The sequence below is a fragment of the uncultured Bacteroides sp. genome (genome assembly GCF_958445495.1).
GTDB lineage: Bacteria > Bacteroidota > Bacteroidia > Bacteroidales > Bacteroidaceae > Bacteroides.
Window position 1 is genome coordinate 1 of record NZ_CAUCSQ010000008.1, and the last position, 57671, is coordinate 57671.

At 47.6% G+C, this 57671-nt stretch carries 40 protein-coding genes, 1 pseudogene and 1 riboswitch (1 of these 42 running past the window's edge); of the genes and pseudogenes, 25 read left to right on the forward strand and 16 right to left on the reverse strand.

Annotated features, from left to right (window positions below; genetic code table 11):
- Positions 1-424 precede the first annotated feature (424 nt).
- The 4 genes from Q5076_RS04190 to Q5076_RS04205 form a co-directional block, all read right to left on the reverse strand.
- On the reverse strand, positions 425-1039 hold the full coding sequence (locus Q5076_RS04190; protein ID WP_303011097.1) for an L-threonylcarbamoyladenylate synthase: 615 nt from the start codon (positions 1037-1039) through the stop codon (positions 425-427).
- 78 nt (positions 1040-1117) lie between these two features.
- Positions 1118-3646, reverse strand: a complete 2529-nt coding sequence (locus Q5076_RS04195; protein ID WP_303011098.1) for an AsmA-like C-terminal region-containing protein — start codon at positions 3644-3646, stop codon at positions 1118-1120.
- A 255-nt stretch (positions 3647-3901) separates the two neighbouring features.
- Positions 3902-5902, reverse strand: coding sequence for an AAA family ATPase (locus tag Q5076_RS04200; RefSeq protein ID WP_303011100.1), 2001 nt, complete (start codon positions 5900-5902; stop codon positions 3902-3904).
- 66 nt (positions 5903-5968) lie between these two features.
- The gene (locus Q5076_RS04205) at positions 5969-6754 is read right to left on the reverse strand and encodes a Cof-type HAD-IIB family hydrolase (protein ID WP_303011101.1); all 786 of its coding nucleotides are present in this window, start codon (positions 6752-6754) and stop codon (positions 5969-5971) included.
- A gap of 70 nt (positions 6755-6824) precedes the next feature.
- On the opposite strand from Q5076_RS04205, the gene Q5076_RS04210 reads away from it, so the two are divergent.
- The gene (locus Q5076_RS04210) at positions 6825-7997 is read left to right on the forward strand and encodes a MalY/PatB family protein (protein WP_303011103.1); all 1173 of its coding nucleotides are present in this window, start codon (positions 6825-6827) and stop codon (positions 7995-7997) included.
- A 543-nt stretch (positions 7998-8540) separates the two neighbouring features.
- On the opposite strand, the gene cbiD is transcribed toward Q5076_RS04210, so the two are convergent.
- Both cbiD and cobM read right to left on the reverse strand, forming a co-directional pair.
- A complete protein-coding gene (gene cbiD / locus Q5076_RS04215) occupies positions 8541-10352 on the reverse strand; it encodes a cobalt-precorrin-5B (C(1))-methyltransferase CbiD (protein WP_303011105.1) in 1812 nt (603 codons plus the stop codon).
- The gene (gene cobM / locus Q5076_RS04220; RefSeq protein ID WP_303011106.1) at positions 10349-12178 is read right to left on the reverse strand and encodes a precorrin-4 C(11)-methyltransferase; all 1830 of its coding nucleotides are present in this window, start codon (positions 12176-12178) and stop codon (positions 10349-10351) included. Before cobM ends, cbiD begins: the two co-directional genes overlap by 4 nt.
- Before the next feature lie 143 nt (positions 12179-12321).
- A riboswitch (cobalamin riboswitch) is annotated at positions 12322-12516 on the forward strand.
- A gap of 55 nt (positions 12517-12571) precedes the next feature.
- On the opposite strand from cobM, the gene Q5076_RS04225 reads away from it, so the two are divergent.
- The 11 genes from Q5076_RS04225 (at position 12572) to cbiB (ending at position 26995) form a co-directional block, all read left to right on the forward strand.
- Complete coding sequence (locus Q5076_RS04225; protein WP_303011108.1) at positions 12572-14755, forward strand: TonB-dependent receptor; 2184 nt, start codon at positions 12572-12574, stop codon at positions 14753-14755.
- Positions 14756-14781: 26 nt separating this feature from the next.
- The gene (locus Q5076_RS04230) at positions 14782-15477 is read left to right on the forward strand and encodes a precorrin-2 C(20)-methyltransferase (RefSeq protein WP_303011109.1); all 696 of its coding nucleotides are present in this window, start codon (positions 14782-14784) and stop codon (positions 15475-15477) included.
- A 5-nt stretch (positions 15478-15482) separates the two neighbouring features.
- Entirely contained in the window at positions 15483-17540 is a 2058-nt protein-coding gene (locus Q5076_RS04235; protein ID WP_303011110.1) for a TonB-dependent siderophore receptor, read from the forward strand.
- Positions 17541-17569: 29 nt separating this feature from the next.
- A complete protein-coding gene (locus Q5076_RS04240) occupies positions 17570-18712 on the forward strand; it encodes a sirohydrochlorin cobaltochelatase (RefSeq protein ID WP_303011111.1) in 1143 nt (380 codons plus the stop codon).
- Positions 18713-18964: 252 nt separating this feature from the next.
- Complete coding sequence (gene cobJ / locus Q5076_RS04245; RefSeq protein WP_303011113.1) at positions 18965-20371, forward strand: precorrin-3B C(17)-methyltransferase; 1407 nt, start codon at positions 18965-18967, stop codon at positions 20369-20371.
- 12 nt (positions 20372-20383) lie between these two features.
- Positions 20384-21586 carry a precorrin-6y C5,15-methyltransferase (decarboxylating) subunit CbiE gene (gene cbiE / locus Q5076_RS04250; RefSeq protein ID WP_303011115.1) on the forward strand — a complete coding sequence of 401 codons (1203 nt, stop codon included), beginning with the start codon at positions 20384-20386 and terminating at the stop codon, positions 21584-21586.
- The gene (locus Q5076_RS04255) at positions 21583-22902 is read left to right on the forward strand and encodes a cobyrinate a,c-diamide synthase (protein ID WP_303011117.1); all 1320 of its coding nucleotides are present in this window, start codon (positions 21583-21585) and stop codon (positions 22900-22902) included. The genes cbiE and Q5076_RS04255 overlap by 4 nt, the downstream gene beginning before the upstream one ends.
- A complete protein-coding gene (locus tag Q5076_RS04260; protein WP_303011119.1) occupies positions 22899-23516 on the forward strand; it encodes a cob(I)yrinic acid a,c-diamide adenosyltransferase in 618 nt (205 codons plus the stop codon). Before Q5076_RS04255 ends, Q5076_RS04260 begins: the two co-directional genes overlap by 4 nt.
- Before the next feature lie 11 nt (positions 23517-23527).
- On the forward strand, positions 23528-25018 hold the full coding sequence (locus Q5076_RS04265) for a cobyric acid synthase (RefSeq protein ID WP_303011121.1): 1491 nt from the start codon (positions 23528-23530) through the stop codon (positions 25016-25018).
- The gene (locus Q5076_RS04270) at positions 25011-26033 is read left to right on the forward strand and encodes a threonine-phosphate decarboxylase (protein WP_303011123.1); all 1023 of its coding nucleotides are present in this window, start codon (positions 25011-25013) and stop codon (positions 26031-26033) included. Before Q5076_RS04265 ends, Q5076_RS04270 begins: the two co-directional genes overlap by 8 nt.
- 14 nt (positions 26034-26047) lie before the next feature.
- Positions 26048-26995, forward strand: coding sequence for an adenosylcobinamide-phosphate synthase CbiB (gene cbiB, locus Q5076_RS04275; RefSeq protein WP_303011124.1), 948 nt, complete (start codon positions 26048-26050; stop codon positions 26993-26995).
- A gap of 8 nt (positions 26996-27003) precedes the next feature.
- Here the strand turns inward: cbiB and cobC are convergent, their stop codons facing one another.
- From cobC to cobU, 4 genes are all read right to left on the reverse strand, one after another.
- Complete coding sequence (cobC, locus tag Q5076_RS04280) at positions 27004-27531, reverse strand: alpha-ribazole phosphatase (RefSeq protein ID WP_303011125.1); 528 nt, start codon at positions 27529-27531, stop codon at positions 27004-27006.
- Between the two features lie 4 nt (positions 27532-27535).
- Complete coding sequence (locus Q5076_RS04285) at positions 27536-28285, reverse strand: adenosylcobinamide-GDP ribazoletransferase (protein ID WP_303011127.1); 750 nt, start codon at positions 28283-28285, stop codon at positions 27536-27538.
- A 113-nt stretch (positions 28286-28398) separates the two neighbouring features.
- The gene (gene cobT, locus Q5076_RS04290) at positions 28399-29436 is read right to left on the reverse strand and encodes a nicotinate-nucleotide--dimethylbenzimidazole phosphoribosyltransferase (protein WP_303011129.1); all 1038 of its coding nucleotides are present in this window, start codon (positions 29434-29436) and stop codon (positions 28399-28401) included.
- Between the two features lie 5 nt (positions 29437-29441).
- Positions 29442-29951, reverse strand: coding sequence for a bifunctional adenosylcobinamide kinase/adenosylcobinamide-phosphate guanylyltransferase (cobU, locus tag Q5076_RS04295; RefSeq protein ID WP_303011131.1), 510 nt, complete (start codon positions 29949-29951; stop codon positions 29442-29444).
- Positions 29952-30195: 244 nt separating this feature from the next.
- Between cobU and Q5076_RS04300 the strand changes: the two genes are divergently transcribed.
- Complete coding sequence (locus tag Q5076_RS04300) at positions 30196-30828, forward strand: AAA family ATPase (protein ID WP_303011133.1); 633 nt, start codon at positions 30196-30198, stop codon at positions 30826-30828.
- Between the two features lie 256 nt (positions 30829-31084).
- On the opposite strand, the gene Q5076_RS04305 is transcribed toward Q5076_RS04300, so the two are convergent.
- Positions 31085-32749, reverse strand: coding sequence for a putative transporter (locus Q5076_RS04305; RefSeq protein ID WP_303011136.1), 1665 nt, complete (start codon positions 32747-32749; stop codon positions 31085-31087).
- Positions 32750-33069: 320 nt separating this feature from the next.
- Between Q5076_RS04305 and mutA the strand changes: the two genes are divergently transcribed.
- The 11 genes from mutA (at position 33070) to Q5076_RS04360 (ending at position 51634) form a co-directional block, all read left to right on the forward strand.
- Positions 33070-34965 carry a methylmalonyl-CoA mutase small subunit gene (mutA, locus tag Q5076_RS04310; protein ID WP_303011139.1) on the forward strand — a complete coding sequence of 632 codons (1896 nt, stop codon included), beginning with the start codon at positions 33070-33072 and terminating at the stop codon, positions 34963-34965.
- 1 nt (position 34966) lies between these two features.
- A complete protein-coding gene (gene scpA, locus Q5076_RS04315) occupies positions 34967-37114 on the forward strand; it encodes a methylmalonyl-CoA mutase (RefSeq protein WP_303011141.1) in 2148 nt (715 codons plus the stop codon).
- 150 nt (positions 37115-37264) lie between these two features.
- Positions 37265-39508, forward strand: coding sequence for a DNA topoisomerase 3 (locus tag Q5076_RS04320; RefSeq protein WP_303011142.1), 2244 nt, complete (start codon positions 37265-37267; stop codon positions 39506-39508).
- Between the two features lie 139 nt (positions 39509-39647).
- A complete protein-coding gene (locus Q5076_RS04325; protein WP_303011143.1) occupies positions 39648-40196 on the forward strand; it encodes an RNA polymerase sigma-70 factor in 549 nt (182 codons plus the stop codon).
- Between the two features lie 50 nt (positions 40197-40246).
- Positions 40247-41233 carry a FecR family protein gene (locus tag Q5076_RS04330; protein WP_303011145.1) on the forward strand — a complete coding sequence of 329 codons (987 nt, stop codon included), beginning with the start codon at positions 40247-40249 and terminating at the stop codon, positions 41231-41233.
- A 178-nt stretch (positions 41234-41411) separates the two neighbouring features.
- Positions 41412-44801, forward strand: a complete 3390-nt coding sequence (locus tag Q5076_RS04335; RefSeq protein WP_303011146.1) for a TonB-dependent receptor — start codon at positions 41412-41414, stop codon at positions 44799-44801.
- Positions 44802-44814: 13 nt separating this feature from the next.
- Positions 44815-46428, forward strand: coding sequence for a RagB/SusD family nutrient uptake outer membrane protein (locus Q5076_RS04340; protein WP_303011148.1), 1614 nt, complete (start codon positions 44815-44817; stop codon positions 46426-46428).
- Positions 46429-46453: 25 nt separating this feature from the next.
- The gene (locus Q5076_RS04345) at positions 46454-47539 is read left to right on the forward strand and encodes a glycoside hydrolase family 18 (RefSeq protein ID WP_303011150.1); all 1086 of its coding nucleotides are present in this window, start codon (positions 46454-46456) and stop codon (positions 47537-47539) included.
- Between the two features lie 14 nt (positions 47540-47553).
- Positions 47554-48711, forward strand: a complete 1158-nt coding sequence (locus tag Q5076_RS04350) for a DUF1735 and LamG domain-containing protein (RefSeq protein WP_303011152.1) — start codon at positions 47554-47556, stop codon at positions 48709-48711.
- A gap of 28 nt (positions 48712-48739) precedes the next feature.
- Complete coding sequence (locus Q5076_RS04355; RefSeq protein ID WP_303011153.1) at positions 48740-50185, forward strand: DUF1735 domain-containing protein; 1446 nt, start codon at positions 48740-48742, stop codon at positions 50183-50185.
- Between the two features lie 72 nt (positions 50186-50257).
- On the forward strand, positions 50258-51634 hold the full coding sequence (locus Q5076_RS04360; RefSeq protein WP_303011155.1) for a DUF4989 domain-containing protein: 1377 nt from the start codon (positions 50258-50260) through the stop codon (positions 51632-51634).
- Positions 51635-52185: 551 nt separating this feature from the next.
- Here the strand turns inward: Q5076_RS04360 and Q5076_RS04365 are convergent.
- Both Q5076_RS04365 and Q5076_RS04370 read right to left on the reverse strand, forming a co-directional pair.
- Positions 52186-52269, reverse strand: a pseudogene (locus Q5076_RS04365) (transposase); the annotation flags it as partial.
- Between the two features lie 74 nt (positions 52270-52343).
- Positions 52344-53225 carry a hypothetical protein gene (locus Q5076_RS04370; RefSeq protein ID WP_303011156.1) on the reverse strand — a complete coding sequence of 294 codons (882 nt, stop codon included), beginning with the start codon at positions 53223-53225 and terminating at the stop codon, positions 52344-52346.
- Positions 53226-53474: 249 nt separating this feature from the next.
- Here Q5076_RS04370 and Q5076_RS04375 point away from each other — a divergent pair, with 249 nt between their 5' ends.
- Positions 53475-54533: a linear amide C-N hydrolase gene (locus Q5076_RS04375; protein ID WP_303011157.1), complete on the forward strand. Its 1059-nt coding sequence runs from the start codon at positions 53475-53477 to the stop codon at positions 54531-54533.
- 210 nt (positions 54534-54743) lie between these two features.
- On the opposite strand, the gene Q5076_RS04380 is transcribed toward Q5076_RS04375, so the two are convergent.
- The 3 genes from Q5076_RS04380 to Q5076_RS04390 form a co-directional block, all read right to left on the reverse strand.
- Entirely contained in the window at positions 54744-56129 is a 1386-nt protein-coding gene (locus tag Q5076_RS04380) for a dipeptidase (RefSeq protein WP_303011159.1), read from the reverse strand.
- 30 nt (positions 56130-56159) lie between these two features.
- Positions 56160-57236 carry a chorismate synthase gene (aroC, locus tag Q5076_RS04385; protein ID WP_303011160.1) on the reverse strand — a complete coding sequence of 359 codons (1077 nt, stop codon included), beginning with the start codon at positions 57234-57236 and terminating at the stop codon, positions 56160-56162.
- Between the two features lie 106 nt (positions 57237-57342).
- Positions 57343-57671: the 3' portion of a porin family protein gene (locus Q5076_RS04390; protein ID WP_303011161.1), read on the reverse strand. Its footprint extends 472 nt past the window's final position; 329 of the gene's 801 nt are visible here — the last part of the coding sequence; its start codon lies beyond the right edge, outside the window; the stop codon is at positions 57343-57345.

Below are 57671 nucleotides of genomic sequence, written 5' to 3' on the forward strand. Positions count from 1 at the left end.
TTCATAAAAAACACCCCAAAAGTTTTTTGTCTAACTTTTGGGGTGCACTTCAAAATAGAAAAAGAGACAGCCTTATTTATTATTTACAATTCTGCAATCATGCAGAATAAGAGAAGTCTGTGTGCGACCTGAAATCGTCAGAGACATCTTTCCTTTGGGGAAAAGTTGAAAAAAATCTTTTCGGCTCTGCTGTATGGGTTAGTCTCATAAATAAAGTTATTCTGTTTGGAATCTGTAAATTGAAATATGCCCGTTCCCCGTTAGCCCCCATATCATAACAATATGAGGTAAGGCAGGGAGATTTTTCAGAGGTTTTAATGAGTAAGATGTTTCGATTATTTGCCCGTTTCGGGATGTTCTTCTGAAACAGTTTGGAATAATATGTTCCGGAATTGTACCTTTGATGGCAGGATTTCTATAAAAATCAACTTTCTTCTAGCCAACCTTTCCCTTGCCGGATAATTTCAGGTTCATTCTCCGTACATTTCACTATTGTTGACGGTTCTATTCCTCCTATTCCTCCGTCAATGACAATATCCACGATATCGCCGAATTTCTCATCTATCAGTTCCGGATCAGTCATGTACTCCAATTCCTCATGTTCTTCGTGGGGTAGAGTGGTAGTCATGATAGGAGCGTCCAACAAGCGGGCGATTTCACGGATGATATGGTTGTCCGGCATACGGATACCTACTTCTTTCCGGTTACGGAAAATTTTGGGTAACCGGTTAGTTCCGTTCAGGATAAAAGTAAAAGGTCCCGGAAGATTCCGTTTCATCAGTTTGAAAACAGAGTTGTCTACTTTGGCATATTCGCTGATACTGCTCAAATCATAGCAGATGATAGAGAGGTTGTTTTTCCGCACGTCAATTCCTTTTATCCGGCATATACGTTCTATGGCGCGTTCTTTCAGCCCGTGGCAACCGATGGCATACATCGTGTCGGTAGGGTAGATGATAAGCCCTCCGTCATTCAAAATGTCGATAATCCTTTGTAAATCCTGCGGATTATTATTTTTATCATATAGTTTTAGCAACATATAAAAATCTCATTCCGGCCCTCTCCCAAAGGAGAGGGGATAGGAATGAGCGGGTTTAATGAGTTATTTGTATCCTTTTTATTTTAGTTTCTTTAAAAAGTCCAACGCTTTTTCAGCCGCTTTCTCCGTTACTTTTTGTTTGGCAGAGTCCTTATCGGCAGTAGTGGAGGAGTCCAGACCCAACTTTTCACCCAATTTGTTGATTGCTTCATTAGCTACAGCTTCGACAGCTTGGTTTGCCATACTCTTCGTGTCTATGCTGACTTTGGGTGAAGTAAAAGAACCTCCGATTTTCAAATCGAGAGTCATCAGTTTGGAGATGTTGCCGGCAGATGCGGGAAGTTTGATTTTTCCTGTGTAATCGATGGTCTGGTCAAGTCCTGTACTGCCGGAAAGATTCAGATTGTAGTCGCCCATCTTGATATCGAAAGGCTTGGTTTCTACACGTCCGTCTTTAATTGTAAAATCCAGTGTCATGTCTTTCACTTTCATTTCTTTCAGGCTTGGTTGCTTGATGGCGTCCGCTATCTGGTCGATGGCTTTTACTCCGCTTAAACTGAGGTCGCGGGTGGAAAGGCTGCCGTCTCCCTGCATGGTGTCCAGTACCGGGCTCATGCTGGCATCCAGGTTAGTCAAGACATTGATGCTGCCGGAAAAGTTCCCTTTAAGATTCTCAAAGATAGGAGCCATTTTTTGTACCATATCCAGTTCCTTATACGCTTGTGCGAAACCGATATCCGTCAGTTTAAAACCGGCTTTCATTTCCGGTTTTTTGATGTCGGCGGTAGAATAATATCCGTTCATTACCACATTTCCCCCCATTGTACTCATGGATAGGTTCTTCATGTCTATTTTACCGTCCTTCACAATGAGCTTGCCGTTCATGTTGTTGAAAGACATCTTGCCGAATAATACCTGTTTCAGGTTGGCGTCCATTTGGAAATCAATGTTGCGGGGAACCTCAACAATACCCGTAACAGTCGTAGCTGCGGTGTCTGCGGCCGTTGTATTCTCGGGCGAAGACGTATCTTCCGTATCGGTTGACATAAAGTCACTCAAATTGAAATAATCGGAACGGACGTTCAAATTACCTTTCAGCGTAGTCCCTTTCAGGACATAACCGATATAATTTTCAAAACGGCTGTCGGCGGTAATATCATTCTTACCTATATTGACGGTTGTCTCGCTTAACTGGAGATATTTAGGCGTGAAAGTAAAAAGTGATTTTTTGATTTCCATATCCGGTATGTCTTCCATCCGGAGTTTCATTCCTGTCAGTCCGATTGTTCCGGAAGCTTGTATCCGGTCATACTGTTCTTTTTCGATGGCTGAAAGGCAACCAGCTATTTGCATGTCGGCATTGATTGTCCCGTTCAGCTTCATACCTTCGAGTGGATATACCTGTTCAATCATTCCCAGGTTAAGGGTTCCTTTCGCTTCTGCCTTGAAATCCGGATTGCTGACCGGAGTTTTCACATTGGCGGTCAGGCTGAATGGATTTCCTGCCAGACAAAAGCCAAAAGGATTGATATCTACCGTAGTCAGGTCGATATTTCCTCCCGGATTCTGGATTTTTGCATTGATATTGATTTGGTCTACCCCTGCCGGCAGAGCCGGATAGCGGAACATGGCATTTTTAACTTGCATGTCAATATTGAATGCAGGGACAGTATCGCCTTGCAGGATTCCTTTGGCTGTTGCGGTAAGAGTAGCGGTTCCGTCTGTCTTCAGGCTGGAAAACTCCGTCGCATAGATGGCGGGAATCAATGAAAGGATTTCCTTGAAACCGATATCATTGGTATTCAGTTTTAAATCCATGTCGATAGCCGGGTCCTTTAAGGCTACCCATCCGTCAATACCGGCTTGGATGGCGTTGAGGCGGATGGTATTGTCTTTTAGCGTGTACTTGTTATTAATAAAGTCAGCATCTACGTCCATTTTGGCAGAGATATCGGCATTTGCCAGGAAAGGAATTCCATTCATCCTATAAGTTAACGATTCGGTTTCCGCTTCCAGTTTCAGAGTAGTGCGGTCACTTCCCAAGTCTCCGGCACAGATAACATTGAATCCACGGATATCGGCATACATTTCTCCTTGTCGGTCATCGTAAACCAGATTCATGTTTTTGATAACGAAACGTTGCAGCTTCACCTTAAAGGCGGAAGCCTCTTCTTCCTCTGCGGCAGGAGTCTCTACGGCTGCAGCCGTATCCGGTTTCATTATGTCCCAGTTGGCATGTCCGTCCGGCAATACGATGGCATGCAACCGTGTGTCTTCAATGAATATCTTGGAAACATCGTATCCGCTGTCGCCGAAAAGGGAGAACAGATTAATCGCTGCGGTAACTTCTCCAGCCTGTACGAGAGTGTCATTGGCAAACTCACCCGTGCCTTTTAGCCAAAAGTCTTCGAGAGTGACAGAAGCCTGCGGAAAATTACGGAACAGGCTAATGTTTAGCTTCTTAAAATCAAATTGTGCATTAAGCATTTTGTTGCCTTCCGCTTTTACAATGTCGGCTATTTTACCTTGGAAGGCGAAAGGAAGGAGGAACATCAAGACAATGATGACTCCTACGGTGATAGCCGCAATTTTCAAACCTTTTTTCATTTGCTTCTATTTTATATAAGAGTTTGATGAATTATAGGAACAAAACTAATAAAACTTTTTGATAAACAGGACTAAAAGACCGATAAATTCCTAATTTATAAGGATTAGGAATAAAAAATGTTCTTCGGTATTTTCAGGCGGTAGCGGCCGGCAACTTCGTTTGGAGAAATAAAAATCGTTTAAGGGATAGCGTCGATTCGGCATTCATGGGAAAATAGAGGCTGTATGTGGGTGTGTACCGGACAGCTATTACAGTTATTTCCCCTTCTTTTTTCTAAGTTCTTCTGCAATTCTCCATTGTAAAGCGGCTTCCCCTTCTTTTCCGGCTTTCAGCAGAGCGTCCCCGAATAATTCATGTGCACCGGCGTGTTCCGGTTTCAAGCTTGTCGCTTTGTCAAGGTCGGCCATAGCCCCTTCTGTATTTTCAGTCTTTAATCTGAGTTTTCCCCGGTTATAAACAGCTTTGAAACTGGCAGGATAGAGGTTGACTGCCGTATTGAAGCAGTTTTCGGCATCAAAATACTCTTTATTATTGAAAAGGATGATTCCTTTTCTTATCCAGGCATCTATGTAATGAGGGTCCAGGCTGAGTGCTTTGTCATAGTTAGCCAGGGCAGCACGTACGTCATGTGCCTGCGTGATACACTCATTACCCATTAAAAGATATTCATGTGCATATTGACGCAAGCGTTCCTGTTGTTCCCGCATCTGTTCCTTGAGCTTTTTGTTTTGTTCTTTCAGGGTGTTGATGATGCCGAGTTTACGGCGGATTAGACGACGGGGAACAGGTTTTTCGATGTCGTAACGGGAGTGGATGGCACGGAAAAACTGTTCCAGGCATTCCTCCATGTCTCCCTTGTCGAAAGCATGGGAAGCGGCGGCATACTGTACGTCCGCCTGTGCTTGTTTCAAAGCCTTGTCGATGGCTTGCCGGTCATTGAACCGTTCGGTGAAATTCACGATTTCCCGGCGGACAAAGATATCCGTCCGGCTGATTGGCTTTTTTAGCTGGATACCGTCCAATGATGTGCAACGACTGAGCGCAACATACGTTTGTCCTCCGGCAAAGACGCCGCCCGTGAAATCTATCACAACGCGGCTGAAAGTCAATCCCTGGCTTTTGTGTACAGTGATTGCCCATGCCAGGCGGATGGGGTACTGGGTGAAACTGCCTAAAACTTCTTCTTCGATTTCTTTTGTTTTCTCATTGTAGCGGTAACGTATATTTCGCCATGACTCCCGTTTTACGTCACATTCTTTTCCATCGTCGGTAACCACATAAATGGTTTCTTCTTCCTCATCAATTCCGACGACGACCCCGATTGTCCCGTTTACCCATCGACGTTCGAAATCGTTTTTGATAAAGATGATTTGCGCACCGGTTTTCAAGATAAGTTCTTGTGAAGTAGGCAGGCTGTTTTCGGGAAAATCCCCTTCAATGGTTCCTTCAAAGGAAATCGGCTCTCCCGGCAATTCCGACAGTTTTTTCTCATTGATTGAGTCTACCGTATCCCTTCGGGTAGCAAGCGTGATATACATGTCGGCTTCCGATTCTTCTATCCGGTTCCCGCAACGGGTGTTAAGCAGTTGAAGGTCAGCCGTTCCCGCCGTATTGGTCCGGATACGGTCAAGGACACTGACAAATACGGGGTCAGTCTGCCGATAAACTTTTTGAAGTTCGATAGACACCAGTTCTATTTGGTTGAATACTTTTGCCGAAAAAAAATAGGGAGTGGGGTAAAAACGGTTCAATATGTCCCGTTCGTCATTTTTTACGACAGGCTCTAATTGGAAGACATCTCCTACCAGCAACAACTGTTTACCGCCGAAAGGTTCGCGTAGGTTATGCGAATATACGCGCAATATACGGTCTATCGCATCGATAATGTCCGCCCGTACCATAGAAATCTCATCGATAATCACCAGCTCTATTTGTTCCAGCAGTTTGCGGTGCGGCTTGGTGTATTTGAAGAACTCATGGATACGGCCGCGTTGCAGGCTTAAATTCGGGTCATCCGGCGGTAACGGATGGAAAGGAAGTTTGAAAAAACTGTGCATTGTACTTCCACCGGCATTGATAGCGGCAATTCCGGTGGGTGCAAGTACGACATGTTTCTTTTTGGTATGTTCGCAGATATAGCGCAGGAAAGTGGACTTTCCCGTACCGGCTTTTCCTGTCAGGAACACTGACTGACGGGTATATTGAATCAGATTCAGCGCATCCTGAAATGCTGCATTGTCGGTATCTACGGTCATCTTTGGGGAATTCATGTTTTTTGTTCCACTTCTTGTAAGTCGCGATATCGCTTAAAGCGGTATTGTTTAAATAAGCCCGAAATGTTTCATTGCATTTCGGATTCCGTCTTCATCGACGGAAGTCGTGACATAGTCCGCCGCTTCCTTTACATCGTCTTTGGCCTGTCCCATTGCAATACCCGTGGCTGCATGGCGGAGCATGCTTATGTCATTGCCTCCGTCACCGAAAGCCATCGTCTCTTCCAGTTTGATGCCGAAATGACGGATAATTTCATCGATGCCTTTCTGTTTGGTGACCCCTTTGGCGGTGATATCGGCAAATGCCGGATACCAGCGTCCTATCTCGCAGGTAGGGATGGAAGGACGGATTTCTTTCTCCTCTTCTTCAGTGATGAAGGGAGTCATCTGAATGATTTCTTTATGAATGACCTCTTCAAATGAAACGGAAGGTATCGTGTTCACATGTAGAAAATCGTAGAATATCTTTTTCACCATTTCATTGGGCTGGCAAACGGATATGTTGTGCTCTTCCACAAAAATGCAGGGAACTTTCTTCTTTTCGCAAAATGCCGCCATCGCTTTCACTTCATTTTGCGGAATGGCGCTTTTGTAAATGACCTCATCTTCGATAAAGCAGTACGCTCCGTTCATCGTTATATACCCGTCGATAAGGTTTCGTTCTTGTAATTCGGACAAGTTGTTGATAATGGCTTTCGGACGTCCGGTAGCGATAAATATTTTGAGTCCTTTGGCATGGACGGTTTCCAGTGCCTCGATGGTGGAAGACGGAATACAGTGGGTTTTGAAACTGACCAAAGTCCCGTCGATGTCAAAAAATAAAGCTTTCGTCATAAATCCTTTTTTGAATTGGGTACAAATGTACTATTTTTGTCTCACATAACATATAAAAACGTCATGCAGTATGGATTATAATTTCGATGAGATAATAAATCGTAGCGGAACAGACTCCGTAAAATGGGATGGAGTAGAAAACCGGTGGGGACGTAATGACCTGATGCCCATGTGGGTCGCCGATATGGATTTCCGTACGGCCCCTTTTGTGATAGAGGCTTTGAGGAAACGCCTAGAACATGAAGTGTTGGGATATACGTTTGCTTGCAGGGAATGGGCTGAATCCATTGTGAATTGGTTGAAAGAACGTCATGGATGGACTATCAGCGGAGATATGCTGACCTTTACTCCCGGCATTGTCCGCGGGCTGGCTTTTGCCATTCATTGTTTTACGGACAAAGGCGATAAAGTGATGGTAATGCCTCCCGTTTATCATCCCTTTTTTCTGGTATCGCAAAAAAACGGGCGGGAAGTCGTATTCAGCCCGCTGGTATTGAAAGACGGACAGTATTACATTGATTTCGAGCGTTTCAGTAAAGACATACAAGGTTGTAAACTGCTTATTTTAAGTAATCCGCACAATCCGGGCGGGCGTGTCTGGACAAAAGACGAACTGGCCCGGATAGCGGATATTTGTTACGGGAACGGTACGCTGGTTATTTCCGACGAAATTCATGCAGACCTGACCTTGCCCCCTTACAGGCATTCTACCTTTGCCCTGGTTTCGGAAAAGGCGCGGTTGAATTCACTCGTTTTTATGTCTCCGAGTAAAGCATTCAATATGCCGGGACTGGCAAGCTCTTATGCCGTAATTGAAGACGAAAGGCTCCGGCAACGTTTCCAGACCTATATGGAGGCGAGTGAATTCAGTGAAGGACATTTGTTTGCCTATCTCAGTGTGGCTGCCGCCTACAGTCATGGCACGGAGTGGCTGGACCAGGTTATTGCCTACATAAAAGGGAATATTGATTTTACTGGGGATTTCCTGCAAGAGCGTATTCCCGCCATCCGTATGATTCGTCCGCAAGCTTCCTATCTGATTTTCCTGGATTGCCGCGGACTGGGATTAAGCCAGAAAGATTTGAACCGTCTTTTTGTGGAAGATGCCCATTTGGCGTTGAACGAGGGAACCACCTTCGGCAAGGAAGGCGAAGGATTCATGCGGTTGAATGTCGCATGCCCGCGTGTCGTGCTGAAACAGGCGTTGGAACAATTGGAACAGGCTGTGGAGCATTTGAAATAAGCCCGGCTATTGATACGATATATGCCAGGAGACAAGCAGTCCGCCTTATTCGGGACAAGTAAACTTATTTAGATTTTAAAAAATATTGAGTAAACCAACTTAGGTATAACAGGCGAAGTTGCCAACTAAATCCAGTACAGTACGGCCACAAGTATGCCCGGAAAGTTTCCTCTCTTTGGAACTTTAGTTTCAACAGAAAGAAACTAGAGTTTCAACAGAAAGAAACTAGAGTTTCAATAGAAAGAAACAAAAGTTTCAACCGATAGGAAACTACAGTTTCATGCAATGGAAACTACAGTTTCAAGCGGACGAAACTAGAGTTTCAAGCAGACGAAACTTTGGTTTCAAGCAGAAGTATCTCGAGTTTCGAAGCCTGAAACTGTTTGTTTGCCTGCGGGATGTTTTAATTTCCTCCTGTCAGATGCGGTTTGTTGGCCGTTCATGTGTTTTTGTTTATATAAGGCAGGAAGGAGAGGGGCATGGTGGCGGAAACAGGCTGTCATGAAGATTCTGTGGGAGAAGGGACTTCTGCCGGGAATGGAATTATGAACCGGCAGAGTTCGATTGATAGGAAATCTTTCCTGTTTCGTCAATCAGCAAGACGGTAAGTTCGCCTTTCGGGAAGAGAGGGGAACAATGGGTGAGGCATAGGCTCACTAATTTATTGAACAGCGATTCCCGGTCCCGGATGTCTTGAATTCCCCACAGTTCGCGTGCGAGCGTCATTCGTTCAATCAGAGACAGTGTTCCGTCCGAACAGCCGCACTGAACGGCAATCTCTTTTAAGAACCCCTTGTTCATTATGACTTTCTTGCTGTGGGTGTCCAGATGGCCTTCCGCAAGTTTTACCGCTTTGCCTATCATAATTCCCATGCTTACTTGGGAGAAACCGGTTTCCGCCGCTATTTTTAAAGTCTCCCCGATAAAGTTTCCGTAGTGAACGAAAGCCTGCGGGGGAAGATGCGGATAGAGATTCCGGACGAATTTCTCGCTTTTGGCTCCAGAATTGATAACCAGCCGTTCCGTACCGGTCGCATGGGCGACTTCCACTTCTTTGCGGATAGCATCGACGAATGCTTCCGAAGAAAAAGGTTTCACAATGCCCGAAGTCCCGATGATGGAAATTCCCCCGATGATTCCCAGTTTCGGGTTGAATGTTTTCAGAGCCAGTGTTTCCCCTTCGGGGACGCTGACGGTTACGTCCAGTCCTCCTTCGTATATCGAAGACAACTCATTGGTTATCATCTTCCTGGGAGTCGGATTGATGGCCGGCTCGCCGACAGCCAGCCCTAATCCGGGAAGAGTAACTTTTCCTACTCCTTTTCCTTGCAGGAAACGGATGCCGGGATACTCGGAGAAGGACACGGTAGCTGTAATCTGGTGTCCGTGGGTGACGTCCGGGTCGTCTCCGGCATCTTTGACAATACTGGCAGTGGCAGTGTTGTCATCCGTCTTTTCCACTTTGTAGACAGGCAGGACAACTTTTTCCCCATCAGGCAGAGTTATCTCCACCTCTTCTTCAAAACGTTCTTCGTACAATGCAAGCAAAGCGGCTTTGGCTGCGGCTGTTGCGCAGGTTCCGGTGGTAAATCCGCTTCTCAATGCGTAGAATCCGGATACATTCTGTTCGACTGCCCGCCTTAGCCCGTGCTTGCCGTTGACGGGGATAAAACCGGCGGGCAGGGGAGGGCGGCGGACTGCATATATCCTGATTCCGTTTTTCAGGGCCGCTTCCGTTTTTTCGGTGAACCCACCCGATATGCCGCTCTCTTTCGTAATGATTGCTTGCGGGGCAAGTTGCCTGAAAAGGAGCGATTCGTCTTCTCCGGGGCGGTAAAAAATCAGTTTCCCTACGGGGAATCCGGCTTGTACGGCGGTATCTATGGATTCCTGCCGGTCCAAGACCCGGAAGATGCAGTCATGCTCTTTCCAGAAATCCCGTAGCTTGCCGATTGTCTGAGTGCCGGTAAGCGCTAACAGCTTTTCAATCCCGTCCTGTTTCATACGGGCGACAGCGTCTTCGAAATCATCGCACCAGATAATTCTTGCTGCGGGTTTCGGGTAGATACGTTCAAAACGTACGACCTTTATGCCCAGTTCTTTGGATGCGAGGAAAATATTCTCATGAAGCTGCCGGGCAAATGGGTGTGCGGCATCTATTATCAGCCGGATTTTTTGCCGGCGGCAGAAGGAGATGATGCCTTCCGCATCCATGTCGCCGGTGATTCGTACCAGGTTCTTGCATGAGATTTCCTGGAGTGCGCCGCGTGTGGAATAATAAAAAGGCTGCCCTGCTTCGTCAAGGGTTTCAGCGGCGGTTCTTCCTTCCGTAGTTCCTCCGAAAATAAGTATCATGGACGGAAAAGATGTTTGAATTCGTCGGAATATAACCTGGATAATCCTTCCCGGTGGTCGATGGCGTCACCGACTACGAGCAGGGTGGTGAGAGTCAGGTGATTGTCGCGGACAATCCGGGCAAGGTCTTTCAATTTGCCGCGGTATATCTTTTCTTCTTTCCAGGTGAGTTTGTAGCAGGCAGCCACAGGCGTTTCGGGAGAATAGGCTTGCAAAAGCTCTTCCTGCACCTGTTCTGCAATGGCGGCGCTCAGGTAAATGCACATCGTGCTTTGCGAGCGTGCCAGCAAACGGAGCTTTTCTTTTTCGGGCATGGGAGTCCTGCCTTCTCCCCGGGTGAGAATGATGCTTTGCACCTTTTCAGGGATGGTGAACTGCGATTTGAGCGCGGCTGCGGCAGCTTGGAACGAAGAGATGCCGGGGGTGATATGGTAGTTCATTTTATATTTGTCGAAGAAAGCCATTTGTTCGGCGATAGCTCCGTAGATGCACGGGTCTCCCGTATGGAGGCGGACTACCAGCATTCCTTTGTCATAAAAGGATTTCATCAGGGAGAACTGTTCTTCGAGAGTCATGTCGGCGGAACTTCTGATGGTGGCTCCCTGTTTGGCATAATGGGTAAGTTCGCGCGGAACCAGGCTGCCGGCATAGAGTATGAGGTCGGCCTTTTCAAGCATTCTCTTTCCTCTGACGGAAATCAGTTCCGGGTCGCCCGGACCTGCTCCTACGATTTCGATATGTCCGTTGTCACGGTCGCAATCGGCGGAGAGCGCTACGGCGAAAGTGAAATTGCTGCCTTCTGCCAGCATGCCCTTTTGTTTCTCAATCAGTAATCTGCCGCGGCCGGAAGCGCGGATGGCACAACTTTCCGCTACTCCGTACACTCCGGTCACTTCACGGACTTTTTCGGAGGGGTTGGGGACTTCGATGTCCGCAAGTTCTTCCGTTTTATAGATATGCAGTTCGCTGTCGGGAAATTCAGAATGCAATTCGGCTATCAAAGGCTCGTCCTTTTTCAGTTCGATGGTCGAAATGCTTTTCACGGCCAGCGGGGAGAGATGTTTCCGGCTTAATTCCTTTTTAATATAAGCGCTTACCCCTGTGGGGGTACATCCTTTTTTACAGCCTGCCGCCAGGTGGAGCGTTTGCGGATGAAATGCCAGTACCGGGACGGGAGTATCGTACTCCCACGGGCCGACGGTGATTAGCAGCTCGTATTCCGAAAGAGGGATTTCTTCGTATTTATAGTAAATATCCACATGTTCCGGCCGGGTACGTTCGAGTTCTTCCGTGCCTTTGTCTTTCGTGTTGAGGAGCAGGGCGGTTTTATACTTGTTGACAAACAGGGAAACGGCCCGGTTCATGGCGGACGGGGAGACGGAAGTTTTCCAGCCGTACCGGCTGCCCAGTGTATCCAGCGCCCATAAACGATTATTATCGCTTTGGGTGGTGATGACCGCTTCGCCTCCGGTAATTCCCGCAATGGTCCGCGCCAGTTCGTTGCTTCCTCCGATGTGTCCGGACAATACGGGGATGATGAAGCGTCCTGTGCTGTCTACGTTGATTACGGCGGGGTCGGTATATTTGTTACGGATGCATGGGGCGATGCTTCTGACACAGATACCCAATGCGCCGATGAAGATGATGGCTCCGAAGTCGGAGAAATGTTCTTTTATCCAACCGCTGTAAGAAGAGACTTGCCGGCATCCTTCTATTTCCCCTTTGGCATATAGGACGGAACCGGTCAGTTCTCTGTTTATATTTCTGGCTATGGGAAGGCTTGACTCGGAGATTAGGACGATGGCTGTCTGGACGTCTTTTTTCATCTTTCGGACAATTTAGAAAATGAGTAATCTTGGTATCGTGCAAAAGTACAACAATAAATCAGTTCTTGCCGTCGGAGGCTTGTATTAATTTCGAATTACTGAAAATATTTTTAGATATGTTATGAGATATGAACTTTATATCGTAATTTTGCAGCGATTTAGGTGATGTTTTCAATCGTTCGGTTGAGCATAAAAGGGAATCCGGTGCGAATCCGGAGCAGTGCCCGCTACTGTAACATCCGTCTGATGAAAGTTTACTACTGCCACTGTGCCTGAGGCGCGGGAAGGCGAACTTTCTGGATGAAGTCAGGAAACCTGCCTAGAAGAAAAGAGTAGTTATTTTGTTCTCGGGCTAAGAACATAGACTATTTGAAATTTAATCATAATCACAAAATGTTGAAAAAATTTGTTTTGACCGGATTATTGGTCAGTGTATGCTGTATTGTGTCTGCCCAAGTCACAATTAAGGGACGTGTATTGAATTCGGCTACGGGGGAACCTGTTATTGGTGCGAATATTCGGGTGGACCATAGTCTGAAAGGCGGAACTACGAATGCGAAGGGGGAGTTTGTAATCAGGGATTTGCCCGAAGGGAAACAGACGTTGCAGGTGTCTCACGTAAACTATGAGCCGAAGCGGTTTTCTACTTCGAAAAGTGTGAATGATGTAGTTATTCGTATGACGGAGACTCATAACAATCTCAGCCAGGTGGTGGTGACCGGGACCGGTACACACCGGCGGATGGTAGACAGTCCTATTCCTGTGAATGTGCTGACTGCCAAGGATATCCGGGAAGCCAACGTGACAAATCTTGAAGAGGCTCTGACCAAGCTGACTTCCAACTTCTCGTTCTCTACCAGCGGAATGGGGACGGAAATGGTGCTCAACGGTTTGAACAGTGACTATATCCTGGTGTTGGTGAACGGCCGGAAATTGATTGGTGACGATGCTTTGATGCGTATCAACATGGCGAATGTGAAGCGGATTGAAATCCTGAACGGGTCGGCATCCGCTTTGTACGGTAGCGACGCCATCGGCGGGGTGGTTAACATCATTACGGATGACAGTAAAAACAAGGTGGATGCGTCGAGTACTACCAAGGTGAGCGACCACGGACGCTTTTCGGAGGCTGTCAATCTGGATTTGAATGTGGGCAAGCTCTCGTCTTATACTTCTTATCAGCGTCAGCAGTCGGACGGCTGGCAACTTCATCCGATGAGCGAGACGGTGAGCAAGACGGGCGAGGTGAAGCTTTCCCCTACCGACAAGCAGGCGTTCACCGGTTATCATTCGAATACGGTTAACCAGAGTTTCTCTTATTCCCTGAATCATAAGACGACGCTTTATGCGCAAGGTTCGTATTATAATTTCCTGAATGACCGTCCGGTAACGGAATATAAATATAATATGTATCATGAGAATTATACATACGGTTTCGGCATGAAGTATATCGTCAATAAAAAAGCGTATATCGATGCGGATTTCTACTCGGATAATTACAAATCGGCTTATGACTATATTCAGGAAAGCGGAGACTTCAAGGTAGGGGATAAGGAAACCCGCAAGAAACAATATTTCTACAGGGGGAACGTGAAGAGCATTATCAAGCTGAACAGCAGGAACAAATTGTCGGCCGGCCTGGAATATCTGGACGAGAAGTTGGAAAGCGAGTCGGATAATATTTCCAATAAGACACTTTATACGATGGCTTTGTATGCACAGGATGAGTGGACAATCGCCGAATCCCTGCAGGCGGTAGTCGGATTGCGTTACATCTACAACGAGACATTCGAGGACCATTTTACGCCGACGGCTTCCATCATGTATAAGGAGGGCGGTTTCCGCGGACGGTTGTCTTTTGCTACCGGTTTCCGTACGCCTACATTGTCTGAGATTTATGCGACGGATTTAGCGAAGACTTCCAACCGCTATACCATTGGAAATCTTGAACTGAAACCGGAGGAGAGCAAGAATTTCTCTTTGAACCTGGAATATACCCATTCGCGTTTCTCCGTTTCGGCAACGGCTTTTGTCAATAATGTGACGAATATGATTAACTATCGCACGTTGAGCGATGAAGAGGCGGCGCAATACGGGGATTATGATGAGGTGCGCCAGCGCGACAATATCGACAAGGTGAGAATCAAAGGGGTGAATGTGAACGCGAATGCTTACCTGGGACTCGGATTCAACTTGGGAGCCGGCTATACGTTGCTGGACGCGAGAAACCTGGTTACGGACAATCCTATCGACAAAAGTGTCAAATATGCCGGGAATGTGAATGCGCAATGGTCTAAGAACTGGGGTTTGTACGGGCTGAATGTCAATCTGCTCGGCCGCGGACAGGGAAAGAGATATTCCGAGACGTATGATTACGATTCATCCGGCTTTATGTTGTGGGATTTGAATACGGGACATACTTTCAATCTGAAATATGTTATCCTGAATGCCGGTCTGGGCATCGAGAACTTATTCGACTGGGTGGACGACCGTCCGTGGAATACGAAGAAACCTTATTCGACCGTTACGCCGGGGAGGGCTTTCTATGCCAGTCTGACAATTCGTTTCAGGAAGTAGGAACAGATAGTAAATGGATAAGGAAGATGGAAGAATCGAATCCTGTATATATCGTTTCTTTAGGTCCGGGCGAGGCAGGGCTTGTCTCTGTTGAGGGAAGTGGCGTGTTGTGCCGGGCAGATGTGATTTTCTGCCCGAAAACGGATATGCGTTCCCGTTCTTCCGTCCTCCTGAAAAAGATGAAGATAAGGGAAGAAGTTGTCAGGCATTATGCGTTGCCGATGAATAAGAACCGCGAGATGGCTTACGAGGCGTATGATAAGGTTTTTGAGGAAAGCGTCAGGTTACGTTCGGAAGGCTTGTGCGTCGCAATTGTTGCTGAGGGAGATGCCGGTTTCTATTCTTCTACCGGTTATCTTGCCGGGAAAATGAGAACGGCGGGGATTGCTTTCAGGCAGATTGCCGGAGTGCCTGCTTTCATTGCTGCGGCCGCATCTGTCGGTCTTCCCGTTGTGGAGCAGGAGAAGCGGCTCACGGTTTGTCCGGGGAAGGTGGACCGGGAATTGTTCGGCCGGGTAGCGGCGGGCGGCGAAGTGGCGGTAGTCATGAAGCTGTCGCAATGCGAAAAGGAGATAAAGCGGTTGATTGCTTCGGAAGGGAGGCTTGTCTGCCATTATTTTGAAAATGTAGGGGCGGACGGGGAGTATTATACGTGTGATAGGAAAGATATATTGGCAAGGGAGTTCCCTTATTTCTCTTTAATGATAATAAAAGGTCGATGAAACGAATGAGACAAATATGGCTGATAGGACTTGTCGGGTTGTTTTTGCCTGTAAAGGCAGGTGCACAGAACAATGTCGCTATGCAGGATTCTATTCCTGAGATAGTGGTGACGGGTACGGGAACGGAGCATTATCTGAAAGATGCGCCGGTACAGACGGAGGTTATTTCCGGGAAGATGCTGGAGCAGTATGCAGGACGCGGGCTAGAGGAAATGTTGGGGGGCTTGTGTGCTTCGTTGAGTTTCAGTCCGGGAGACATGGGCAGCAATATCCAGTTGAACGGGATGAACAATGACTATATTCTCATTTTGATTAACGGGAAACGCATGAACGGGGATATCGGGGGGCAAAATGATTTGGCGATGATTAATCCCGATAACATAGAGCGTGTTGAAATTGTGAAAGGGGCGTCTTCCTCCCTTTATGGAAGCGATGCGATAGCGGGGGTGATTAATATTATCACCAAGAAGAACCGGGACCCGTTTAGCGTGACTAATAAGACGCGGGTGGGGTATTACGGCGATATCACGCAAAGCAACAGCATCGGCATAAAGCACGGCAGGTTGAATTCCACTACTTCCGTGAATATGAAGCATACGGACGGATGGCGGAATACGGATAAGGAATGGCATCATTATGACTTGATGGATGGGAGTGTTTCGAAAACAGTGAGCCGTTCTACCAATTATTCGGTGACGGAAAATCTTTCTTATAAGGTGAATGACGCGCTTTCGTTAACGGCGGATGCCTCGTTCTATCAAAAATGGATTAAGCGGCCTTTCGGAGCTTATCAGTACAACCGGTATGACTATCAGTATCGCAATCAGAGTTATGCCGCAGGAGCCAAATATCAGTTGGGGGGAAGGGATTACCTGACTTTTGACATGTCGTATGACCATTACAATTATTATTTTGATTATACTCAGATTGAAACGACCGATTACTTCGACCAGAGCGTCCCTCCCAAACGCCTTACTTATTATCCGGGAATGAGCATTCTCCAGACTTCGCAACGGAAGCTTCTGGCTCTTGCCAAAGGCGTGTTCTATTTGGGTGAACAGAACATCCTGAATGCCGGAGTCGAATATATGTGGGACAAACTGGTTGCGCCTACGAGAATGGAAGAGGGGAAGGCATCCGTATATACGCTTTCTGCCTATGCCCAGGATGAGTGGACAATCACGCCCGCTCTTGTCGTTACGGGGGGAGTCAGGTTTGTTTATCATAAGGAATTCGGACAGAAGCTCACTCCTAAGATGTCTGCCATGTACAAGTGGGGAGATTTTAATTTCCGGGCCACTTATTCTTACGGATTTAAAGCGCCTACGGTAAAGGAGCTTTATTACGGTTATATAACCTCTATTATGAGCAGCAAGCTGAAGGCTTATTACGGGAATAAGGATTTGAAGCCGCAGACTTCCAATTATTATTCGGCGGGAGTGGAATATAAAGGCGATAAGTTCAGCGCTTCCGTAACGGGGTATTACAATAAAATCAAGAATATGGTTGATTTGACGCTGGTTCCGACTTCTCCGGAAGATAAGATGCTTGAGGTGCAGGAGACAATGGAATACAACAATTTGTCCGGCGCGCGTTCTTACGGTGTCGATGTCACGTTCGATTATCAGATTTTGCCTTCCTTGTCTGTTGGGGGCGGGTATAGTTATGTGGATGCCAAAGCACAGTACACGGATGACCCCGACAGCGAAGACTATATGAAATATGTGCCTATTAATGCCACTGCTTTTCATAATGCGACGTGGAAGGTTTTGTGGTCCCGTTCGTGGAAGAAGTATAAGTTGGGTATCGGTGTTTTCGGCAATTACCGTTCGAAAAAATATTATATAACGAACGGTGACGGCGCGCCTTATCAGTTGTGGCGCCTGAACACTTCCCATTCTCTTCTTAAAATGAAGAAGTGGTCTCTTGTGTTTGATGCGGGCGTGGATAATATCTTTGATTATGTGGACGATGTCCCTTTTGGCAGGAACAGGGGCACGACCAATCCGGGAAGGACATTCTATGCCTCTTGTTCGGTTAAATTTATGAATAAGAAGAAGTAACTGAATAATTATTTTTTAACTGTGTAGTTATGAGAAAAATTGATTCTTTATTGATTGCTTCCGCAATGGTTTGCGGAACAATGTGCATGGTGTCATGCAGTGACGATGACGACAACAGCAGCCAGGGCAGTACGGCAAATCCGGTGGAAGAGATTGTTGCCCGTTCTAAAACGTCTAATACGGCAGTTCTCCTTTGTACTTTCGGCAGTACGTTCCAGGAGTCTATCAAGACTTATGATGCTATTATTGCCGACTATAAGGCTGCTTTCCCGAATACGGATGTTTATTTGTCTTTCACTTCCCGTACGTGTGTGAACCGTGTGAAATCGGAGACGGGCGTTGACCGTTACCAACCGGATTTGTGGCTGGATGCAATCGGTAAGGCCGGTTATGAGCGGTTAGCCGTCCAGTCGCTTCATGTCATTCCGGGTGAAGAATACCTGAGTTTGATGAATACGGATGTGAAGAAGAACTTTATGATTGCGGCATATCCGAGCGTGAAGGTATTGAAAGGGGAAAATCTGCTTGCAAGCCAGGAAGACGTGGATGAAGTGGCGGATATCCTGTATGAGTCATATAAGGATGTGCTTAAAGATAAAAAGAATGTGCTCCTTTTCGTCGGACACGGTAATCCCGATGTGAATTATTCTCATGCGAACGAGCAATATACGAATCTGGAGACAGCCATGTTAGAACTTGCCGACAATGGGAATGTATTTGTAGGTACGGTGGATTATGGTTCTATGCTGTTCTACCCGGAACTGGAAAAGGAAGACCCTACACCGGCGGATGAAGAAATCGCTGATACTTATATTTATAAGAAACTGCGTAATTATTGTTCAAAGAACGACTTGAATCCTTCGGATATCACCGTTCATCTGACTTCTATCATGTCTATTGCCGGCGACCATGCCCATAACGATTTGTGGGGACTGGAAGATGATGATTCCAAAGTGAATGAAGCGACTCCGCGTTCCGATTATAGCTGGCGGTTGAAGCTGACAAATATGGGCTTCACCATCGACCAGACGGAAAGCCATCATGGCAGCGTAGACAATTGTACGATTAAAGGTTTGGGAGATTATGCCGATATCCGTTCCATCTGGTTGAGTCATCTGAAAGATAAGTACAACAACGAGGATGAATGGGAAACGGGTGAAGATTATCAATAATTGCAGGTAGGGTAATCTGTTCTTTGCAATGAATGGCAAATAAGGAAACGGCGGTGTGTTTGATTACATCGCCGTTTTTTCCTTGAATTGCCGGGGATGGAACAGGGAGGAAGTGAACCGTTTCTCTGCCGTATCGTTCGATTTATGTTTTCCGGAGAGGTAAATGTCTGATTTATGATTATATTTGTGTCTTTTCGTCCGGACAGGGTGAATCGAGTGTTTGATTTATTGGATTCATAATTTTGTGGTGATATGAAAGAAAGTACGATAATCGTAGCGGGAATAGGTCCGGGCAGTCCGGAGGATATTACCCCTGCCGTCATCAACGCCTTGAGGAAAGCGGATGTGGTGATTGGTTATAAATATTATTTCCGGTTTATTGCCGGGTGGGTGACGGAAGGTACGGAATGCATAGATACCGGTATGAAACGGGAGAAAGCCCGTGCGGAACTGGCTTTTGAATATGCGGAACAGGGGAAAACGGTTTGCGTAATCAGTTCGGGCGATGCGGGGATATATGGCATGGCTCCGTTGATTTATGAAATGAAACGGGAGCGGGGAAGTGAGGTCGAGGTTGTCGTATTGTCGGGTATCAGCGCTTTCCAGAAAGCGGCTTCATTGCTTGGGGCTCCTGTGGGCCATGATTTTTGTATCATCTCTTTATCCGATTTGATGACTTCCTGGGAAATCATCGAAAAAAGGATTACGGCCGCTGCGGTTGCCGATTTTGTGACAGCGGTCTACAACCCTAAGAGTGAGGGGAGGTACTGGCAGCTTCACCGTTTGAAGGAAATCTTTCTGGAGTCCCGTTCACCGGAGACTCCCGTGGGGTATGTCCGCCAGGCGGGAAGGGAGGAAGAGACGGTTGTCGTGACAAACCTGGAAGGCTTCGACCCGGAAGATATAGATATGTTTACGGTGGTGCTGATAGGAAACTCGCAGACTTACCGGTTGGGAGGCAAGATGATTACTCCGCGCGGTTATTACCGGGAGCGGGAAAGCGGGGAGGTCGGTAAAGGACAGGAAATAATGATAAACTCATTCCGGAAGATTGAGGCGGAGATGCAGGACGTAAATATTGACCTTGACCGTAAGTGGGCTTTATTCCATGCGATTCATACGACAGCGGATTTTGAGATGGAGAGGTTGGTGTACACGGATAAGGGAGTTGTCGGCAAGCTGCATGAGGAAATTGTTGCCGGAAACATAAAAACGATTGTGACGGACGTGACGATGGTAGCTTCGGGTATTCGGAAAGGGGCTTTGCAACGGTTAGGTGTCGAGGTGAAGTGTTATCTTTCGGATGAGCGTGCGGCAGAACAGGCGAAGCAGAGGGGAACGACCCGTTCGCAGGAGGCCATACGTCTGGCGGCGGAGGAACATCCCGACGCCCTTTTTGTTTTCGGCAATGCACCGACGGCGCTGATTGAGCTGTGTGGCCTGATACGGAAAGGAAAAGCCCATCCTGCCGGGGTCATTGCAGCTCCTGTGGGATTCGTACATGTGAAGGAATCCAAATACATGATAAAGACTTTCACGGAAGTGCCGAAGATTATTGTCCGGGGCAGGCGGGGCGGAAGCAATCTGGCTGCCACGCTGGTGAATGCGGTTTTGTGCTTTGACGATGCTCGCGAGTTTCGTCCGGGGAGGGATGTATAATAGATATACGGAATGATGCGGAAACAGGAAAAACAGAAATTCCATATTATTGGAATAACGGATAGCAGGAAACTTTCTTTCAGTGAGGAAATATTGGAGCTGATAGCTCGTTCTCATGTCTTTTCGGGTGGAAAGAGACATCGTGAAATCGTGTCCGGCATATTGCCGGAACCATCGGTGTGGATTGATATCACCGTTCCTCTTGACGCTGTGTTCGAGCGTTATGCCGATTATCGGGAGATTGTGGTTTTTGCTTCCGGCGACCCTTTGTTTTTCGGTTTTGCCAATACGGTGATGCGTAAATTGCCCGATGCCGTTGTCTGTGTTTATCCGGCTTTCAACTCTTTGCAGCTTTTGGCGCACAAGGTTTTGCGCCCTTACCACGATATGCGGACTATCTCGCTGACGGGCAGGTCATGGAAGGCTTTGGATGAGGCTCTTATTTCCGGGGAAAAGCTGGTCGGTTCGTTGACCGACAGGGAAAAAACGCCTGCTGCCATTGCCGCCCGTATGAAAGAGTATGGATATGACAACTATCGGATGATTGTCGGCGAGCGATTGGGCAATGAAGATGAGAGGGTAACGGAATATGGCATAGAGGAGGCGATGGAAAGATGTTTTGAGATGCCGAACTGCGTCATTCTCAAACGTACCGCTATTCGTGAACGTCCGTTCGGAATTCCGGAAGAGCGGTTTGATTTGTTGGATGGACGGGTCAATATGATAACCAAGATGCCTGTCCGTCTTTTGTCGTTGAGCTTGCTGGATTTGAGGGATAAATCGGTGATGTGGGATGTCGGTTTCTGCACCGGTTCCGTTTCCGTAGAGGCAAAGTTGCAGTTTCCCCGGCTTGAAGTCGTCGCTTTTGAGAAAAGGGAGGCGGGAAAGCTGTTGATGGAGACGAACAGCCGCCGGTTCGGTTGTCCGGGAATAACGGCTGTGATTGGGGATTTTGTGGAAATGCCGTTGGAAAACTATCCCGTACCCGATGCTGTCTTTATCGGAGGACACGGAGGGAGATTGAAGGAGATGGTAAGGAAAATCGCTCTTTTGCTGCCTGCCGGCGGGACATTGGTCTTTAATTCCGTATCTGAGGACAGCCGGGTATCATTTGAGGAGGCGGTTGCCGGTAATGGGCTGGTATTGGAACAAACTGTCCGGTTGGCGGCAGACAGGCACAATCCGATTGATATATTGAAAGCCGTGAAGCGATGAAACAGACCGGTCATTTCTTGATAGGAGCCGCTTCTTCGGGAGGCGGGAAGACAACCTTTACGACGGGATTGTTAAGGTTGTTGCGTGAAAGGGGGCTGGAGGTGCAGCCTTATAAATGCGGTCCCGATTATATCGATACGAAATATCATGAGATAGCCTCAGGCAATGTTTCCGTCAATCTTGACCTTTGGCTTTCTTCCCGGCAGCATGTAAAGAAGCTGTATGTGAAGTATGCGGCGGGGGCGGATGTCTGTGTGACCGAGGGGGTAATGGGGCTTTTCGACGGCTTCGACGGTATGGAAGGGAGCAGCGCCGCTATTGCCGCTTTATTGGATATTCCTGTCGTCCTGCTTGTCAATGCCCGGTCGACGTCTTATACGGTAGCGCCGGTCATATATGGTTTCAAGCATTTCAATCCTTCGGTAAGACTTGCCGGTGTGGTATTCAACCAGGTCGCTTCCGGACGTCATTTTTCTTTTTTGCAAAAGGCTTGCGAGGATGTCGGCGTGGAATGTTTCGGTTTTTTGCCCCGGTTGAAAGAGTTGGAAGTACCTTCCCGGCATCTGGGGTTGACGTTGGATGCCTCTTACCGTTTTGACGAGTTCGCTTCTGTAGTGGCACAGGCGATTGAAGAGCACGTCGCGGTTGACCGGATTCTGGAAGTCTGCCGTGTTTCGCCGGGTATCCCGGTTCCGGCTGTTCAAACGGGGCTTGCGGCGGGTATTCATTCAGAAGGAAAGCGTAACATCGCTGTGGCGCGGGATGCTGCGTTTAGTTTTATCTACAGGGAAAACCTGGCTCGTCTGGAAGAGCGGGGCAGAGTCGTCTTCTTTAGCCCGATGAGTGACCCGCATTTGCCGGACTGCGATTTAGTCTATTTGCCGGGCGGTTATCCCGAATTCTTTTTGAAAGAACTGACAGCTAACCTGTCCATGAGGCAAGAACTGAAAGCGTATGTGGAAAGGGGAGGATATCTGCTTGCCGAATGCGGCGGGATGATGTATCTTTGCGACAGTATCCGGGGAATGGACGGGGAAACTTATGAGATGGCGGGAGTGTTGCATCAGAAAGCTACGATGGAGAATATGCGGCTCCGGCTCGGATATCGGACGTTGCGGGTCGGAGGGCAAACCTGGAAGGGGCATGAGTTTCATTATTCTTCTATCGAGAAAGAACTGCTTCCCTCTATTGCAGAAGCGGAAGATGCGCGGGGGAATGCCGTGTCCGCCCCGCTTTATAGATATAAAAATCTGATTGCCGGTTATACGCACCTTTATTGGGGTGAAACGGATTTAATGAAACTTTGGGAATTATGAAAAGAATATATACCCGCACGGGAGACGATGGAACGACCGGAATCTTCGGTGGCGAACGTGTCGGGAAAGATGACATCAGGATAGAAGCCAACGGTACGATTGACGAACTGAATACGGTGATAGGGATTGTACGTTCGCTTCTTTCCGAACAGGACGAGTGGCAGGGCTGGCTGTATGAAATACAGATGGAGTTGATGGCTTGCATGAGCCATATAGCTACTCCTTCGGCGAAGAGAAATGAGAATCCGAACGTCTTGCGTTCCGATTTGACCGGTATTTTTGAAGAGAGGATGGATAAGATGAATGCCGAGATGGGAGATAACGGGTATTTCATCCTGCCCGGCGGGACCCGGGTGTCCGCCCAGATTCAGTATGCGCGTGTCATGGCCCGTCGTGCCGAGCGGAGGCTGTACACGTTGCATAAGGAAGACCCGTTGCCGGAGGGTATCTTGAGATTGCTTAACCGCCTGTCTGATTTGTTTTTTGTGATGGCGCGTTATGAGATGTACAGGCAGGGCTGGACGGAAGAAAAATGGAAATCGTTCGGTTATAAGCGGAAAATATCGGGCAGGAAAGCAGCGGATGCGGACAACGTGAACCCGGAAGCAAAATAAAAACAGGAAAAATGGAAAAGAAAAGACTCAACTCTTTTATGCTTGCAGGAACAGGAAGCGATGTAGGAAAAAGCGTTTTGGCTGCGGCATTCTGCCGTATCCTGAAACAGGACGGTTACGCTCCCGCACCTTTCAAGGCGCAGAATATGGCTTTGAATTCATACGCTACTCCCGAAGGGTTGGAAATCGGAAGGGCGCAGGCGGTTCAGGCGGAGGCTGCCGGAATTCCTTGCCATACGGATATGAATCCGTTATTGCTGAAACCCAGTACGGAACATACGTCGCAGGTCGTGTTGTGCGGCAAGCCGGTTGGAGACAGGAATGCGTATGAATATTTCAGAAAGGAAGGACGGGAGGAATTACGGAAAGTCGTGAATGAAGCGTATGACCGCTTGGCTGCTGTCTATAATCCGGTTGTTCTGGAAGGCGCCGGCAGTATTTCGGAAATCAATCTCCGGGAGGTGGATTTGGTGAATATGCCGATGGCGGAACATGCCGGCGCCGACGTGTTTCTGGTTGCGGACATTGACCGGGGCGGTGTCTTTGCCAGCGTCTATGGCTCTGTCCTGTTGCAGACGCCCGAAGACCGGCGGCGGATTAAAGGGATTATTATTAATAAGTTCAGAGGGGATATCCGTTTGTTTGAATCCGGAATAAGGATGCTGGAAGAACTTTGCGGGATTCCTGTCCTTGGAGTAGTCCCTTATTATAAGGGGATTTACATAGAAGAGGAGGATTCCGTAATGCTGGAGTCGAAGAACAGGGAAGCTATGGCGGGAAAAATCAATGTGGCTGTCATCCTGTTGCGGCATTTGTCTAATTTTACCGATTTCAATGTTCTGGAACGGGACGAGCGGGTGCATCTTTATTATACCAATAATGTGAATGAGATTGCGAAAGCGGATATTATCTTGTTGCCCGGAAGTAAAAATACGTTGGACGACCTTTATGAATTACGTTGTAACGGGGTGGTACAGGCCATCTTGAGGGCGTATCGGGAGGGGGCGACCGTGATGGGGATTTGCGGGGGATACCAGATGATGGGGCTGGAGGTGCGTGACCCGGACGGCGTGGAAGGGAATTTCAAATTGCTTCCAGGCTTGGGATTGCTTCCGGTCGTTACCGTCATGCAGGGCGACAAGGTGACCCGGCAGGTGGACTTCACGTTTGACGGAAGCGATGCGGTTTGTAAGGGGTATGAGATACACATGGGAAGGAGCGTGCCTGCCGAAGGCTTTTCGCCGCTTCCGTTGAACAGGCTGAAAGACGGCAGGGAGGACGGTTACCGGAACGGACGGAAATGCATGGGGACGTATATTCACGGGATACTCGATAATCAGGCATTTATCGATTATCTGCTCGAACCTCATGCCGGCAAGCTTGAACAACATTCGTTCGATTATGCGGCGTTTAAGGAAGAACAATATGATAAGTTGGCAGAGCATGTGAGAAAGCACATCAATATGCCGTTGTTTTATAAAATATTGGAAGGAAATGATTGAAGGACACGGAGATGATTCTTATAGGTACGGGAGGGAAATTGTCAGCAATTTCAGTTCAAATGTGTATAACCGAATCGACCATTCCGGGCTTTACCGCCGGTTGAATGAACGGATGCGGTCGATAGCCGCTTATCCCGAACCGGCTCCCTATTCACTGGAAAGGGAAATTGCCGGGAGGAGGTTTGTGACGCCCGCTCAGGTTTGTGTGACTAACGGGGCGACGGAAGCTATCTATTTGATAGCGCAGGCTTTTCAGGGGCGTATATCTGCCGTGTTGATGCCGACATTCAGTGAGTATGCCGATGCATGCCGGATGTTCCGGCATACGGTACTTCCTTTTTATTCTTTGGATACTTTGCCGGATGAGTCCGATTTGGTCTGGATTTGCAATCCCAATAATCCTACGGGAGAAGTGCGTGACAAGGAGGTCTTGAAAGAACTAGTCCGGAACCATCCCGATAAACTGTTTGTTTTAGACCAGTCTTATGAGTATTTTACGACAGAGAGCTTACCGGAGGTCCGGGAGGCTGTCGCGTTTCCGAATGTGGTTCTGATTCATTCCATGACGAAACAATATGCTATTCCGGGATTAAGGTTGGGGTATTTTATGGCCGGTGAAGGGTTGGCCGGTGATATCCGCAGGCATAAGATGCCGTGGTCTGTCAATAGCCTTGCCATTGAAGCCGGCAAATATCTGTTGGAGGAAGGGACTGCTGTTTCGGCAGATGTATCCGCTCTTTTAAAAGAACGGGAACGGTTGGCAGGAAATCTGGCTGCCATCGGTATCGTTGAAGTATGGCCTACCGATACGCATTATATGTTGGTGAAATTGCGGATGGGGAGGGCTGCCGCTCTCAAGGATTACCTTGCGGTGAAATATGGAATATTGATTCGCGACGCTTCCAATTTTGAAGGGTTGGATGAACGCTTTTTCCGGATTGCCACCCAGACGCCCGAAGAGAATGACCGGTTGGTGGAGGCTATAGGAAGGTGGGTAGAAGAAATCATGAAATAAGAATATTGTCGTTTATGGATTATTGGGTTGCGGTATGGGTTGTGTCGCGTACGTTGTTGCCGGCGTGGTTGTTGGACCGGTTTTTCGGAGACCCCGCCTCTTTGCCTCATCCTGTTATTGGGTTCGGAAAGATGATTGCATGGGGGGAGAAGAGGCTGAATAAGGGGCAGGGCCGGGTTTTGAAGGGAGCCGTATTGGCTCTTTCATTAATCGTTTTTGTGTTTTTTATTACATGGGGAACGGAATATTGCCTTTCTTATGCAGGTGATTTTGCCGTTGCCGCTTTTGATGTTCTTTGTATTTTTTTCTGCCTTGCGGGGACTACGTTGGTAAAGGAAGTCAGGATGGTGTTCGAAGCGGTAGACTGTTCATTGGAAAAAGGGCGTACACAGGTCGCACGCATTGTAGGGCGCGACACTTCCGGACTTTCAGCACAGGAAGTAAGGACGGCTGCCCTCGAAACGTTGGCGGAGAATCTGAGTGACGGAGTGGTTGCTCCTCTTTTCTGGTATCTGTTGCTGGGAGTACCGGGAATGATGGCTTATAAAATGGTGAATACTCTTGATTCCATGATTGGTTATCATAACGACCGTTATTTGCTTTTCGGTAGGGTCGCTGCCCGCGTGGACGATGCCGCTAATTATATACCCGCCCGCCTTACCGCTTTCCTTATGGTATTGGCAAGCGGGAGGCTTTCCTTACTGACCTTTGTAAAAAGATTCGGGAGAGAACATGCAAGTCCTAATTCCGGTTATCCGGAAGCCGCTCTCGCCGGTATATTGGATTGCCGTTTCGGCGGGCCGCACCGTTATTTCGGGCAGTTGTTTGTGAAACCGTATATCGGGGAGAACGAGCGTTTGCTGTCTACTGCCGACATGTTGACCGGAATTACCGTCAACCGGCGTACAGAGGTAATGATGATAGTATTGGTCGTGTGGTTACGGGCTTTGTGCTTGATGTGACGGCTTGTTCAGAATCCGAGCCGGATGATGCCGCCGTAGGGCGGTACGGTGCGGAAAGCTTCTTCCGGTTTGATGATGCCTGCATATATCTGTGCACAGATTAATACGCCGCCGTGGGTAAACACGATTATGTTTTCCCCTTCTCCCCGGCGTATCTCGTCCAGGAATGAGGAAACCCGTAGGTATTGGTCGGAAAATGATTCGCCGTTCGTCGCTTTGACATGCAGGTAGTCGTCATACCAGTGTTGGAGGTTCCGGTCTTTTATTTCGTCAAAGTACTGCATTTCCCAGTCGCCGAAATTGATTTCCATTATCCGGCGGTCGCGGACGGCATTGCCGTATCCGCAGAAAGCGGCAAGCCGGGTACATCTGGACAGGGGACTGGTATAGGCCTTGTCGAACCTGGCAGATTCAAGGTTTGCCTTGGTTATGGCGGCTTCCGATTCGAAGGTGGACCGGAGAGGAACATCCGACTGACCGTAACATAGTCCTTTGGGGACGTTGACGGAAGTATGTCTGACGAGGTAGATATTCATATTTTTAGATAATAGGGTTATTACACAAAGCGGCTCCCAGCCAGAAACTAAGCTCGCAGAACAGGAACAGCGCTCCGCAGCAATCACCGGTGTATCCGTCGAGCCGTCGTTTTAACATCCGCAGAATAAGCAAGAATGTAATAATTGGGAACAAGCAGGCAACCCGGTAATCCGCCGGAACCATTATCAGGGGCAGGATTCCTCCGGCAGCGGATATGATAATTTCCCTGATATTCATTCGGGTGTATATTGTTCCGGATTTGCTTGCCTCCGCTGTCCGGGCGTAAGGCAGGAAATTGATGATATTGGAAGATACGGATTTGCTCCAGGCATCTCCTCCCAGCAGTATGAAAGGGATAATGGTTACGGGAAGTAGGGGCAACAGATGGCAGGCGAGCAAGTAATAGATGATTAGTCCCAGAACCCCGTAACTCCCGATATGGGAATCTTTCATGATGCGCAGCGTGCTTTCCTTGTCGGTCCCTCCGCCGAATCCGTCGAAAAAGTCTGCCAGTCCGTCTTCGTGTAAGGCTCCCGTGATAAGTAAACGGGAGACGAGCGCCGCAATAACGGCTGTGCCGGGAGGCAGAATATGGCTGACTCCCCAAAATACCAATGCCATGACTCCTCCCGTCAACCATCCGCTTATGCTCCAATAGCTGACGATATGTTTGAAATGGTCGCGGGGGACTTCCTTTATTTTCCAGAAAGGCAGTCGGGTGAAGAATATAAGGGCGGCAAGAATCCGGTTCATTTTTTATCTGTCTGTTTATTATTCGATGAAAGCTGTATGGTTGATAATATCTTATGTAACTGCTGAGGCGGCGTATCCGGAAAATTCCGGTTGAGGTCCGGTAAGCAAAAGAGTTAGAAATATTTAGTGATGGCGGCGCTGTCGAATGAGTCCATCTCATTAAGCATCCTCACAGCAGAGTCGATGAGAGGATAGGAACAGACGGAACCGCTTCCCTCCCCAAGCCTCAAACCCAAATTCAGGAGCGGACGGACGCCAAGATAATCCAATAAAAGTTTGTGGCCGCTTTCATCTCCCTGATGGCCGAATACTGCATAATCCATCACTTGGGGATAGAGGCGGGAAGCGGCAAGAATACAGTTTGTCATGATGAAGCCGTCTACCAGGATAATCATTTTGAGTTCTGCTGCCCGTAACATGGCGCCTACTGCCATGACCATTTCGTAGCCTCCGAACCGGCTGAGAATTTCTTCGGTAGTGTGAACGCCCGGATAATTGCCGAGGGATTTTTTCAGTATCTCGTACTTGTGGCTGATGCCTTGGCGGTTGAGTCCGCTTCCTGCACCTACGCATTGTTCCAGGGGGATTCCCGTAAATGAGGTCATCCATAGGGAAGAAGGCGAAGTGTTCCCTATTCCCATTTCACCGAAACTGATGATGTTGCATCCTTCCCGGTAAGAATCGTCCGTGCATTGGGCGCCGCGTTCTATACAAAGTTCCATTTCTTCGGGTGTCATGGCTGCTTCGTACAAGAAATTGCGGGTTCCTTTTCTTATTTTCATGTTGATAATCCCTTGCTCATAAGGCAAGTCATAATCGACTCCGGCGTCCACAATTTTTAGTTTGAACCCGTGCTGGCGGCACAGGAAATTGATTCCGGCTCCCCCGTGCAGGAAGTTGCTGATTTGCTGCCAGGTGACTTCTTTGGGAGAAGGGCTTATGTTTTCTTCGACAATACCGTGGTCTGCGGCAAAGATGATGTTTTGGGGATGTTTTAATTCGGGAGAGAGGGATTGCTGTATCAGTCCGATTTGCAAAGCTATCTCTTCGAGTCTTCCGAGCGAACCCTTAGGTTTGGCCAGGTAATTGATTTTGTCGAGCAGAGGTTCTTTGATTGCCTCGTCCGGTTTTTGGATATGGAATGTTTTCATAACGGTTATTTGATTTTTACGGGGATGCCGCTTACCATAAGGTATATCTCGTCGGCATGTGATGCGATGTATTGATTGGCCCAGCCTTGCAAGTCGGTGAATCTGCGTTGCAACTTGTTTTCGGAAACTCCTCCCAATCCGATTTCATTGGTTACAAAAATGAAAGTGGCATCTTGGCTGGTGAATTTGTCGAACTCTGCTTTGACGGCTCCCAGTGAGGCGGAAACGTCGGAGTCGAATTCCATAAAAAAGTTTGTACACCAAAGGGTTACGCAGTCTATTACAACTACTCTCCCGGTGACGTTGTGAAGGCTTAATTTCTTTTCCTCTTCGATATTTGTCCATTCCGGCCCCCGGTTTTTTTGATGGCGTTCCACTCTTTTTCTGAATTCGTCGTCCCATATCTTGGCGGTAGCCAGATAGACGGGTGATGCGGTCAGTTCGTGGGCCATTTTTTCCGCATACGAGCTTTTGCCGGACCGTTGTCCTCCCGTAATCAGTATAATCTTTTTCATTAGGCTTTCAGGTTGAATGATGAATCGGACAAAGGTATAAAAAATAATGGTGGTATGGACTGTTTGGAGGAATGAAACACCGTGCCGTTTTTAAGATTTAGCAACTTGTAATGGCAGTACCGAGCCGAATTACGGTGTGAAGGATACCTTGATATATCCAATTTTAAATATAACTTTCGTTTGATGATGGGAGTTTTAGAAATAATTTGTATGTTTGCTGCCAAACCATAAAACAAATTTTACTATGAGCGGTAATTACGTCATTAATATCGGTCGCCAATTGGGTAGCGGCGGAAAAGAAATAGGAGAGAAACTGGCAGCTCGTTTAGGAATTGACTTTTACGATAAAGAACTGATAAATCTGGCTTCCGAAGAGAGCGGGCTATGTAGGGAATTTTTTGAAAAAGCGGACGAAAAGGCTTCGCAAGGAATTATAGGAGGTTTGTTCGGGATGCGTTTTCCGTTTATCAGCGAGGGGGCCATGCCTTGTAATAACTGTTTAAGCAATGATGCGCTGTTCAAAGTGCAGAGTGATGTGATTCGTCATCTGGCAGCAGAAAAATCCTGTGTGTTCGTAGGACGTTGTGCCGATTATATTTTACGGGAGCATCCCCGCTGTGCGAATATTTTTATTTCAGCTTCCAAAGAAGACCGTATCGCGCGGCTTTGCCGGATTCACCGGGTGGATGAAGAGGCTGCGGAAGAGATGATGGAAAAGGCGGACAAGAAACGTTCGGAATATTATAATTATTATAGTTATAAGACATGGGGAGCGGCCGCTACCTATCATTTATGTGTTGATTCTTCTTCTTTGGGAATTGAAGAGACTGTCCGGTTCATAGAAGAGTTTGTCGTGAAGAAACTTCAACTGGTATAGCTACGGATATTCTTTAAACCGGAAACGGAATTTATATGGAATGGGAAACGGGGAGTAATTCCCGGTATGCTGAACTTCCATATCATGAATGCGGTGACGGATAAGAATCAGAAAACGGATGAAGAGGTTTTAGATGAGTTTGGTAAATAGAAACTTCCACAGGGGAAAACCTTTTAAAGAAAAATTCCCTCGTATTTCACTCTAACCTAATAATGGAGTAAATACGAGGGAATTTTTTGTAGATGCCGGGCAATATTTACATCATTGTCAGCAATATCATCTGTCCTGTCAGGATACGGAGAAACATGGATAACGGATAAACGGTGGAATATCCTACTGCAGGAGCATCACCGGATGTAGTCTGGTTTGCATAAGCCAATGCAGGGGGGTCCGTATTGCTACCGGCTATCAATCCCATCAGGGTAAAATAATTAACCTTGTAATACAGTCTGGCGATAGCGCCGATGATAAGTAACGGGATTACAGTGATAAGGAAACCGCAACCTACATATAATAATCCGTCGCCCTCTACCACCGTCTGGACAAAGTTGGCGCCCGCATCTATACCCACGCTGGCAAGGAAAAGTACGATACCTATTTCACGGAGCATCAGGTTGGCGCTCATGGTCGTATAAGTAACCAGATGCAGTTTATGCCCGAAACGTCCGATAAGAATGGCTACTACCAGCGGACCGCCTGCCAAACCCAGTTTCAACGGGGTAGGCATGCCGGGGAATGAGATGGGAAGGCTGCCTAAAAGGATTCCCAGGAAGATACCGACAAAAATAGTGACAATGTTCGGAGTATCCAGACGTTTCAACTGATTTCCCAATACGCCGGCTACACGCTCTACCGCATCTTGCTGGCCTACCACCATTACGCGGTCACCCACTTGTAATATCAGGTTCGGGTCGGCGAACAAATCCATACCGGAACGGTTGATACGGGTTACATTGACGCCGTACATGCTGCGGAAATGCATGGAACCCAAAGTCTTTCCGTTAATTTCCGGTTTGGTGACCAGAATACGGCGGGATACCATAGGAAGGTCTTGCTTTTCCCAGTCCAGATTGACTTCTTTTCCGATGAATACCGTGATGGCGGGAGCATCTTCTTCCGAGCAGACGATAAATAGCTGGTCACCCATATTGAAGATAGTTTCATGGTCCGGAATGCTGACATGGCCTTCGTGGCGGATTCGGGAGCATACGAACTGGCGTCCCAGGAATTGTTTGATTTCGATTAGGGTCTTTCCGCTGATGGATTCGTTGCGTACTTCGAGACTCATCATGTGTGGTTTGTGGTGCGCATCCCCGCTCTGGCTTTTCAGGCTTTCTTCTTCTTTAGCCATGTTGACACGGAAGATATAACGGATGGCGATAATGGAACCGATGATACCTACCACGCCCAACGGATAGGCGCAGGCATAACCCAGTGCAATCTGGGGACCGGTATAATTCAACTGGTTTAATGCTTCATTGGCGGCACCGAGTCCCGGGGTGTTTGTAACAGCTCCATACAGGATACCTACCATCATCGGCAATTCCACACGGCCGTTCCAGAGGTAATAAAGCCCCAGGGCAACGGCAATATTTAACACTACAATGCCTACAGCCAACAGGTTTAATGTCATTCCTCCCTTTTTGAAAGAAGAGAAAAATGACGGCCCCACCTGAAGACCGATACAGAATACGAACAAAATCAATCCGAATTCACGGATGAAATGTAGGATTTGTGTATCGGCTGTGAAGCCGAAATGTCCCATTAGGATGCCGGCAAACAAAACAAAGGTGACTCCCAGAGATATTCCGAATATCTTTATTTTGCCGAGATACACTCCGGCAGCCACTACGAATGCGTAGAGGAACACGATGTGCGCCACGGAACTGGGGTCCCACAATAAACTTTGTAACCAATCCATACTATTAGTAGTTTTTATAATGTCGTTTTAAAAACGGGTGCAAAATTACTCATTACATTGGAGCTAATCAAATAAATGGAGTATTAAAATGAAGAATAAAAGAAATCTATGCGGATTACATGCATCAATCGAAGTGAGTGAATTCTTCGTTTTTATCCTTTTCTTCTATTTCGGGTCCTGTGCGAATTTTCTATAAAAAGAAGCTTTGTTTGAACTTATTAATTATATTTGCAAGTCGAACCGCTGACACAGAGCAAGAACAGGAAAGAAATAGATAAGAATAAAGACAATATTAATCTTGTTTTAATTTTAAATAAACTATGGCAGACAAAAAAGAAAAACTCTTCTCAGACTTTTCTCCTGTCTCCACCGAACGATGGATGGAGAAGGTTACAGCCGACTTGAAAGGTGCTGATTTTGAGAAGAAACTCGTTTGGAAGACAAACGAAGGATTCAAAGTAAAACCTTTCTACCGTATGGAAGACCTGGAAGGTTTGAAGACGACGGATGCTCTTCCCGGAGAATTTCCTTATCTGAGAGGGACCAAGAAAAACAACAACGAATGGCTGGTACGCCAGGAAATCAAAGTGGCATGTCCGAAAGAAGCCAATGCAAAAGCGTTGGATATCCTGAATAAAGGCATTGATTCTCTTTCTTTCCATGTAAAGGCAAAAGAACTTGGTGCGGAATATATAGAAACCCTGCTGGAGGGAATTCATGCGGAGTGTGTTGAATTGAATTTCTCCACTTGCCAGGGACACGTTGTCGAACTGGTCAATCTGCTGGTCGCTTATTTCCGGAAAAAGGGGTATGACATGAAGAAGCTGAAAGGCTCTGTCAATTATGACTTTTTCAATAAAATGCTGACCCGCGGTAAAGAAAAGGGAGAAATGGCGCAGACGGCTAAAGCGCTGATTGAAGCTATTCAACCGTTACCTCTTTATCGGGTGTTGAATGTGAACGCCCTCTCTTTGAATAATGCAGGAGCTTATATTTATCAAGAATTGGGCTATGCGCTGGCATGGGGGAATGAATATATGTCCCGGTTGACAGATGCCGGTATCTCTGCCGGTACGGTGGCGAAGAAAATCAAGTTTAATTTCGGAATCAGTTCCAATTACTTCCTGGAAATCGCGAAATTCCGTGCAGCCCGCCTGTTATGGGCGAACATTGTAGCCGCTTACGATTCCTCTTTGCGCGATGAGGGGAAAGGAGCGGACCAAGACTGTTGCTGTGCGGCTAAAATGGCTGTCCATGCCGAAACCTCTTCTTTCAATCTTACCTTGTTTGATGCACATGTGAATCTGCTTCGTACTCAAACCGAAGCGATGAGCGCTGCGTTGGGCGGTGTCGATTCGATGACGGTAGTCCCGTTTGACAAGGCTTATGAAACTCCGGATGATTTTTCAGAACGTCTGGCGCGTAACCAACAATTGCTGTTGAAAGAAGAATCTCATTTCGACAAGGTGATTGACCCGGCGGCCGGTTCCTATTATATTGAAAATCTCACCGTGTCCATAGCGCAGCAAGCCTGGAATCTCTTCCTGTCGGTAGAAGAAGCAGGCGGTTTCTATGCCGCATTGAAAGCCGGTACGGTTCAGGCCGCTGTGAATGAAAGTAATAAAGCTCGCCATAAAGCGGTTGCCCAACGCCGTGAAATATTGCTGGGTACGAACCAATTCCCGAATTTCAACGAAAAAGCCGGAGAGAAGAGACCGGTGGAAACGAAATGTTGTTGTGGCGGTCAAGAGCATACTTGTGAAAAAGATGTGGCTACATTGGTGTTCGACCGTGCAGCCAGCGAATTTGAAGCATTACGTCTCGAAACGGAGGCTTCCGGCAAACGTCCGAAAGCATTCATGTTGACAATCGGTAACTTGGCTATGCGCCAGGCGCGTGCACAGTATTCCTGCAATTTCCTGGCTTGTGCCGGATATGAAGTGGTTGACAATCTGGGATTTGAAACGGTAGAAGCCGGAGTGGAGGCTGCTATGGCCGCAAAGGCGGATATTGTGGTGATTTGTTCAAGCGACGATGAATATGCCGAATATGCCATTCCTGCTTTTAAAGCGTTGGACGGTCGCGCCATGTTTATCGTTGCCGGTAATCCGGAATGCGCGGAAACATTGAAGGCAGCAGGTATCGAAAACTTTATCCATGTCCGTGTCAACGTATTGGATACTTTGAAAGAGTTTAACGCTAAACTATTGAAGTAAAATGAGAAAAGATTTTAAGAATATTGATATATATGCCGCATTTCAGCCGACAAACGGCGCTGAATGGCAAAAGGCTAACGGCATTTCCGCAGACTGGAAAACCCCGGAACACATTGAAGTGAAGCCTGTTTATACTAAGGAAGACCTCGAAGGAATGGAACATCTGGATTATGCGGCCGGAATTCCCCCTTATCTGCGCGGACCTTATTCGGTAATGTACACCCTTCGTCCCTGGACAATCCGTCAGTATGCCGGATTCTCTACCGCTGAAGAATCGAATGCCTTTTATCGTCGTAATCTGGCTTCCGGCCAGAAAGGATTGTCTGTCGCTTTCGACTTGGCTACCCACCGCGGTTATGACCCGGACCATGAACGGGTAGTCGGCGATGTAGGCAAGGCAGGAGTGTCTATCTGCTCGTTAGAGAATATGAAAGTCCTGTTTGACGGCATTCCTTTGAATAAGATGTCCGTATCTATGACTATGAACGGAGCCGTACTTCCGGTTATGGCGTTCTATATCAATGCGGGACTGGAACAGGGAGCCAGACTGGAGGAAATGGCCGGTACGATTCAGAACGATATCCTGAAAGAATTCATGGTGCGTAATACTTATATTTATCCGCCTGCATTCTCTATGAAAATTATTTCCGACATTTTTGAATATACCTCACAGAAGATGCCTAAGTTCAACTCTATCTCTATCTCCGGTTATCACATGCAGGAGGCGGGCGCTACGGCGGACATTGAGTTGGCATATACGCTGGCTGACGGTTTGGAATATTTACGTGCCGGTACGGCAGCGGGAATCGATATTGATGCATTTGCTCCGCGTTTGTCCTTCTTCTGGGCAATCGGTACGAACCATTTCATGGAAATTGCCAAGATGCGTGCCGCACGTATGTTGTGGGCGAAGATTGTGAAACAGTTTAACCCGAAAAATCCGAAGTCGCTGGCCTTGCGTACGCACTCCCAGACTTCCGGCTGGTCATTGACGGAACAGGACCCGTTCAACAATGTGGGCCGTACATGTATCGAGGCTATGGCTGCCGCTTTAGGGCATACCCAGTCCTTACATACGAATGCGTTGGATGAGGCTATTGCGCTTCCGACGGATTTCTCGGCGCGTATTGCGCGTAACACGCAGATTTACATTCAGGAAGAAACCTATATTTGCAAGAATGTCGACCCTTGGGGCGGTTCTTACTACGTAGAGTCGTTGACAAATGAACTGGCACACAAGGCCTGGGAACATATTCAGGAGATTGAAAAATTGGGAGGTATGGCGAAAGCCATCGAAACGGGTATTCCTAAGATGCGTATTGAAGAAGCTGCCGCACGTACGCAGGCACGTATCGATAGCGGCCAGCAGACAATTGTCGGCGTGAATAAGTACCGTCTGGAAAAAGAAGACCCGATTGATATTCTTGAAGTGGATAATACGGCTGTGCGTAAAGAACAGATTGAAAACCTGAAACGTTTGAAAGAGGGACGCAATCAGGCGGAAGTGGACAAGGCGCTGGCAGCTATCACGGAATGTGTGGAGACAGGCAAGGGCAATCTGCTCGAACTGGCGGTGGAGGCGGCCCGTGTCCGTGCCACTTTGGGCGAAATCTCTTATGCATGTGAGAAAATTGTAGGACGTTATAAAGCAGTAATTAGAACTATATCAGGCGTGTATTCATCGGAAAGTAAAAACGACAGCGACTTCAAGCGTGCTTGCGAACTGGCTGAGAAGTTTGCGAAGAAGGAGGGACGTCAACCTCGTATTATGATTGCCAAGATGGGGCAGGACGGTCATGACCGCGGCGCCAAAGTTGTAGCGACAGGTTATGCGGATTGTGGTTTTGATGTGGATATGGGACCGTTGTTCCAGACTCCGGCGGAAGCTGCGCGGGAAGCTGTGGAAAATGACGTTCACGTAGTAGGAGTCTCTTCACTGGCTGCCGGGCATAAGACGCTGATTCCGCAAATCATGGAGGAATTGAAAAAGCTGGGACGTGAAGACATTGTGGTGATTGCCGGCGGCGTGATTCCGGCACAGGATTATGATTTCTTGTACAAGGCAGGTGTCGCCGCTATCTTCGGCCCGGGTACTCCGGTAGCAAAAGCGGCTTGTCAAATCCTGGAAATCCTGATGGATGAAGAATAAGCGTTGATTTCCCGTTTTTTGAGATAAGATTTGCTCCCGCCTTTCATTTTTAATAGAATGAAAGGCGGGATTTTTTTATCCTTCATGCGGTCAGTGAGAAATAATCATGTAACTTTGCGAGCTGTTTGATAAAAGATAAGAAGAGAAAGAATGATAGTTTGCATAGCCGAAAAGCCGTCTGTAGCGCGTGATATAGCCGAAGTACTTGGCGCTCGTACTAAAAAGGAAGGGTATATGGAAGGAAACGGATACCAGGTAACCTGGACATTCGGGCATCTTTGTACCCTGAAAGAGCCGCATGAGTACACGCCGAACTGGAAGTCATGGAGCCTGGGCAGCCTGCCGATGATTCCTCCGCGTTTCGGCATTAAACTGATTGAAAATCCTACCTACGAGAAACAATTTCATATTATCGAAGGGTTGATGCAAAAGGCGGATGAGATTATCAACTGCGGTGATGCGGGGCAAGAAGGAGAACTGATTCAGCGCTGGGTGATGCAGAAAGCGGGTGCTCGTTGTCCGGTGAAGCGTTTGTGGATTTCTTCGTTGACGGAAGAGGCTATCCGGGAAGGATTTGCCCGGTTGAGAGACCAGTCCGATTTTCAGTCTTTGTATGAAGCCGGGCTTTCCCGTGCGATGGGCGACTGGCTGTTGGGGATGAATGCCACCCGTCTTTATACCATGAAATACGGGCAGAATAAGCAAGTGCTTTCTATCGGCCGGGTACAGACACCCACTTTGGCTTTGATTGTCAACCGGCAGTTGGAGATTGCAAATTTTCAACCCAAGCAATATTGGGAACTGAAAACAAACTATCGTGATACGGTTTTCTCTGCCCTTATCCGTAAAAGTGATGAAGAGATGGCTGCGGAAGAAGAGAAGAACGGCGGGAAAAAGAAGATGGAGAATCCGGGCATCGACCCCATCGCCAGCCGGGAAGAAGGAGAGGCATTGGTCGCCCGTATTAAAGACCTCCCGTTTATCGTTACCGGTGTCGGCAAGAAAGACGGAAAAGAGTATGCTCCGCGTTTGTTCGACTTGACTTCTCTTCAGGTGGAATGCAATAAAAAGTTTGCCTACTCTGCCGATGAGACCCTGAAACTCATCCAATCTTTGTATGAGAAAAAAGTAGCCACCTATCCGCGTGTGGATACCACTTTTTTGAGTGATGACATTTATCCGAAATGTCCGGGTATCTTGAAAGGACTTCGTGATTATGAAGTCCTGACAGCTCCGTTGAACGGCGTGGCGCTGCCTAAATCCAAAAAAGTGTTTGATAACTCGAAAGTGACGGACCACCACGCCATCATTCCTACAGGTGTCTATACCCAGAACCTGACAGATATGGAACGTCGTGTGTATGATTTGATAGCCCGGCGTTTCATAGCGGTGTTCTATCCGGACTGTAAAGTCTCTACCACCACCGTGATGGGCGAAGTAGACAAAATTCCGTTCAAGGTGACCGGCAAGCAGATATTGGAGCCGGGATGGCGTGTCGTTTTTGCCAAGGATGTGAAAGACATTTCCGAAGAGAAAGAAGGTGAGGATGAAAACGTGCTTCCTCCTTTTATAAAAGGTGAAAGCGGTCCCCATATTCCGGATTTGAATGAGAAATGGACGCAGCCGCCTAAGCCTTATACGGAAGCGACTTTGCTCCGTGCGATGGAAACTGCCGGAAAACTGGTGGATAATGACGAACTTCGGGATGCTTTGAAAGAGAACGGTATAGGACGCCCGTCTACGCGCGCCGCCATTATTGAAACGCTGTTCAAACGCAATTATATCCGTAAAGAGAGAAAGAACCTGGTAGCTACTCCGACAGGAGTGGAACTGGTGCAGCTTATTCATGAAGAACTGCTGAAATCAGCGGAACTGACAGGTATTTGGGAAAAGAAACTTCGTGAAATAGAGAAAAAAACGTATGATGCCCGCCAGTTCCTGGAAGAATTGAAACAAATGGTTTCGGAAATAGTAATGAGCGTGTTGTCGGATAATACCAACCGGCGTATCACCGTCCAGGAGGCGTCGGCCGCCCAAACCGGGGAGAAAGTGAAAAAAGAGACTAAAAAACGTGAACGGAAACCGGGCGTCGCACCGAAGGAAAAGAAAATAAAAGCAGAACCGAAAAACAAACCGGAAATTCAATCGGAAACAGGGGCGGAAGTAAAACCGGAAGCAAAACCGGGAGTACAACCCGAAGCCCGGCCGGGAATACGACCGGACGAACCGGCATATTCCACACCCGTTCCCGGTTCTTCTTCCATGACCGGCACTTCGGATTCTCTTGTCGGGCAGCCTTGTCCGGTTTGCGGAAAAGGAACTGTTATCAAAGGCAAGACAGCCTATGGTTGTTCGGAATGGAGAAATGGATGCACTTACCGGAAATTATTTTAAAATGCTGATACGAGCTGGCAGAAAGGATTTCTGAAATTATTTTCACACGGACAAAATTTAGAGATAAGAATAAATATAAGATTTATTTTCTTTATTGGTATTTATTTTTTTATTTTGCTATCGAGATATTTTTATTAAAATGGAGTATAACACTAGGCAGATAGAGAGAGAATTTCAGCATTTCTTTACGGTTAATTTCCCGAGAGTGAAGAATTTTGCTCAGATGTTACTTAAATCCGAATGCGATGCGGAAGACGTGGCACAGGAAGTCTTCTGTAAGCTTTGGATGCAACCGGAAGTCTGGAGAGATGTTCAAAAACCGGACGGTTATATTTTTATGATGACTAAAAATCTGATTCTTAACATATTCAAACATCAGCGTATCGAGCAGGAATATCAGGAAAACGTGATTGACCAGAAACTTCTTTGTGAGATTGTAGAAAGCGAGCAATTAGATGATATATATTATAAAGAAATGCAGATGATTGTCCGGCTGGTCCTGGAAAGAATGCCCGAGCGGCGCCGTGCTATTTTTGAATTGAGCCGTTTCGAAGGACTGAGCAATAAAGAAATAGCAGCCAAGTTTAATATTTCAGTCCGTACGGTTGAACATCAGATTTATCAAGCCTTAATAGAATTAAAAAAAATACTTCTTTTTTTTGTTTTTTACGGATTTCTTTATAAGTAGTTTTTCTTCCTCAGTTGTCTTTAATACGTAAGGTTAAAAGACGAAGAGCAATGAAGAATTATATTAATCAGATTATAAAATTATTTGGCAGGAATGACTATCCGGTTTCCGTACAAAAAGAATTCCGCCAATGGTTGACGGACGAAAAATATACCCGTGAAAAAGAGTTGGCTCTTCATGCTCTGTGGGAAGAGGCGGGAAAGCAAAAAGCGCCTCGCGGAATGAAACGTTCCATGCAGCGGATGCAACGGAATACGGGAATGTCGGTTCCTTTTTCGACCCAACGGCTGCAATTGCGGATTTGGCAGGTAGCTGCGGCTTGCCTGTTGGCTGTATCCGTAACTTCTTTTTATATGATATCCTTAAAAGATACCCCTTCTAAAGACTTGGTCGAATGTTACATCCCGACAGCGGAGATGAAGCAGTTGACTCTGCCCGACGGAACCCGCGTAATGTTGAATTCCCAAAGCGTTTTGTTATATCCGGAAAAATTCGAAGGCGATACGCGGAGTGTCTATCTAATCGGTGAAGCTAATTTTCAGGTGAAGCCGGACAAAGACCATCCTTTTATCGTAAAAGCGAAAGAGTTGCAGGTAACCGCTTTAGGTACGGAATTCAATGTAAATGCTTATCCGGAAAATAGCGAATTGGTTACGACCCTGCTTTCAGGCAGCGTAAAAATTGAATTTAACAATCTGACGTCAAACGTCGTTTTGCAGCCTAAAGAACAATTCGTGTACAATAAATACACCCACCAGCATTCCTTGAGACATCCGGACATCGCGGACGTAACCTTCTGGCAACGGGGTGAACTGGTTTTCAGAAATATGCATCTGGAAGACATATTTACCGGGCTTGAACGGAAATACCCCTATTCGTTCATCTATAGCCTGCATAGCCTGAACGGGAACACCTATAGCTTCCGTTTCCCCAAACAGGCAAGTTTGAAAGAAGTAATGGAAATAATCACCCGGGTGGCGGGAGATATAAAATATACGATACGAGGAAATAAATGCTATATAAATAATAACAGATAAATTGAAGAAATAAACGATTGTAGAACCTATTAAATAAAGAATCCATGAAAAAAAATACCCAGGAAGAATTGGCCCTTCTTCCCGGATATGAAATCAATATCCTTTAATATTAGCACTTATTGATGCTATTCTATTTTTGAGAGAAAGAAAAAATGACCAATTAACTAATACTAAAGAAATGCTACAAAAGTACAAAAAAATAGCAGATAAATTGGCAAAAGGCAAAAATATCTCATTATTAATTGCTTTGCTGCTCTTGCAGGCTTTTGCTTTTGCCCAAAACAATGTAAAAATAACCATTCAAAAAGAAAGTATTACTGTTATTGAAGCATTGAAAGATGTAGAGAGACAATCCGGGATGTCTATCAATTACAGTGATTCGCAATTAACAGGAAAATCCTCGATTAATCTGGACTTGAAGAGCGTGGCGTTAGGTACGGCTCTCGATACCATTCTGAAAGGTACAGGTTTTACTTATCAGATTCAAGGTAAGTATATTGTAATTGTGGAAATCAAACAGCCGGCCTCACAGGCGATAAAAGAGATAAAGGGAAAAATCGTGGATGAGACAGGCGAGCCTTTAATCGGGGTAAATGTCTCGGTAGAAGGCGGCACGACCGGTACGATATCCGATTTTGACGGAAACTTCTCGGTGAAAGCCCCGGAGAATTCAGTGTTGAAAATATCCTATATAGGATACATGACCCAGCAAATACCGGTTTCGGGAAAAAGCTTCTACCAAATCGTGATGAAGCAAGATACGGAAGAGCTGGAAGAAGTCGTTGTGACAGCCTTAGGAATCAAACGGGCGGAAAAAGCATTGTCTTATAATGTCCAGCAGATTAATACCGATGCAATCACATCGAATAAAGACGTAAACTTCGTGAATTCACTCAGCGGTAAAGTGGCGGGAGTGAATATAAATGCCTCCTCTTCCGGTGTCGGAGGTATCTCTAAAGTAGTGATGCGCGGAACGAAATCCATCATGCAGTCTTCCAATGCGCTGTATGTCATTGACGGAGTGCCGATGTTCAACAGCGGCAGCAATGGAGGAGGAACAGAGTTTAACTCACAAGGAGCTACCGAACCTATTGCAGATATCAATCCGGAAGACATTGAATCCATGTCAGTCTTGACAGGTGCGGCAGCCGCAGCCCTTTACGGTTCGGACGCAGCCAATGGCGCCATCATTATAACGACTAAAAAAGGAAAAGAAGGCCGTTTGAGCATAACCGTAAATTCCAATACCGAATTTACGACCCCGTTTGTGATGCCCCGTTTCCAGACCCGGTACGGCACGGGTAGCGCTATCCAGGACGGCAGTTCTCTGTATAGCTGGGGCGACCATCTGACCGTTGCGAATTATTATGGCTACAATCCGAGAGACGATTATTTCCAGACCGGTATCATCGGTACGGAAAATGTGTCCATCTCGACGGGAACAGATAAAAACCAGACCTATGCATCCGCCGCTGCCGTAAACTCCAAAGGAATAACTCCGAACAATAAATATGAACGTTACAACTTTACGGTACGCAATACGACCCACCTTCTTGACGATAAAATGACCTTTGACATAGGCGCCAGCTATATCCGTCAGAACGACCGCAATATGGTTAACCAGGGAACATACAACAACCCCTTGGTAGGAGCCTATCTGTTCCCCAGAGGCAATGACTGGGAAGATATCCGCATGTACGAACGTTATGATGTTGCCCGTAAGATATATACCCAATACTGGCCGATAGGCGACGGCGGTATGACAATGCAGAATCCATATTGGATCAACTATCGCAATTTGCGTGAAAACGGGAAAGACCGCTACATGATGAACGCAAGCCTGAATTATCAGATATTAGACTGGTTGAGCGTTTCCGGGCGCGTACGGTTAGACCATTCCAACAACAGCTATACGGAAAAATTCTACGCCTCCACCAACACCCAGTTGACAGAACTTTCCGACCGCGGCCTGTATGGCGTGACAAAAACGTCGGACAAGCAATTGTATGCGGATTTCCTGGTTAACATCAACAAGAATTTCGGTGAAGACTGGTCCCTGCAGGCCAATATCGGTGCCTCTATCTCCGATATGCGTTCCGACGCCATGAAAGTACGCGGCCCCATTGCAGACGGTTCGGAGACCTTCGGTTCCGAACAAGTGGGACTGACCAACTATTTCGTCATCCAAAACCTGAGTGCAAGCAAGACACAACGTCTGCAGGAAGGATGGCGCGAGCAGACACAGTCCATATTCGCTTCCGCGGAAATCGGTTACAAGAGCACATACTACCTCACATTGACCGGCCGTAACGATTGGCCTTCCCAGTTGGCAGGACCCAACTCCAAGAGTAAAAGCTTCTTCTATCCTTCGGTCGGGGCCTCCGTCATATTGACAGAACTGATGCCGAACGTGAATAAAGACTACTTGTCATACATGAAAGTCAGAGGTTCGTTCGCCTCCGTGGGTACCGCTTTCGAGCGTTACATCGCCAATCCGCGCTATACGTGGAATACAAGCTCCGGCCAGTTCAGCAATACGACACAATATCCCTTATATAATTTGAAGCCGGAACGTACCCAGTCCTTCGAAGTCGGTCTGACCATGCGTTTCTTTAAAAACTTCAATCTGGACGTTACTTATTACAACGCCAAGACCATGAACCAGACATTCAATCCCCAGTTGCCCGTATCAGGGTGGTCCGCGCTCTATATCCAAAGCGGTTCGGTCCGGAACCAGGGTATCGAGTTGTCTTTGGGATACAAGAATACCTGGAAAGGATTCACCTGGGATACGGGAGTAACCTTCTCCACCAACCAGAATAAAATCCTCTCCTTGGCAGACAATGCGGTAAATCCCATAACCGGCGAGAAATTCTCTATTTCCAGCCTGAATATGGGCGGTTTGGGAAACACCCGTTTCCTGTTGAGAGAAGGAGGCAGCATGGGCGATATCTACTCGTTGATTGACGTGAGAAGAGACAGCAACGGAGATATATACATCGACCGTAACGGCAATGTCACCACAGAAACGATAAAAGACCCCAATAACTACATCAAGTTGGGAAGCGTGCTGCCTAAAGGAAATCTGGCATGGCGCAACGACTTTAGCTGGAAAAACTTCAATGTAGGTTTCCTCGTATCCGCCCGTTTGGGAGGCGTCGTATTCTCCCGTACCCAGGCGATGCTGGACTACTACGGCGTTTCGGAAGCATCGGCCGACGCCCGTGATTTAGGATATGTCACGGTAAACGGAAACGACCGTGTCAATCCCGAAGTATGGTTCAATGCGATAGGAGGAGGAACATCCGTTCCGCAATATTACACCTATTCCGCCACCAACGTCCGTCTGCAGGAAGCCTCCATCAGTTACACATTCCCAAGAAAAATGTTGCGTGACATCTGCGACATCAAAGTCTCGTTAGTCGGACGCAACCTGTGGATGATTTATAACAAAGCTCCGTTTGACCCGGAGACCGTGGCTTCGACAGACAATTTCTATCAGGGAATTGACTACTTCATGATGCCCTCGTTGCGTAATATCGGCTTTAGCGTAAACTTTAAATTCTAAAAGAACAATAGGTATGAAAAATATAATAAATAAAATATTCATAGGTTCATTGGCATTGGCTTTTACTTCATGTACGGCCGACTATTTGAACATCAATTCCAATCCTTATGAACCGGGAGACTTGTCGGCCGATGGATATGCGTTGGGGTCAGCGATGAATAATCTGGCAGGTTGCGTCATTTCGCCGGACGTGAATACGGCGCAATTCACCGACTGCCTGTTAGGCGGTCCTATGGGAGGTTATTATGCCACCTCAGGAGCGTTCACCAACACGATATCCAATTTTAACGCGACCGACGACTGGACCAATGTATTTTTGAAAAGCGACAAGATAATCCCCACCCTGTATTCCAATCTGAACCAGGTAAAGATTGTCTCCGAAAATACGAATGACCCGGTTCCTTATGCGATAGCGCTGATTATCAAAGTCGCGGCGATGCATCGCGTAACGGATACCTACGGCCCGATACCCTATTCGCAAATCGGCCAGGACGGTTCCATAACCACCCCGTATGACTCGGAAGAGCAAGTGTACGATAAGTTCTTCGAAGAGCTGAACGACGCCATCCGGGTGTTGACGGAAAATGAAAATGCGGCGTTGGTGTCTACCGCCGACTATGTATATAGCGGCAATGTGAAGAAATGGATTAAGTTTGCCAATTCCCTGAAATTACGTCTGGCAATCCGGATAGCCAATGTCAGTCCGGAGAAAGCCAAAGAGATGGCGGAAAGCGCCGTCGATCCGCAGTATGGAGGCGTTATAGAAGACAATGCCGACAATGCCGCATGGAACTATTTCGGGACCACGCAGAATCCCATTTATGTAGCCACCCGCTACAACCAGGTGCAAGCATCCGAACATGACGGGACCGCCTGCGCCACAGGAGGCGATACACATGCCGCCGCAGACATCATCTGCTATATGAACGGCTATGAAGACCCCCGGCGTGAGAAATATTTCGTTAAGTCAGAGTGGACAGGATACGACTATGTCGGTATGAGACGCGGCATCGTGATTCCCGATTTGAAGACCGTAGGACATAAATACTCCGGAGTGAATATCCTTCCCACCTCTCCCCTGTATTGGATGAACGCCTCGGAAGTAGCCTTCCTTCGCGCCGAAGGCCAGGCAATCTACAATTTCAATATGGGAGGCACTGCAGAAACCTTCTATAAACAAGGCATCAGCCTCTCCTTCGAACAGTGGGGCGTAGAAGGAGCGGAAGAATATATGGACGACGCAGAGAAAACGCCCGAATTGTACACAGACCCCAATGGAAACAATACCTATGGCGAAGCCCTGTCCACAGTTACGGTGAAATGGGAAGAAGGCGATTCGAAAGAGAGAAAGCAAGAACGCATCATCGTCCAGAAATGGATTGCCAACTGGCAGTTGGGGAATGAAGCATGGGCAGACTATCGCCGTACGGGATACCCCGTCCTGATTCCTGCTACAGATTCCGGAAACAAGAGTGGCGGCATTGTCGATTCAAAGAAAGGCGCGCGTCGCATGCCCTATCCGTTGGATGAGTTTGTCAGCAATGGGGACAATGTGCAATACGCCATTGACAACTATTTGAAAGGACTTGATAATATGGCAACAGATTTATGGTGGGCAAGAAAGTAATATGAATATGAAACAGAATATATATATGAAAAACATTATTAAATGCGGAATGGTTGCTTTATTGTCCGCGTCAGTGGCAATAACCTTCTCCTCATGCAATGACTGGACCGAACCGGAGAGCCTCGACCTCCATTCTCCTTCGCTGGAAGAGCAGAATCCGGAACTCTATAAAGCCTATATGGAAGATTTGAGGAACTATAAAGCCGGAGAACATAAAGTCATGTTCGTCTCTTTTAACAATCCGGCAGACTATCCTTCAAATCGTTCCGAACATTTAACGGTTCTTCCCGACAGCATCGATTATATCTCTTTAAACACTCCGGACAATCTGAACCGGGAAATCCAGGAAGAGATTGCAGAAGTAAGGGAAAAAGGCACTAAAGTCGTTTATAGTATCGATTATGCGAGCTTTGAGACCGAGTGGAACGCCAAGCAGAAAGAAGACCCGTCGCTGACGGAAGAACAGGCGTTGGCCTATCTGGCGGAACGCACGCAGAACATGCTGGCGTTGTGTGATAAATACAACTATGACGGAGTTATCATCGACTACACCGGACGCTCCTTAGTCAGCCTGCCGGAAGATGAGCTGGCGGAATACAGCGCCCGCCAGAAAAATTTCTTCGATTTGGTGTCGGCATGGAAAGAGGCGCATGGCGGTAAGAGCCTGGTATTCTACGGCAACGCGCAATATCTGGTGTCCGATAATATGTACTTGTTGGGCAAGTGCGACTACATCATCCTGAAAACCTCCCTTTCTACCGGTTCCGGCGATTTGAGCGTGAAAGCCTATCTGGCGGTGCAAGCGGGGCTGGACGCCGTGGCAGGACAGGAAAATGCGCAAAATCCAGTTCCGTCAGACCGTTTTGTAGCCTGTGTGGAAACACCCCGGCCGGAAGACAAAGAAATGGTCTATGGCTACTGGAATGTGACCGACGATGCCGGCAATAAGCAACTGGCCACGTTGGGAGCGGCCCAATGGGCGGTAGAATCCTCGGCAGACTTTGTCCGTAAGGGAATCTTTATTCTGAATGCCCATAACGACTACTTTGACAATACCCTTGTTTATGAGCATATTCGTACTGCAATTCAAATCATGAACCCCAATAATTAAAAAGAAAGATAAATATGAAACTGTTTAAATATAGCGTTACGCTTTCCTTATTTGCAGCTATCATAGTGAGCGGTTGTAAGTCGGACGATATTGACAATGAGCATCACTATGACAATAAGTTGTACGTCAGTTCAGAAAGCGTCTGCAGCGATTTGTTGATAAAAGCGGATGTGGTGGAAGCCTCTCGTGAGATATCCTACAGAATAGCTGCGCCGATAGGAGAAGACATTCAAATCAACTTCGACGCCGCTCCGCAGTTGGCCGCTACCTATAATCTTATTTACAAAGATGACGCCGTCGCCCTAGCCGACAAATACTATGAGATACCGCAGAAGACGGTAACCATCAAGGCGGGAGATATCAGCAGCGACAATGTGGTCGTTAATTTCAAGAATACCAACGAGCTTGACGATTCGAGACGCTACGTATTGCCGGTGACTATAACGGATGCGGGCAATATTTCCGTCCTGGAAAGCAAGCGGACAGTCTACTATGTATTTAAAGGAGCCGCCCTTATCAATGTCGTGGCCAACATACGCAAGATGTACTTCCCAATCAATTGGAAGAGCAATGTGTACGGCCTCTCTACGGTGACGGTCGAAGCGTTGCTCCGCGCCAGCGACTGGGTGGACGGACGCGAGAATGCGTTAAGTTCGGTATTCGGGATAGAAGGCACTTTCCTGATTCGTATCGGAGATGCCGACCGGCCCCGGAACCAGTTGCAGTTGGTCGCTCCGGGCGGAAACTTCCCGTCTCCCAATGCCGCACCCGGACTGCCGACTAACGAATGGGTGCACATAGCGGTGGTTTATGACGCCACTTCGGGCGAACGCATCTATTACCAGAACGGCGCGGTAGTGGCCTCGGATAAAGGAGCGTCCGGTTCCTTCTCGCTCAGCAGCGGATGCTACATCGGTTATTCCTATGACGCCACTCGTTGGCTGCCGGGCGAAATTTCAGAGTTGCGTGTCTGGAAAAAACAGCGGACAGCAGAAGAAATCGCATCGGGCATGTATTACGTAGACCCCGCAACAGACGGGTTAATCGCATATTGGAAATTTAATGAAGGAACAGGCAATGTTATCCACGACCATTCGGGCAACGGGAATGACATAACAGGTTCCGCCGTTCCGGAATGGGTAAATGTAGAATTGCCGGAGAAGGATAATTAATAGTCTAACCAAGTTAAGAAAATCAGATATGAATATGAAATACTTTAAATCCGATTGGCTGGCGGTTGCCATGCTGGCAGGCGGGTTAGGGTTATTTGCTTCCTGCGCCGATGATTTGGAAGTAGGTAAACCCATTGACGAAGGAGCTTATGATAAAGTCTATTATAACAACGCATACTTGCGTGATGTGAAGTCAAACCTGTCGTCGCCGGTCGTAGAGTTGTATAGTAAAACTTATACGACTTCCGTGAAAATAGGCCTGACTAAATCGCCGGACGGGGGCACGTCGGCAAAAGCCGTTATCGATGCGGATTATTTGAAAAAATACAATGAAGAGCATGAGACGGATTTTGAACTTTACCCGCAAGAGCTCGTTTCGTTCGACAATGACGGAATCTTCACCTTTGACGCAGCCGCCAAGACCGGTGAAGTCGGCCTGACAATCAAAAGCGAAGACGAAGGCGGAACCCAAGTCCTGGAAGGTAAGACCTATGCCGTTCCCGTGGGGATAACCGAGCCGAGCGCTGATTTGACGATAGAAGACGAAAAGGCGAGACATTGCGTATATCTGGTGAAAGACATGCGTAACGCTTCCGATGCCTGTAAAGGAGAAGATGCGGTGAAAGGTTTCCTCTTCTTCGAAGTGAACGGAGTGAATCCGTTGAATACACTCTCCTTTGAGCTGGAGAACGGGAAACTTCTGTGGGATGCCGTCGTACTTTTTGCCGCGAACATCAATTACGACAGTGACGCCGGACGTCCTTACGTAAAATGTAATCCGCAAGTACAATTCTTGCTGGACAATAACGAAACCTATCTCCAGCCGTTGCGCAAGAGAGGCGTTAAAGTCTTGCTGGGATTGTTGGGCAATCACGACATGACAGGTCTGGCACAGCTTTCCGACCAGGGAGCTAAAGATTTCGCACGCGAGGTAGCCCAGTATTGCAAAGCCTATAATTTGGACGGTGTCAACTATGACGACGAATACTCGACCTCTCCGGATTTGAGCAACCCGGCGTTGACGCAGAAAAGCACGAAAGCGGCCGCCCGTTTGTGTTATGAAACGAAAAAAGCGATGCCCGATAAATGGGTGACGGTGTTTGACTATGGTTATATGTATGGAGTCGCTTCCGTAGACGGCGTGGATGCCGACGAATGGATTGACGTGGTTGTGCCTAACTACGGAGGGTCTGCCTCCCCTATAGGAAATATGGGTTATGAAAAATGTGCAGGCATGGCTATGGAATTGAACCTTGGCAGCGGCGGTTCGTTGACCGGTTCCAGAGCCCAAAGCCTGATGAACAGCGGATACGGATGGTTTATGGGCTTTGCCCCCAGTCCGGAAAAATACTCCAGTATCTTCTATCGTTTTAATGGAGGTCCGGAAGTCCTGTACGGTGCGGCATTGAAACAGCCGACGATTTTCTATAAGCATCAGGACCCGACCCAGTATAATTATCCGGATGATTTATAAATAAAACAATAAGGGTGTGCCGGTAAATGCCGGCGCATCCTTAATCCGATTTACCATTTAAATACTCAATACATGAAAAAATACTTGAAATCCAGTTTTATGCCGGCATTGGCCTTGTTGGGAGGTTTGAGCCTCCTAATCGGTTGTGCGGAAGAAGAAGAGTTGAATTTGACGACTTATCCGGGAAGCTCCGTCTCCGTTACCACATCGGGAGATTCGGGCAACTCTTCGGAAATAAAAATTGAAGCGACATACGACGAAGCGGGACAACTGGTCCTGAGCTCGCCTTTGAGACGTACATGGACGGTGAGCCTGGCAACGCCCGCTACGGAAGACGTGACTTTGCAGATAGAGCCGTTGATGGTGAACATACCTGAAGATAAAGTCGAGATAAGCACGAGAGAGGTTACCATTCCGGCGGGATTTGTTTCGGCCGAAGTCGAAGTCGGCATCAAAAACGACGATTACAGCTTTGTGGCTGAAGAATTGAAACCGCAAGTCTATGAACTAGGCTTGAGAGTTGTCGGAAACATGCAGAGCGAAGGAAAGGCGGTTGTGAATAAAATCTCATACAATACCGTTTGTTCGTTAGCCGGTGAAAAGGGAAATTCCGTTTCGTTCACCCGGCTTTATAAAGACGGGGCGATTGTAGGCGGGGATGCCCTTTCCTATACATTTAAGATGGTGTTGGACAGGCCGGCAAAGAATGATTTGAAAGTGCATTTCGATATGGAAGGAGTTGCCGACGAATTTATGGGAAATGTAACCTTCTCCCCGTCTGCGGATATCACTATCCCTGCCGGTGAGGTGGAAAGCGGGGATATAACCTGGGGCATCTCAAATGATTTTCTGCTCGCGAATCCGGAGGAAGAGACGTTTAACCTTGTCCTGAAACCGGTGATTGAAGCATCGGAACTTGTAAGCTTGTCTCCGGAAGCAGGCGAAATAGCCGTCGAAGTAAGAAAGGTCACTCATTCCTTAGAGCTGGCTACCGGAGCTTTATCTAACTGGGAAAGGCTGGAACGTGACGGCTGGAGCGTAGAGCTGGGTGACGGTTTTTCCGGTAACGGGACGGATTTGGTCGATAATGCCGTGTACACTTATGTATCCTATGTTGAAAGTGAAGGCTCACAATTCGAGATTGTGATGGATATGCAGAAAGAACAGGCTATTACAGGTATCCAATGGCTGTCTCACGATGAATTCAGTTATTCCTCGTGGGTTTATGTCTATTATTCTCCGGTTAAGATGGAGATTCAGGTTTCTTCGGATAAGACGCAATGGGAGTCATTGGGAACGATTGACGAGCTTCAAGAACAGCAGGAACGGTTGTATTTCAATCTGCTGGTTCCTTCGACAGCCCGCTATATCAAATATATCGGCACTGTTGATTCCAATCTGGGCGCAACTGAAATAGAAGAGATTTATGTATATGGCCCGAAAGAATGATGATGGCAAAAGAATGACAGTGACGAAAGAATGCGGTGAATAGCATATTGCATTTAAGTCGCTGTTGAGCGGTTGAGTACCGCTGTTTATCCTTTTTTCTCTACTTTTCGATTTATTTCCTTGTGACGGGATTGTATTATACAATCCGGCAAGGAAATAAATCGTTGTTTAAATAAAGTCGATGTACATGTTTCCCGTTTGGTTCCGTACGTTTGGAACTGGAGTTTCAATAGCTTGAAACAATAGTTTCATGCGCTTGAAACTTTAGTTTCGTTTAAAAGGAAACTACAGTTTCTTGCTTATGGAACTACAGTTTCTTGCTTATGGAACTACAGTTTCTAACTGTTGAAACTATAGTTTCTCGCCGTTGAAACTTCCGTTCCCCTTATTTGATTGCTGAATAAAACCCTGTAATGCACCGGATAATGCTGATTACCTGTTAGTTATGCTTCGCCGGATTGACTGTTCCGGTTTGAAACAACGTTGAATATGAAACAATGGTTTTTACCGGGTTTTGACGGGTCAACGTAAAAACCTGAGGGATTCATAGATTAAGCATAAATATTTGTTAGCCTGAATAGAAAGAAAGCCCTGTCCTTTACTCCTCTGAACTGTGTTCTGAACTCCTTGATTTTGACCGCTTCTTGCCTGTACATGCAGGAAGACGTGCCGTCAACCGGGACAGGATGCGTCCCTTCCCCCTGACATTTTATCTCGGCCGTATGGGAATGGAAAAACGGGGCGGTGCGATTGTCGGGCCGCTGCCGCCGCTGTCGCGCTTATCGAAAACGGCGTTGCGAAGAATCTCATACAGGATTCCGCCGACGTCCAGCCCCAGCGTGAATTTGTTGAAACGGTAAGAAGGGATTACGACAGGAACCGTTTCCCACCGTCCTCTCATGGCATCGTAATACCGCTGCACTCCCATTTCCATATTGAAACGGTCGGACATATCGACGGATATCGTCGCGCCGTAATTGTGGGTATTCATTCCGTAAGAATTCCCGATGCCGTATGAACCGAAGGCCTTGAAAGCTACACGGTCGGAAGCATGGTAAAGCAATGCGCCGGAAGTGCTGAAAGCCTGTCCGGTACTATGCGTCATGTTTATCTTCATGGCATAGGCCTGAAGTTGCAGTTCGAATTTGTCATTGAAAATATGTCGGTAACCCAGTGAGGCGTTGTTGAAACGTCCGATGCCCGGTACGCTTGTCTGTTGTCCGGAGCCGAACAACGCCCCGTGGGAAAACTGTTTCAATATGCCGCCGGTACTGTAATCTCCTTTGAAACGGGGAGAAGGGTTGGTTTGGTAAGGAAGGCGGATTTCCCCTTTCCGCAGGAAATTTAGCGGAAGGTGCAGTTGCCCGGACGGATATAAGGGGGCTATGTCCGTCTTTCGGAAAGAAGATATGCCGGGTACGGAAGAATGGAACGGCATGCTTTCCGGCCGGATCGATATGCTGTCGCGGAGGATGCGGATGCTGTCTTTCTTTTCTTGTGCCGGGAGTGACAGAGGAATAAGAATCAGCAGGAAGAACAGGCCCGCGTGAATCGGGAACCGTGGAGTGTTAATCTTTTGTGCCATATACATCGCCCTCCTTTAGTTTAGTGTTATACTTCTATTTACAAAAATAACGAAAAGCCGGTTGAATGGCAAACAGCGGATGATATTTCATCCGGACTGCAAGTTTTTTTAACTTGGGAGAGCGGAAAGCCGTCGGGAAAGCATCCGGGCAAATTCCTTATTTTCATTAAAATTCTTCTCTTTTCCAAGCAATAACGCCTGCCGTTTGTTATTCCGGATACATGGGAATATTAACTGTTTAAAAATTAGAAGAATATGAAGAAGAAACTGACCGGATTCGCATTGTTGCTGGCTGCCGTCTCCTTGGGAGGCATGCAGCCTGCGGAAGCGTGTACACGTGCCGTCTACATCGGTCCGGACCAAATGGTGGTGACCGGCCGTACGATGGACTGGAAAGAAGATATCATGTCAAACATTTATGTATTTCCGCGCGGTATCCGGCGTGTGGGGCATAATAAGGAAAAAACGGTAAACTGGACTTCCAAATACGGGAGTGTAATCGCAACCGGGTATGACATAGGGACTTGTGACGGAATGAATGAAAAAGGGCTGGTCGCGAGCCTGCTTTTCCTTCCCGAATCCGTTTACTCTCTTCCCGGCGATACCCGTCCGGCGATGGGAATCAGTATTTGGACCCAGTATGTGCTCGACAATTTCGCCACGGTGCATGAGGCGGTGGAGGAGCTGGAGAAGGAGACTTTCCGGATTGACGCTCCCCGCATGCCGAACGGAGGCCCCGAATCTACCTTGCATTTGGCTATTACCGATGAGACGGGGAATACGGCTGTCCTGGAATATCTGGACGGGAAATTGAGCATTCATGAAGGGAAGGACTACCGGGTGATGACGAATTCCCCGCGCTATGACTACCAGTTGGCTATCAATGATTACTGGAAGGAGATTGGCGGGTTGCAGATGTTGCCGGGAACGAACCGTGCGAGCGACCGTTTTGTACGCGCCTCTTTCTATATCCATGCCATTCCGCAGACTGCCGACGCGAAAATCGCCGTTCCCGGAGTATTGAGCGTGATGCGCAATGTGTCCGTTCCGTTCGGTATCAATACGCCGGAGAAACCTTATATTTCCTCTACCCGCTGGCGTTCCGTCTCCGACCAGAAAAATAAGGTGTATTATTTTGAGTCTACCCTGACGCCGAATTTGTTCTGGCTGGATTTGAAAAAGATTGATTTCAGCCCGAAGGCGGGGATAAAGAAGCTGTCTTTGACAAAAGGGGAAATCTATGCGGGGGATGCGGTGAAAGACTTGAAAGACAGCAAGCCGTTTACCTTCTTGTTCCAGACTCCGGCCATGTAGCTTGGGCCGTCTTTGAGACAAAGAGGGGCGAAGCTGGGATGAGTATGCAGGATAGTTACGGATGGGATATGCAAACATAAAAAGAACTGCATCATAACTCGGAAACAGAGTTTGATGCAGCTCTTTTTATAGCCGTCAGAGGCTGTCAAGTTCCGGATTAAAAGCCCGCTTTCTCTAAAAATGAGTGCTGGCGTTCCTTTCGCTTGCGGCTTATGTCCTTTTTTCCCCGTCTTGCCGTCTGGCATATTCCTGATGGAATTCTGCCACGGCTTCTATGCCTTTCCGGAAAATGTCCAGTGAGAAGTTCTCGTTGGGTGAGTGGATGGCGTCCGATTCCAGTCCGAATCCCATCAGGACGGTCTTGATGCCCAATACTTGTTCGAAAGTGGAGATGATGGGAATGCTGCCGCCCCGTCTTACAGCCAGGGGCTTCTTCCCGAAGGCAATTTCAAATCCTTTCTCGGCTGCCTGGTAGGCGGGAAGGGAGATGGGGCAGACATACCCCTGTCCTCCGTGCATCGGGGTGACTTTCACTTGCACCGTATCGGGGGCAATGCTGAGGATGTAGTCGGCAAACTGTCGGGATATCTTATGATGTTCCTGGTGCGGAACCAGCCGGCAGGATACTTTGGCGCAGGCTTTTGAAGGAAGGACGGTTTTCGAACCTTCTCCCGTATATCCGCCCCATATCCCGCATACGTCGAAAGACGGGCGGCAACTGTTGCGTTCCAGCGTGCTGTATCCCTTTTCCCCGGACACTTCTTTCACGCCGATTGCCTCTTTGTACTTCTGTTCGTCGAAAGGTATGCGGGCAATCATGTCCCGTTCGGCTTGCGGCACTTCTTCCACATCGTCGTAGAAGCCGGGCACGGTGATGCGTCCGTCCGCATCTGTCACCTTGCCGATAATCTGGCAGAGCACGTTGAGCGGATTGGCTACCGCACCGCCGAAGTGGCCGGAATGCAGGTCGCGGTTCGGTCCCGTCACTTCTATTTCCCAATAGGCAAGCCCGCGCAGGCCTGTAGTCAACGAAGGCAGTTCCGCCCCCAGCATGCTTGTGTCCGAAACGAGGATGACGTCCGCTTTCAGGAGTTCTTTATGCTCTTCGCAGAAGGCTTCCAGGCTGGGGGAGCCGATTTCTTCTTCTCCTTCGATGATGAATTTCACGTTGTTCTTCAACAGCCCGTTTTTAAGAAGGTATTCGAAAGCCTTCACTTGGATGAAAGACTGCCCTTTGTCGTCGTCCGCCCCGCGCGCCCAGATGCGTCCGTCACGTATTTCCGGTTCGAACGGCCGGCTTTTCCAGAGTTCCAGCGGTTCGGCGGGCATCACGTCATAGTGGGCGTAAACCAGTACGGTCTTGGCGTCCGGGGAGACCGTCTTCTGGGCGAAGACAATCGGATTCCCTTTGGAGGGCATTACCAACGCTTCGTCTGCTCCCGCTTCGAGAAGCAGTTGCGCCCATCGTTCGGCGCAGGCCAGCATGTCGTCGTGATGTTCGGGCAGGGCGCTGATGCTGGGGATACGAATCAGGCTGAACAGGTCTTCCATGATTCGGGATTCGTTCGCTGCGATGTATTTCTGAATTTCGTTCATATAGGCAAATTAGCGTGTTAGGTGATGGTGTCAGAGTTGCGTTGTCTTGTCCAGCAGGTAATAGTCGAGTATCGTCATGGCGGCCATCGCTTCGACGATGGGCACGGCACGGGGGAGCACGCATGCGTCATGGCGGCCGCGGGCTTTCAGGGTCGTGTCTATTCCGTTGATGTTCACGGTTTCCTGTTCCATCAGCAGGGTGGCTATCGGCTTGAACACGACGCGGAAATAGATGTCCTGTCCGTTGCTTATGCCTCCCTGGATGCCGCCGGAATGGTTGGTATGCGTTTCAATCCGCCCGTTGTTATTGTAAAAGACGTCGTTTTGTTCGGAACCTTTCATTTTCAGTCCTTTGAATCCTTCGCCGTATTCAAACGCTTTGGCGGCGTTGATGCTTAGCATCGCGTTGCCCAGCGCTGCGTGCAGCTTGCCGAAAACCGGTTGTCCCAGTCCGATGGGGCATCCTTTGATGACGCAGGTCAGCGTGCCGCCGATGGTGTCGCCTTCTCCTTTCACCTTATATATAAGGTCTGCCATTTCTTTTGCCTTCTCCGGGTCGGGGCAACGCACGTCATTGGTCTCTATCAGGTCGAGGTTGTAGTCGGAATAGCTTCCCTCCAACTTGATGGGGCCTACTTGCGAGGTATAAGCGGTGATGCTGATACCCAGTTGGCGGAGGGCGAGCTTTGCCAGTGCGCCCGCCACGACGCGGGAAATCGTCTCGCGCGCCGATGAACGTCCGCCGCCGCGGTGGTCGCGGATTCCGTATTTCACGGTGTAAGTGTAATCCGCATGTGAGGGGCGGTACACGTTTTTCAGGTTGTTATAGTCATCGGAATGCTGGTTCTCGTTCCATACGATAAACCCGATGGGGCATCCGGTGGATTTTCCTTCGAAGATGCCGGAGAGGAATTCTACTTTATCAGGCTCTTTGCGTGCTGTGGTGAGGATGGATTGGCCGGGACGGCGGCGATTGAGCTCTTGCTGTACAAATTCTTCGTCAATCGTGATTCCGGAAGGAAATCCGTCGATAACTCCCCCGACTCCTTTCCCGTGAGACTCACCGAAACTTGTCAGTCGAAAAATGTTGCCAAATGAATTAAACATAGTTGTGGCTTTTTTAAAATTATATCATTGCAAATATAACAAACTTTTTGATAAGAAGCTCGGGTTCTTGAAATATCTTCGAAAAAGGGAATGATTTGCCTCGCTTTCAAAATACGTACCCGAAACCGATGTTCAGGTATATGGGGTACATGGAGAAACTGATTGTGCGGAAATCTTTTTTAAAGATATCGTTCAGTCCCCAGGTAAGGTCTGCGTATATGTTGAGGTGTTTGAACGCGCGCCATTCCGCTCCCGCCTGCAGCCCCCACTGGAAGCGCCTTAAATCGCCTGAGAAATCGTAGGTGGCTATTTTGCCGTCCGTGAATTCCGCTTTGGGGCCGGTAGGGTTGTCCTCACGCAGGTATCCTTCGTACACATGGCCCGAAAATTCTTTCGAAAGCAGGTACGAAAAGTAAGGGCCGGCTTTTATGTGCC

What these genes read in the sequence shown, in the direction of transcription:
- Q5076_RS04190 (WP_303011097.1), bottom strand. Translation starts at nt 1,039, where the DNA reads ATGTTGCTAAAACTATATGATAAAAATAATAATCCGCAGGATTTACAA.
- Q5076_RS04195 (WP_303011098.1), bottom strand. Translation starts at nt 3,646, where the DNA reads ATGAAAAAAGGTTTGAAAATTGCGGCTATCACCGTAGGAGTCATCATT.
- Q5076_RS04200 (WP_303011100.1), bottom strand. Translation starts at nt 5,902, where the DNA reads ATGACCGTAGATACCGACAATGCAGCATTTCAGGATGCGCTGAATCTG.
- Q5076_RS04205 (WP_303011101.1), bottom strand. Translation starts at nt 6,754, where the DNA reads ATGACGAAAGCTTTATTTTTTGACATCGACGGGACTTTGGTCAGTTTC.
- Q5076_RS04210 (WP_303011103.1), top strand. Translation starts at nt 6,825, where the DNA reads ATGGATTATAATTTCGATGAGATAATAAATCGTAGCGGAACAGACTCC.
- cbiD (WP_303011105.1), bottom strand. Translation starts at nt 10,352, where the DNA reads ATGATACTTATTTTCGGAGGAACTACGGAAGGAAGAACCGCCGCTGAA.
- cobM (WP_303011106.1), bottom strand. Translation starts at nt 12,178, where the DNA reads ATGAAAAAAGACGTCCAGACAGCCATCGTCCTAATCTCCGAGTCAAGC.
- Q5076_RS04225 (WP_303011108.1), top strand. Translation starts at nt 12,572, where the DNA reads ATGTTGAAAAAATTTGTTTTGACCGGATTATTGGTCAGTGTATGCTGT.
- Q5076_RS04230 (WP_303011109.1), top strand. Translation starts at nt 14,782, where the DNA reads ATGGAAGAATCGAATCCTGTATATATCGTTTCTTTAGGTCCGGGCGAG.
- Q5076_RS04235 (WP_303011110.1), top strand. Translation starts at nt 15,483, where the DNA reads ATGAGACAAATATGGCTGATAGGACTTGTCGGGTTGTTTTTGCCTGTA.
- Q5076_RS04240 (WP_303011111.1), top strand. Translation starts at nt 17,570, where the DNA reads ATGAGAAAAATTGATTCTTTATTGATTGCTTCCGCAATGGTTTGCGGA.
- cobJ (WP_303011113.1), top strand. Translation starts at nt 18,965, where the DNA reads ATGAAAGAAAGTACGATAATCGTAGCGGGAATAGGTCCGGGCAGTCCG.
- cbiE (WP_303011115.1), top strand. Translation starts at nt 20,384, where the DNA reads ATGATGCGGAAACAGGAAAAACAGAAATTCCATATTATTGGAATAACG.
- Q5076_RS04255 (WP_303011117.1), top strand. Translation starts at nt 21,583, where the DNA reads ATGAAACAGACCGGTCATTTCTTGATAGGAGCCGCTTCTTCGGGAGGC.
- Q5076_RS04260 (WP_303011119.1), top strand. Translation starts at nt 22,899, where the DNA reads ATGAAAAGAATATATACCCGCACGGGAGACGATGGAACGACCGGAATC.
- Q5076_RS04265 (WP_303011121.1), top strand. Translation starts at nt 23,528, where the DNA reads ATGGAAAAGAAAAGACTCAACTCTTTTATGCTTGCAGGAACAGGAAGC.
- Q5076_RS04270 (WP_303011123.1), top strand. Translation starts at nt 25,011, where the DNA reads ATGATTGAAGGACACGGAGATGATTCTTATAGGTACGGGAGGGAAATT.
- cbiB (WP_303011124.1), top strand. Translation starts at nt 26,048, where the DNA reads ATGGATTATTGGGTTGCGGTATGGGTTGTGTCGCGTACGTTGTTGCCG.
- cobC (WP_303011125.1), bottom strand. Translation starts at nt 27,531, where the DNA reads ATGAATATCTACCTCGTCAGACATACTTCCGTCAACGTCCCCAAAGGA.
- Q5076_RS04285 (WP_303011127.1), bottom strand. Translation starts at nt 28,285, where the DNA reads ATGAACCGGATTCTTGCCGCCCTTATATTCTTCACCCGACTGCCTTTC.
- cobT (WP_303011129.1), bottom strand. Translation starts at nt 29,436, where the DNA reads ATGAAAACATTCCATATCCAAAAACCGGACGAGGCAATCAAAGAACCT.
- cobU (WP_303011131.1), bottom strand. Translation starts at nt 29,951, where the DNA reads ATGAAAAAGATTATACTGATTACGGGAGGACAACGGTCCGGCAAAAGC.
- Q5076_RS04300 (WP_303011133.1), top strand. Translation starts at nt 30,196, where the DNA reads ATGAGCGGTAATTACGTCATTAATATCGGTCGCCAATTGGGTAGCGGC.
- Q5076_RS04305 (WP_303011136.1), bottom strand. Translation starts at nt 32,749, where the DNA reads ATGGATTGGTTACAAAGTTTATTGTGGGACCCCAGTTCCGTGGCGCAC.
- mutA (WP_303011139.1), top strand. Translation starts at nt 33,070, where the DNA reads ATGGCAGACAAAAAAGAAAAACTCTTCTCAGACTTTTCTCCTGTCTCC.
- scpA (WP_303011141.1), top strand. Translation starts at nt 34,967, where the DNA reads ATGAGAAAAGATTTTAAGAATATTGATATATATGCCGCATTTCAGCCG.
- Q5076_RS04320 (WP_303011142.1), top strand. Translation starts at nt 37,265, where the DNA reads ATGATAGTTTGCATAGCCGAAAAGCCGTCTGTAGCGCGTGATATAGCC.
- Q5076_RS04325 (WP_303011143.1), top strand. Translation starts at nt 39,648, where the DNA reads ATGGAGTATAACACTAGGCAGATAGAGAGAGAATTTCAGCATTTCTTT.
- Q5076_RS04330 (WP_303011145.1), top strand. Translation starts at nt 40,247, where the DNA reads ATGAAGAATTATATTAATCAGATTATAAAATTATTTGGCAGGAATGAC.
- Q5076_RS04335 (WP_303011146.1), top strand. Translation starts at nt 41,412, where the DNA reads ATGCTACAAAAGTACAAAAAAATAGCAGATAAATTGGCAAAAGGCAAA.
- Q5076_RS04340 (WP_303011148.1), top strand. Translation starts at nt 44,815, where the DNA reads ATGAAAAATATAATAAATAAAATATTCATAGGTTCATTGGCATTGGCT.
- Q5076_RS04345 (WP_303011150.1), top strand. Translation starts at nt 46,454, where the DNA reads ATGAAAAACATTATTAAATGCGGAATGGTTGCTTTATTGTCCGCGTCA.
- Q5076_RS04350 (WP_303011152.1), top strand. Translation starts at nt 47,554, where the DNA reads ATGAAACTGTTTAAATATAGCGTTACGCTTTCCTTATTTGCAGCTATC.
- Q5076_RS04355 (WP_303011153.1), top strand. Translation starts at nt 48,740, where the DNA reads ATGAATATGAAATACTTTAAATCCGATTGGCTGGCGGTTGCCATGCTG.
- Q5076_RS04360 (WP_303011155.1), top strand. Translation starts at nt 50,258, where the DNA reads ATGAAAAAATACTTGAAATCCAGTTTTATGCCGGCATTGGCCTTGTTG.
- Q5076_RS04370 (WP_303011156.1), bottom strand. Translation starts at nt 53,225, where the DNA reads ATGTATATGGCACAAAAGATTAACACTCCACGGTTCCCGATTCACGCG.
- Q5076_RS04375 (WP_303011157.1), top strand. Translation starts at nt 53,475, where the DNA reads ATGAAGAAGAAACTGACCGGATTCGCATTGTTGCTGGCTGCCGTCTCC.
- Q5076_RS04380 (WP_303011159.1), bottom strand. Translation starts at nt 56,129, where the DNA reads ATGAACGAAATTCAGAAATACATCGCAGCGAACGAATCCCGAATCATG.
- aroC (WP_303011160.1), bottom strand. Translation starts at nt 57,236, where the DNA reads ATGTTTAATTCATTTGGCAACATTTTTCGACTGACAAGTTTCGGTGAG.